Source organism: Streptomyces sp. NPDC046805, assembly GCF_040645355.1.
GTDB lineage: Bacteria > Actinomycetota > Actinomycetes > Streptomycetales > Streptomycetaceae > Streptomyces.
On the sequence record NZ_JBEYYC010000007.1, the window covers coordinates 1 to 57671 of the forward strand.

A 57671-nucleotide genomic window follows, 5' to 3' on the forward strand; every position below is an offset into this window, starting at 1 on the left:
GCCGCCGAAGGAGCCGCCCATCACGCCGACCCGGTCCGCGTCCAGGTCCGGTGCCTCCAACGCCTTGTCCAGCAGGGCCAGTAGATCGGGGGCGGTCTTGCGTGCCAGGTCGTCGGCGATGTATCGGGCATGGTCGTGGCCGTAGCCGGAGGTGCCGCGCGGGTTGCCGAGCACCACGGCGTAGCCGGCGCTCGCGTACACCTGCGCCTCGTCGAAAGCGGCGGGTCCGTTGAGGGTGTAGCCCCACTGGGTGTGCGGGCCGCCCTTGATCTGCAGCAGCACCGGGTGCGGACCCTCGCCCCGCGGGCGGATGACCCAGCCCTGCACCTCGTGGCCGTCCGGTGCGGTGGCGGTGAACTCCTCCACCGGCAACAGGTCGGTCTGCTCGACGAGTTCACGCCCGAAGCCGGTCAGTACGTGCTCTTCGCCGGCGCGCAGACTGACCAGGTCGCCGGCGCTGGTGGCGCTGGCGATGACGGCCGCCACGGTCAGTCCGTCCGGACCGTCCACGGCCGTGTACCAGTTGACCTGACGGGTGCCGGTGATCAGGGGCCTGGGCGCACCGCCGTCGTAGGGCACCAGGAGCAGATGGACCTCGCCGCGGTGGTCGGCGGCGAACAGCACACCGTCGGCGACCGGCAGGATCGTCTGGCTGGCGAAACTGAGGTGGTAGTCCTGGTGGGTGAGGCGGCGGGCCGGCGCCGAGCCGTCGACCGGCGCGGACCACAGGCCGTAACTCATCGACGTATAGGGGTTGCCGTTCTCGTCGAGGGGCTCGGCGGCGAAGCACATCGTGGCGCCGTTCGGGGAGAAGCGGGGGCAGCCGAGGAGCAGGCCGCCTGCGGTGAGGGCACGCAGGCCGCTCCCGTCGGGGGCACACACCCACAGGTCGTTGCGGAGGTCGTCGCCGGCCTCGGCGTGGCGGGCCGCGGTGAAGGCAAGGAGCCGTCCGTCGGGGCTCCAGGAGACGTCCGCGTGGTCGAAGTCGCCGTCGGTGACCTGGACGGTGGCGGCCTTGGCGTCCTCGGCGAACGGGTCGGTGACGAAGATGTGCCGCGGCCGGTCGAAGGTGAATCCGAACCCGTCGGCGCAATAACGGAGTTTGGTGATACGGCGCGGTGCCTCGCTCTGCGGTGAACCCGTGTAGCGGCCCGGCTCGGGCACGCGCGCCGTGTAGGCGATGCGCGTGGAATCCGGGCTCCACACGGGCTGTCCGGCACCGATCGGATGCCCCGTGATCACACGGGCGTCGCCGCCGTCCATCGGCAGCAGATGCAGCTGCCCAGGGCCGCCCGGAACAGGGCGGAGAAACGCCAGATAGCGGCCGTCGGGGGAGAACGCCGGAGCGGCGTCATGCGGGCCCCGCGTCAGCAGCCGGGCCGGCCGGCTTCCGTCCGTCTCGGCCAGCCACAGCTCGGACACGTACCCGTCGGTGGCCAGATCGGGACGCGTCACCGCGACGGCCGCGAACCGGCCGTCACCCGACAGCGTCGGCTTTCCCAGAACGGGAAGGAGGTCAATGTCTGTGAGCTTCATAATGCGAATCTATTTCTCCGCGGTATTGACGGTCAACGCCTCTCAAATTGAACGGAATTGAAGAAAAATGACGCCAGGAAAACTCCTGGCGTCATTTCCGGGGTCCTTTCTCAGGAGATGGTCGCGAGTCGCCACTCGACCGATTCGGCCTCCCCCGGACGGCACTGGTCCCGGTACAGGTCGACCGCCCGCGCCCACGCGTCGTGGGCCTCGGCCAGGCGCCCGGTGGCCGCGTAGCTGTCGCCGAGCCGGTCCAGGGTTCCCGCTTCCTGATACGTGTTGCCGAGGGCTCGGCACAGTTCGAGCGCGGCCCGGGAGGCGGCCACGGCCTCGTCGTGCCGGCCGGTCTGCTGCGCGAGCAGGCCCAGGCTGTCGAGCGCGGCCGCCTCACCGCCGCGGTAGTGGTGCTGACGGGAGATCTCCAGGGCGCGGGCGCAGTACCGCTCCGCCTGGGCCAGGTCACCGAGCCGGGTGTGGTACCAGCCCGCCGCGTTGAGCGCGTCGGCCTCGGCTCCCCTCTGCTGGGCGCGCCGGAACAGCCCCGCCGCGCACACCGCGTGCCGGAGCGCCGCCTCGTCCCGCCCGGCCATCTCCTCGACCCAGGCGAAGATGTAGTACGCCCAGGCCTGCGGGCCCGGTTCGCCATGCCGCTCGGCGATCCGCACCGCCCGCTCCAGTTGGGCGACGGCCTCGGTGTGCCGGCCGGCGCGGCTCGCTGCCTGTCCCGCGTAGCGGTGGGCGGTGATCTGGGCCTCGGGGTCGCCGAGGGCGTGGGCGGCGCGCAGTGCGTCCGCCCATTGCTCCAGCTGCGGCGCGGTGTGGCCGCGCCGTACGTAGTGGCCGTTGAGGCAGTTGGCGAGCTGGAACACCGCGAGGCGGTGGCCGGTGTCCCGGGCCAGCTCGCGGACGGCGACCAGGGGGGCGTGTTCCTCGTCCAGCCACGTCAGTGCCGCGTCCCGGGAGGCCGGTTCCTCGGGCACACAGCCCTGCCCCACCGGATCGAGGGGCAGCTCGGGGTGGTGCGGGGCGATGATCCGGTCCGCCCGGTAGGCGCTGTGCAGATAGTGGTCGATCAGCCGGCGCCGTGCCGCCGTGTCGCCGGGGCGGCCGGCGGCCCGTCCCGGTGCTGTCGGCAGGGGCCGGTAGCGGCCGGGTGCGGTCCGTTCGCACAGCCCGTCGGCCACGAGCCGGTCCAGGAGGGCCGCCGCGCGGTCCGCGTCGACGGCCAGCAGCGAGGCGGCCGCCGGCACGGCGATGTCCGGGCCGGGGACGAGGTGCAGCAGGTGGCGGGCGTGCTGGTGGGCATGGCCGCCCGGCTCGTGTCCGGGCCGGGCGGGCGACCTCCCGTCGCCGGTGGGTGCGTCGACCTGGACGGCTGGTTGCCGCGCGGGGGCGGTCGGGTGGGCATGGGCCATGGTCTGCCTCCTCGTCGGCCGTCGGCGGCCGTGTCGGTCACAGCAGCGTGAACCGGGCCTCGGGCTGGATGAACATGGGGTCGGTCTCGGTGACGTCGAACGCCCGGTAGAAGGCCGGGACATGGCCGAGGACTCCGTTGCAGCGGAACTGCGGCGGCGCGTGCCGGTCGTTGGCGAGCCGCTCGCGCATCCGCCCCGGCGTGCGTTTGACGCGCCACATCGTGGCCCACAGGGCGAAGAACCGCCGGGTCCTGGCGGCCCGTTCGGCGTCGGACAGCCCGGATGCGGCCAGGTGGGCGGCGAACGCGGTGTGTGCGACGGTGAGTCCGGTGATGTCGGCGATGTTCTCGCCGACCGTCCGGGCGCCGCTGACGTGCTGTCCGTCCAGTCCCGCGGGGACGTAGCGGTCGTACTGCTCGACGAGCAGCGCGGTGCGCCGCGTGTACTCGGCGCGGTCCTCCTCGCTCCACCACTCGCGCAGCCGGCCCTCGCCGTCGTAGCGGGACCCTCGGCTGTCGAAGGCGTGGGACATCTCGTGGCAGACGATCGAGCCGAGCAGGGCGAAGTTGCGCGTCATGTCGCCGCCCGCGTCGAACAGGGGCGGTTGCAGCAGCGCGGCGGGGACGACCACCTGGTTGAGCCCGTGCCGGTAGTAGGCGGTGACCGCCTGCGGCGGGACCTTCCACTCGGCGCGGTCGACGGGGCCGCCGAGCCTGCGCAGCTGGCGGACGAAGTTCCGGGTCCGGCCGCGGCGCACATTGCCCAGCAGATCGGCGGGGTCGGTGTGCAGTGCGTCGAGTTCGGCGGTGTCGCGTGGGTGGCCGAGTTCGAAGTGCATGGCGTCGAGCTTGGCGATCGCCGCGTGACGGGTGCTGTCGGCCATCCAGCCGGCCTGCTCCAGGCAGCCCCGGTAGGCCTGGACGAGCGTGTCCACCAGGTCCTCGGCGGCCTTGCGGGTACCGGGCGCGAGGTGCTCCTGGAGATAGCGCTCGCCCACCTCGTCGCCGAGGACGGTCTGCACGAAGGAGGTCGCCCGCATCCAGCGGGGCCGGGACCGGCGGGATCCGGTCAGCACCTGCCCGTAGAAGCGGAAGTTCTCGGCGAACACCGCGGCCGGCCCGAACGGGGCCGCTTCGTGCACCCGCAACCAGAGCAGCCAGAGCTTCAGGTCCGCGAGGTCCGCCGCACTCCACCACGCGTCCAGCGCGGTGCGGTACGGCCCCGGCCGCATCTGGACACGGGCGTCGGGCGGGATGTCGCCGAGCCCCTCCAGGAAGGCCCCCCAGGGGAAGGCGCCGGTGTCGGCGGCGAGTTCGGCCGCGGTGGTCACCTGGGCCTGGGCCCTGATGCGGCCGGAGGCGTCCGGCCGGGTGTGGGCGGTGGCGAGCGCGCTCTCCACGCGCAGGGCGGCGTCGGCCGCGTCGTGCGGATCGGGCTGTCCGGCCAGTTCCAGCACGGCGCGCAGATGCCCGGCGTACTGCTCGCGCAGCGGCGCGTGGCCGGGGTCCAGATAGGCGGCCGGGCCGCCGGCCAGCGCCAGGCCGGACTGGGTGAGGGTGAGCAGGTAGCCGCGGGTGCCCGTGGTGTCCGTGTCGACGGTCGCCTCGACGGGGCCGCCGACTCCCTCGCGTTGCAGCCGGCCCAGAAGCCGCGCCAGCTCCGCGCGGTCGGTGACCGCACGGACGGTGTCGAGCAGGGCGGCGAGATCGGCCGGGCCGCGCTCGGCTATGCCGGCCTCGTCCATGAAGCTCGCGTAGAGATCGGCGATCTGCCGGCCAGGGTCGCCCGGTGCGGCGGAGTGCAGGCCGCTGTCGCGGATCACGGCGACGACGTCGTCCTGCACCTTCTCGGCGAGCAGGGACAGCAGGGTGGCCTCGGCCCGGTGCTCGGGCAGGACGAAGGCGTCCAGCCAGCGGCCGTTGACATGGGTGTAGAAGTCGTCCTGCGGCCTGGTCGCCGGGTCCGTGTCGACGTCGTACGCCGTGATCGCGCTCATCGTGATGCGGCCTTGTCCGGTACGGCCTGGGTGCCCGCGGCCGGCTCCGCGACGGTGTTCGCGGTGGTTTCCGTGACGGTGTCCGCGGCTTCGGGCTCCGCGGTCCGCAGCAGGGCCCGGTGGAAGATCAGCACGGCGAGCAGGGAGCAGGTGCCCGCCACGAGGAAGGCGTAGCGCGGCTGCATGAAGCCGAGGATCACACCGCCCAGCAGATAGCCCACGGCGGGACCCGTGTTGGAGACGGCGCCCAGCGCGGCGAACGCCCTGCCGCGGTGGCTGTCGGGGGTTCGGAGGTTGATGACGATGTGGGTGACGGTCGCCTGCGCGCCGTTGCCGAAGCCGCCGATCACATAGCAGGGCACGATCCACCAGGCTCCCGGGGCGAGCCCTGCGCCGAGGATGCCCACCGAGATGCAGACGAACGACCCGATGAGGATCGCCTCGTGGTTGAGCCCCTTGATCCGGCGCACCAGCAGCGCACCGGGGACCAGGCCGGCCATCCAGGAGGACATGATCAGCCCGTACGTCTCCTCGGATCCGCCGAAGGTGTCGCGTACGTAGAAGACGATGAGGACGTTGATGATGCTCGCCGCCGCCATCACCACGCCGCTGACCGCGAGCATGGAACGCAGGAAGCGGTCGGTCGACACCCGGTAGGCGGGCTTGTCGTCCTTCTTGCCGCCGCCGCCGTTGCCGCCCGCCGTCGCGGCGGTGTTGTGGTGCAGCCGGGTACGGATGACCAGGGCGCCGAGCACGACGATCGCGAACGACGCCGCGTCGAGCAGCAGCGAGATCCTGACCCCGAAGTGGGCGGTGAGGAAACCGGCGACGCCCGGGGCGACGACCATGCCCGCCATCGCGGTGGTCTGGGAGATCGAGGAGGCCCTCGGGACGTTCTCCTTGCCGACCATCGCGGCGGGCAGCCCGGCGAAGACCGGATGGGTGAAGGCGATGCCCGTGGAGAGCAGCACGGCCAGGACGATCAGCAGGGCCGGTGTGGTCGTCTGCGTCATCGCCAGGCACGCCAGGATCTGCAGCGAGGCGACCACGACGATGAGCCGGCGGCTGTCGAACCGGTCGGCGAACCTGCCCGTGACGGGGGCGAGCAGGGCGGGCGGCACGGCGGCCGCGAGCAGCAGGGCCATGACCGCGTACGATCCGGCGCCGTTCGCCTGGAGCAGCAGGGTCAGGGCGGTGGCGGCCGCGATGTCGCCGGCGAAGGACAGCCCCCGCATACCGGCGAGGACGTAGACATCCCGCCAGGCGGGCGCGGCCCCCGCGGCACTCGTGGGCGCCTGGGCCCGTTGGGTGGTGTCTGTCATGGTGAGGTTTCAGCTCCTTGTGCGGTCGGCGGTTTCCAGCACCCCGAGACGGGTCAGCCCCTGGGCTACGTGCACGGACCGGGCTTCGGGCACGCCCGGGAAGAAGTGGGCCGCCGGGACCGCGCCGCCGCTCTCCAGCTCGCGCAGCGCATCGGCGACGGCGTCCGGCACGGCGAGCCGATGGCCGTTGACGAGGAGTCCGCTCTTCGCGCCGTCGCTCGGTCCGATCTCCAGGGGTACGGCGCTGCGGCGCAGCCGCGTGCCGGGGGCGAGCACGTCCGCGGACGCGAGCCGTTCGAACTCGCGGGGCCGGCCGGCGCCGGCGCGCTGTCGGCCGGCCGCGAGCAGCCGGTCGACCTCGGCCGCCGGGTCGGCCTCGGCCAGCCGGCCGGCGAGCCGGCTCAGCAGGGCGCCGAGGGCGGCGGCGCCGTCGGGTGCCGTGGCCCCGGCCAGGTGCGGGAAGCCGTCGAACTCCGGGTCCTGGAGCAGCTGTTGCACCGTTTCGCCCACCAGGTCGCGCCAGCGGCGCGGCTCCACGGTGACCGACAGATGCAGGGAGACCTCGGCTTTTGCGGCCGCTGCGTGCGGGGTTCCGTAGGGCAGGTACAGGACGTCACCCGCACGCAGCGTCGTCTCGATGGCGGGCGGCCCGAGGTCCTCGGGCCGGTGGGAGGCCTTGTCGGCGCGGCGGTCCGCGGGCGGCTCCCAGATCCGCCAGTCCTTGGTGCCCTCGATCTGGATGACATAGACGTCGACCGGATCGTGGTGCGGGGCGTAGCCGTCCTTGCCGGCCGGGGTCAGGAAGGCGACCACCTCACTGGGGCAGGCGAAGGTCCGGGCGAAGACGTCCACCAGGTGCCGGGCGGACGGCAGGAAGTGGTTGAGCGCGTTCCAGGTGATGGTGCCGCCGGACCGGAACAGTTCGTAGACCTGCTCCGGCACGACCGCCTCGGTGAGCGCGGCGCCGCGGTCGGCGACGGTGCGGGTGTACGCCTTGCCGGGTACCCCGCGGCCGTCCTTGGCCACCCGCAGATACGCGGGTGACACGGCTTCCATGGCGACGATGTCGTCGAGTTGCCGCACCGACACGAGGCTCCGGGTCCTGCCTTCGAGCGCACCCCTGCGCAGCAGCGGCTTCTTGTTGAAGTACTCCGAGAAGAAGACCTGGGGGTCTCCGACGAGGTCCTCGAAGCCCTGGGTGGTCGTGGATGTGTCCACGCTCTTCGCCTCCAGCAGACGGGATGGTGCCGATTCGTGCTCTCGTGTCGGTGCGGCGCGGGCGGGGCGCCGTCAGCGGGCGCCGACCACCTCCAGGACGCCGAGGCGGGTCAGCCCCTGGGCGGCCTTCGTCGCACGGTCCGCGGAAACGCCGGGGAAGACCTCGCCCGCAGCCACCTCGGCGTCCCCGAGGCTCGCGAGCGTCTCGGCGACCGGGGCCGGGACGGCGATCTTGTGACCGTTGACGGTCATCTGGGTACGGCCGCCCTCGTTGGCGCCGAACTCGACGGCGGCCGTCGTACGGCGCAGCAGCACCTCCGGGGTGAACCGGTCCGTCTCGGCGATCGTCTGGAACGTGGTGCCGTGCGAGCTGCCCGACATGGTGCGGCCCAGTTCGGCCAGCCGGTCCAGCTCGGCGCCGGCGTCCAGGGACTCCATACGGGCGGCCAGCGAGGCGACCTTCTGCCGGAACAGCGACTCCGCGCCGGAGTCCCGCAGGGCGCCGATGTGCGGATACTCGTTGAACTCCGGGTCGGAGGCGACCTGTTCGAAGGTCTCCCGCAGCAGGTCCTTCCACATACGGGGCCGCATCATGATCGACAGGTGCAGGGACACCTGGTCCTCGGCGGCGGCCGCGTGCGGGGTGTTGTACGGCAGGTAGAGGACATCGCCCGGCTCCAGCAGGACCTCGATGACCGGCTCGCCGAGCTCTTCGTCGGTGTACGAGGCGTTGTCGCCGTGGCGCTCGGCCGGCAGGTCCCACAGCTTCCAGCGCTTGGTGCCCTCGAGCTGGACGATGAAGAGGTCGACCGGGTCGTGGTGCGGCAGGTAGCCGCGCTTCTTGGTGGGCGTCATGAAACCGACGACGTCGGTCCGGACGGCCATCTTGTCGCTGATGACCCGGGTGAAGTCGCGCAGTTCCGGGACGATCTGGTTGAGCGAGCACCAGGTGACGGTGGCCCCGGCCCGGAAGAGCTCGTAGATCTTCTCCGGCACGACCGTGTCGGTGATGTTGACGCCCTGGACGACGACGCTGCGCGTGTAGCCCTTCTCGGGTACACCGGAGCCGTTGTGGTTCACCTTGATGTAGGGCGGCCGGATCGATTCCAGGTGCAGCAGTTCGTCGAGCTTGCGGATGGAGAGGATGTCACGCACATCCCCCGGCATGGCACCCTTGCGCAGCAGGGGCTTCTTGTCGAAGTACTCGGCAAAGAAGACCTTTTCGTCCCCCACCAGATCTTCGAATGTGAAGTCGTACATTGCATTCCTTTCGATGCCCGATGGCGTGGAACGAAGTTTGTCGCGGCGGAGGGGCGGCAAGCGTTTCGGGCCGCCCCTCCAGCCGCAGCGGAATTACTGGATGTTGACGTAGTACGACGTCGCCAGCAGCTCGGCGGAGGTCTCGATGAACTCGATGTCGTCGAACGCCACGGTGCTCTCCATGTTGCTCACTCCTTTTTGTTCGCTGGTCACCGCCGCTGTGTTCCGGCGGTGACGAAATATTCACCGCACGCAGCCTTGTGCGTCAACGACGGAAAACCTGAACACTGGTCGAGCGGAATTCAGAAAAACGGACACATCGAATGGAAAAGCGCGTCCAACCGCGGATGTACGCAGTTGGACGCGCGGACCGGACCGGCGCTCGGGCGTCACACCGGATGGGGTGCGACCGCGGGACGTACCTCCTTCTCGGGTACGGCCGGTGCGTCCATCCGCCGCCAGACGGGGAAGACCAGCGGGCAGAGGGTGACCAGCAGATACAGCCCGCCCACCAGCCAGAACGCGCCGGTCAGCCCGGTCGCCTGGGCCAGCAGGCCCGATCCCAGCGTGCCGAGGGGGATGGCCGCCAACGCGCCGGCGGTGGAGACGCCCTGGACCCGGCTGCGCAGTTCCTCGGGGACGAGCTCGAAGACGAGCGGCCCCATCAGCGGGTTCAGGACGCCGGCGGCGAGGCCGGAGAAGAGCATGAGGACGGCGAGGGGCACCGGGTCGTGCCACACGGCGGCCAGCACGAACCGCGGGGCGCCGGCGACGAGGAAGGCTGTCGCATAGACCGTCCGGCGGCGGAACCGGCCGAACACGGTGCCGTACAGCAGGGCGCCGCAGATCGCGCCGACGCTGGCGACGCCGGTGATGAGGCCGAGGCTGACGGAGCCGCCCAGGTTGTCCGTGGCGTGCGCCGGGAGCAGCACCGCGCTCCAGCCCTGGTTCAGCGCGTTGGTCACCATCACCATGAGCGTGATGGCGAGCAGCAGCCGGGTACGGCGCAGGAAGGCGAAGCCGGCCCGCAACTCCTCGCGGTAGGTGCGCAGATCGACCCGCGGTGCGTCGGCGACCGGGGCGGCGGCGGGCAGCCCCCGCAGGCCGCCGAGGACCAGGACGGCCGACGCCAGGAAGCTCACCGCGTCCACGAAGAGCACCGCGGACGGGCTGAACACGGCGATGAGCACACCGGCCAGCGGGCCGCCGAGCAGCCGGGCCAGCTGGCGGGCGGTCTCGAAGTGACTGGCCGCCTTGGCCACGGTGGTGCCCGCCCGCTCCGCGAGATGCGGCAGCAGCACGCCGCGGGCCGACTCCCCGGGGGAGCGGCACAGGCCCGTGACGGTGACCAGCGCGCACAGCATCCAGAAATGGAGCAGCCCGCCCTGGTGCAGCAGCGGGATCGCCGCGACAGCCACGGCCGAGACGAGGTCCGTGCCGACGCTGACCCGGCGGCGGCCGACCCGGTCGATGAGCGGGCCGCCGAGCACGGCGCTCAGCACCATCGGCAGGCCTTGCCAGAACGCGACGACACCGGTTCTGGCGACGCTGCCGGTCGTGGCGTACACGAACACGGGAATGGCGATGAGGCTGAGCCAATTGCCGGTGACGGATATGACGTTGGCGGTGAGCACGGCGAGCAGCGGTCGCCGGTCCCTGGTCTGAGCGGCCCTTGCGGGCATGGCTGTACTCCCTGTGGGCGTCGGTGGGTTTCATGAGCCCCTGGGCCGGTGCGGCCCGGGGCCCGCGCGGGTGACCGGCGTCGTCACGCGCCGAGGGACGACGGCCGTGCCATCTCCGTGTCCGACAGCTCCGCGTGCCGCAGCTCCTCGGCCAGCAGCTGCCAGATCTCGGCGTATCCGTCGGCGAGTTGGGACAGCGGCCGGCGGCAGTGCGCCGGGACGGTGTCGAGGATGCGCTGCCGGTCCCGGACGACCGAGGAACACGCGTCCAGCATCCGCAGGACGTTGCGGCCCGCGTCGTTCAGGCGCAGCGACGGGTCCCGGCGCAACGAGTCGAAGATCGTCAGCAGTTCGACGGGGCTCCTGGAGCCCCTCGGCCGGGGCCGGAGGATCTGCCGGCCCGGCTGCGCGCGCATCAGCGACGTCACCCCGGCCGGTGGTTCGGCATGCGCGGCGGCGGGTGGCTCGGCGACGCGCACCACGGCCACGCCGTCCGAACCGACCGCGCACTGGTCCGTCCGGGACTCCGCCGCCCGCTGCCTCGGCGGCAGCGGATCCTCGCCTCTGAGCATCCGATCGCGTACATCGGCGACCGTCGCCGGTGAGATGCCCACCCGCCGCGCGATCTGGCGCAGCGAGGCGCCCGGGTTCTGCCGGATCAGCCGGCTCGCCAGCTCCCGGCCCTGCGCCGAACTCACCGGTCTGGCCCGGCCGTCGCGCCCCACCCGGTGCCCCACGTCCGGCGTGTCCGCCCCGCACGTGCGCCGGACCTGAGCCACCTTCTTCGCGGACAGGCCCGCCACCGCGGCGACGGCCCGGTCGGACCAGTCGGGGCGGGCCAGGAAGATCCGCTCCGCCGCGGCCACCCGGTCGGCCACCGACAGGGCCCGCCCGTGCGTCACGTTGACCGCGACCGCCAGCAGGGCGGCGTCCTGCACATCGCCGTCGAAGAACCGGACGGCGATCCGCTCCTCACCTCGCAGTTGCGCCGCCCGCATTCGGTGGATCCCGTCCACCACCGTCATCGTCGGCCGGTGCACCACGATCGCCGGCCACGGTGTCACGGACTCCGCGAGCTGTCGTACGAACTCCTCGTCCTCACCGTCGCTGCGTGGCGTGTAGGCCACCAACAGGGTGTTCGTCGGGACGGACTCGACCGGTGCGTCCCGCAGCGCCCCGTCCCGCAGGGCTATCAGATAGTCCGAGCCCTCCGCGCGCGTACTCACGTCGACTCCCCCGCCCCGCCGCCTCAGGAACCGATCCCCTGCCAGCCCGAGTCGCCCATCGGGATGAGACCGACACCGTCGGAGGCGGCGGAAGCAGCCACCACCGTCGTCGACGAGGAGGCGTCGGCCGCCGCGGCCGTACCCGCCGCGAGGCCCATCCCCGTCACCACGAGCACACCAGCGGCGACCACATGCAGAATCGTCTTACGGACCGTCATCCCGGTTTCCCCTCTCGCTGTGTTCCGACGTGAACGATGCTGCCGTGCCGTCGGGGCCCACAGAAGAGAGTTTCCGCTGGTCAAACCGGCCTTGGCCTACTTGGGCCAGCAGGCCGCCGACCGGCGGGGGCGCCGTGTGCCGCTCAGATGCCGTCGATCATCCGGCTGCGCCCGGTGAGGTTGACCAGGACGGTCTCGTCCGGGCGGATCCGCCCGGCCCGTGCCTCGTCGCGTACGGCCGCGATGGCCGCGGCGGAGGCGTGGCACACGTCGATACCCTCAAGGGCGTGCAGCAGGTGCCGGGCCACGACGAGGTCCTCTCGCGCGGTGGAGACGATCGAGCCGCCGGTGGCGGCGGCGATCGTGTGCAGGTAGGGGTAGTAGGGCGAGCTGTCACCGAGGAGGATGGCGGTGGCCAGGCCCCGGGGGTCCTCGATCCGGTCCGTGGCGCCGAGTTCGGCGCGGCCCTCCTGCCATGCCCTGGCCGCCGGGGCGCAGGACTCCTCCTGGGCCATCAGGAACCGGGGCATACGGTCGAGTCGGCCCAGGCCCAGGTACTCGCGCATGCCCTTGTGGGCGGCGAGCATGCCCATGCCGCTGCTGACCGCCTGCACCACGACGTCCGGAGTGCGGTCCATCGCGTCGAGCGCCTCCAGATAGGCCAGCTTGAGGCCCTCCCGCCGCGCCCAGTTGAAGAAGCCGGCGTCGAAGTGGAGTCCCCGTTCCGCCGCGAACCGGCGGGCCTCGGCGGAAGCGGCCACATAGCTTCCCGGTACGGCCGTGACAGCGGTGCGGGGGTCGGCGGGGATGTCGTGATTGGCGACGAATTTCTCACCGCAGAAGAAGTGTGCCCGCATCGAGGGATCCATCCGCACGGCCCGGGCCAGCGCGGTCGAGCTGTTTCCCGTGCTGGAGCCGACGAATTCCTTCACGCCGAACTGGCGCAGTACGGCGGTGACCACGGACGCCAGTCGGTCCTTCGTGGTGTGGGTCGGCTGCAAGGACTCGTCCTTGATCCACAGCCCGGGGACCCCGATGGCGATTCCGAGACGAGGGGCGGGACGGCACGGCGTCCGCACGGTGACACCGGGGTCGAGGAATTCCCGGGAGGTCAGCGGGAGCAGATCGAAATAGACCTGCTCGGGATCGGGATGACGGTAGAAGTCCACGCTCCCCAGCTCGTACCGGGGTTCGAGGGCGCCGCTGCATCCGGGGCATCGGTACATCGCGTCGGGTGCGAACTCGGCGCCGCACAGGACGCAGGCCAATGCGAACTTCGTGCGCGTGCTGCGCTCGCTCGGGGCAACCCTCTCGGCAATCGTCGTCACTGCGGATTCCCTTCACAACGTCTCGGATCGACAATGAAAGAGCCGGAAAAGAAAGCCTCACCGGCCATCGACCGGGCCGCGACGTTAGCAGGTACCCGTCCGTTATTTCCTGGACGACCGAGATTTCCGAAGGTGCGTAAAACAATCGCGTTCAACTGCGGACATACCCAGTTGAACGCGCTTCCTTATCCGCCCCATGGTTGCGCAGGAGCGTTCAACACACAATCGCGACCGTCTGGTTGGCAGAGGCTCACCGCCCCGGGGCTGATGCGTTCTCAGCCATGGAAAGCCGAGCGGGGACTGACGGACGTTCGAGGAATGGTGGTGGGCAGCCGGGGTATGCGGGTGCTTGTCGGATGACAGGCCGGCGCATACGAGGTGGATCGACTGGGAGGGACGCATGATGCCGACGACGACCGTGCAGACTGCCGAGCAGGCGGTGGACGTTCCGGAGATCGCGGACCCGTCCAAGGTCGCGCCGAAGGACGCGCGGGAGTTGTCGAAGCTGTTCTTCGGCCAGTTGGCGGTGCTGGAGGAGGGTACGCCCGCATACCAGTACGCGCGAAACACGCTGATCGAGATGAACATGTCCCTCGTCCGCTACGCCGCCGGCCGGTTCCGCAGCCGGGGGCCGGAGGAGATGGAGGACATCGTCCAGGTCGGCATGATCGGACTGATCAAGGCCATCGACCGGTTCGAGTTGTCCCGCGAGGTCGAGTTCACCTCCTTCGCCGTCCCCTACATCGTCGGCGAGATCAAGCGGTTCTTCCGTGACACCTCCTGGGCCGTGCACGTCCCGCGCCGCCTCCAGGAAGCCCGCGTCCAACTCGCTCGCGCCAACGAGGAACTGCGCGGCCGACTGGGCCGGGCAGCGACGACCAAGGAGCTCTCCGAACTGATGAGTCTTGCGGAGGACGAGGTCGTCGAGGCGCAACTGGCCTCCAACGGCTACACGTCGGCCTCCCTGGACGCGGCGATCAACGGCAGCGAGGACGGCGAGGGGGCGCTGGCGGACTTCATCGGCGACGAGGACGCCGCCCTCGGCCTGGTCGAGGACCTCCATGCCCTCGCCCCGCTGATCGCCGAACTCGCCGAACGTGACCGCCAGATCATCCACTGGCGCTTCGTCGAGGAACTCACCCAGGCCCAGATCGGCGAACGTCTCGGCGTCTCCCAGATGCACATCTCCCGACTGATCTCCCGTCTCCTGACCCGCCTGCGCGAGGGCATGCTCAGCACCGCCTGACGGCCGGAAACCCGGCAGTCGGGCGCGGTGGAAGCAAAGGAGCCGCGCGGCCGACTGTTGCCGATTGACAACTATGGTCGTGAGGCAACAAAGCGGCGGAGTCGCACTGTACGGGGAAGGATCTGCAATGTTCCGGTGGGCGGAGGCGGCGCCGTGCGCCGGCCGTCCAAGCCTCGCAGTCGGGGCGATCGATGGCCCGGTCCTGTGTTCAGGCCGTCCGGTCCCCTGTGTGCGCAGCGGTGTCGTGTATCTGCAACGCCGCCGTGTCGCAGAACGCCTCCAGCCCCTCGAGAAGCGCGGTCCGCTTGGCGGCGGGCATCAACTCCAGCACCGCCTGCAACTCCCGCTCCCGGCGTGCGCGCAGATCGTCGAGGAAGGCGCGGCCGCGGGTGCTGATATGCAGACGTACCTCGCGCCGGTCGGCGGGGCTGACCACGCGCTCGACGAAGCCGGCGGCCACCAGTCGGTCGCAGAGTCGGCTGGTGGACGGAGGTGTGGAGGCGAGGGAGTCGGCGAGGGTGCGCAGATTGATGCCGTCCTGGTGCTCGAGCATCAGGAGCACACGCATCTGGGACGGAGAGGCCGGCGCGGTCGAGGCCCGGCCCCACAGGACTTCCAGCAACTCCACGGCCGTCAAGGTCGTGCGTGCGACCTCGATGGGCTCGGGGCGGGGGCGGAAGGCAGTCACCGTCTCACTCTCACAGGCACCTGGGACGCCCGCCAGCGTACTAGGTGCCGATAGTGGCAAGAAATGGTTCGGACGGCCCGGCGCGACTCGACGCGGGCGGCTTCGTCGCCCGGGCGAGGCTCGTGTGTGTCCGTCGAAGGATGGGTGTTTTTACGATCGTGAACAGATTTGTGACCGCTGAGCGTGCTCTGCGCACGGCGGCCCCACACGAGTTGCTCGATGCTGTGCGCCGTGTGCTCGCAGAGGAGTACGCGGCCCGGTCCGTCGAGTTGTTCATGGCCGACTACGGCCTCACCGTCCTGCAGCCGGTGTCGGTGCTGCCCCACACCGCGGAGCCGGTGTCGGTGCACAACAGCCCTGCCGGCCGTGCTTTCGGTGCCCAGGAGCCGTTCATGGAGGGCGTTCGCGGGGGGTCTGTGCGCGTACATCTGCCGGTCACTGTGCGCGGAGACCGGCTGGGCGTGCTGTCGGTCACCCTGCCCGACGCAGAAGGTGTGCGCGGCCTTCTGGGAGAACTTGCTGACATCGCCGAGGTGCTCGGACACGAGGTGGTCGTGGCCGAACGCGACACGGACGTCTACCTGCAGGCGAGGCGCAAGGACCGGCTGACCCTGGCCGCCGAGATGCAGTGGCAGCTCTTGCCCGGCCGCTCCTGCTCCGGGCCGGAGTACGAACTCGGCGCGCAGCTCGAACCGGCTTACGCGATCTTCGGTGACAACTTCGACTGGTCCGGCACGGCGGACCACCTCATGCTCTACGTCACCAACGGCATGGGGGAGGGCATAGAAGCCTCCCTGCTGACGAACCTCGCCATCAACGCTCTGCGAAACGCCCGGCGCGCCGGGATCGCCATCGACGACCAGGCTGCCTTGGCCGACCAAGCGGTGTACGCCCACTATCAGGGGCGTTGCTATCTCTCGGTGCTGATGTTCGACTTCGAACTCGCCACGGGCCGGGTGAAGGTGGTGGACGCCGGCTCCCCGCAGCTGCTGCGGCTGCGGGACGGGGTGGTCGAGCGCGTCGACTTCGACGCGCAGCTCCCGCTGGGGATGTTCGAGGAGACCGACTACGTGGCTCAGGACTTCCTCGTCGAGCCGGGCGATCGGCTCGTCTTCGTCAGCGACGGGGTGTACGCGGTCGCCTCGCCGAAGGGTGAGGCGTACGGGGATGCCGCCCTGGCTCGGGCGATCATGTCCACTCGTCTCCTGCCCGCCGCCGAGGTGCCGCGTGCCATTCTGCGTGAGCTGACCGGTCATCGCGGCCGATCCGCCCCGAGGGATGACGCCCTGGTGGTCTGTCTGGACTGGCATGGACGCTGAGCCGCTGGCAGCGAGCCTCGGATGTGCCGATGCTGTGTCGTTTCCAGGGCGCCTGCAGTATCGATGCTTGTCATGTGGCAATAATTGGCGGAGCTGCGCCGGTCGTGGCGCAGCGGCCTGTTCTTGAGGGAGACGATGCAGGTGCCGGAGCAGGCAGCGGCCGAGTCGGCGGCGCGGGAGCTGGGGGCTTTCCTGGAGCGCCGTCGCGAACAGATCGCCCAGCGATGGGCGGACGCCCCTCTTTTCAGAACGGTCTTCACCGTCTCACGGGACGAAGCCATGGAGGCGTGCAGGACCGTTGTGGACGCCCTGTCCGAGGCGGCGTCGAGCGGCCGGCTGGAAAGCATCGCGGCCCCCGGCTTCGGCTCGGTGCGCGAGCAGTTGGGTCGCATGGCCGCTTCCCGTGCCCGCAGGGGATTCACCCCCGCCCAGATAGCGGACGAGGCCGCCGGCCTACGGGTGGAGGCCGCCGACTTGCTGCGCGGCGAGGTCCAGGGCCTGCCCGATCAGGAGGCGCGGGAGGTTCTGCTGGCTCTGACCGTCCTGATGGGAACGCTGCGCCTGGTGATCATGGAGACGACGGTCAACGCCGGCGAGGAGCTGATCGCACGGCAGCAGCAGCAACTGCTCGAAGTGGCCACTCCCGTGATCAACCTGTGGGAAGGGATCATCGCGGTACCCCTGATCGGCACGCTGGACAGTGCCCGCAGCCAGGTGGTCATGGAGTCGCTGCTCCAGGCCATCGTGGAGCAGCGGGCCCGCTACGCGATCCTCGACATCACAGGTGTCCCCACGGTCGACTCGCTCGTCGCGCAGCACCTGATGAAGACGGTCGCCGCGGCCCGGCTGATGGGCGCCGAGTGCATCGTCTCCGGAATCCGCCCGGCCATCGCGCAGACCATCGTGCACCTCGGCATCGACCTGAGTTCCGTACTCACTCGCAGCTCGCTGGCCGACGCCCTGGCCTACGCGCTCACCCAGCAGGGCATCGAGGTCTCCCGGAGTGCGGCCGGTGTGAGCCCGCGATGACCATGCCCCTTCCGGGTGACTCGGCGGCGGTGCCGGTCCTGGCGCTGGGGAACATCCTGCTGGTCTCCCTCCAAGGGGAGTTGCACGACAGCATGGCCGAGCAGCTTCAGCAGGACATCACCCACCGCATCGCCCACAGCGAGGCGAGTGGCGTGGTCATCGATGTCTCGGGCGTCGAGATCGTCGACTCGTTCCTGGGTCGGGTCATCGCAGAGATCGCCGCCAGCGCCCGGTTGTTGGCCGCCCGCACCGTTCTGTGCGGGATGCGGCCCGCCGTGGCGATCACTCTGGTCGAGCTGGGCCTCACCCTGCCCGGCCTGGAGACCGCGCTCGACGCCGAACGAGCTCTCGAACTGCTCGAGCAGGATCCCTCCGTGGCCTCCTTGGGCATACGTGAGGGGTGCACGTGACTCCGGCCTCCGGCCCTGCCGTCGCGACGAGCCTGCCGATCGGCTCGGACGCGGACCTCGCGTGGGTCCGTCACCAGGTGCGCCAGTTCGCGGCCGAACTCGGATTCGGGCTCGTACAGCAGACGAAACTTGTCACCGCGGCCAGCGAGTTGGCCCGGAACACCCTCGTCCACGGCGGTGGAGGACACGCGCAGATCACCCCACTGCACAACGGCCTGAAGCGTGGGCTCCAGCTGGCGTTCATCGACACCGGCCCCGGCATTCGCGACATCGAGCTGGCCATGACCGACGGCTACACCACCAGGGGCGGTCTCGGGCTGGGCCTCGGCGGAGCCAAGCGGCTGGTGGACGAGTTCGCCCTCGACACCGAGCCCGGTCAGGGCACTGCCGTCACCGTCGTCGCCTGGGTCACCGGCGCGCCCGCCACTCGTCCGGGGCTCGGATGACGCGCGTCTGGGACATCCCGGTGCACGACTCCACCCGAGTGCGGGACGCCCGGGTGGCGACCGAGGCGGCCAGCGCCCATGCCCGCCTCGACGCCCACCGCACCGCGGTCGCCGCCCTGGTGGCCACCGAGCTGGCGACCAATCTGCTCAGGCACGCCGAGGGGGGCCGCCTGGTGATCCACCTCGTCGATCATCCGGAACCGGGCACCCCTGGTCCCGCGGTGCAGCTCGTCGCCCTCGACCACGGCCCCGGCATCCACGATGTCACCGAGGCCCTGCGTGACGGCTACACCACCAGCGACGCGTCACTCGGCGCCGGTCTGGGCACCTGCCTGCGCATATCCAGCGCGTTCGACCTGTACAGCAGCCATCGGGGCACCGTCTCGGTGGCCCGCATCGACCAGGGCGTCGGCCAGGCGAAGGCCCTGCCGGCCTGCCGAGCCGGAGGGATCAACGTCCCGCTCGCCCGGGCCGAGCACTCCGGAGACGCCTGGAGCTGCGTTCGCTCAGGCTCCCGGCTGACCCTGTTGCTCGCCGACGGCCTCGGTCACGGGCCCAAGGCCGCTCAGGCGTCCAGTGCCGCGGTCGACGAGCTGCACCGCGTCGGGCACCTGCCACCCGCGGAGATCCTGCGTCACATGCACCCGGCACTACGACCCACCCGCGGGGCGGCGGCGGCCGTGGCCCAGCTGGACACCGACAGCGGGGAACTCGCGTTCGCCGGGGTCGGCAACATAGGCGCCCGCCTGCATGTCACCGGGTCTTGGGAACACCTCGTCTCCCACCCCGGCATCGTCGGCGCCCAGTTCCCGTCGAGCGTACCCGTGTGCCGCCGGCCCTGGGGAGCGGGCAGCCTGCTCGTCCTGCACAGCGACGGATTGCCCAGCCGGTGGGTGCCGCCCGCTGATCCCGACCTCCTCACCCACGACCCGGCCGTGGTCGCGGCGACCATCCTCCGGGATGCCAGCAGCGCCGCCAGCCCCGTACGCGATGACACCTGTGTGGCCGTCCTGGCCTCCGACCACCCGGTCGGGCGCCCGTGATCCCGCCGGACGTCCGGAACGTCACCTCGGTCGCCGAGGCCGTCCGCGCCCGGACCTTCGCCGCGCGCCTCACGACGGGCTTGGGCGTATGCGAGGTCGAACGGGCTCGTTTCCTCACGGCGCTCACGGCACGGCTGCGCGAGTGTCTCGGCCAGGGCGGTGCGGAACTCACCCTCACCGTCCGGCCGTCCGGATCCGACGGGACCGTGTTCGTGCGGGCTGTCGGCGAGCCCATCCATCCCGAGCCGGACCGAACGCCGCCCTGGCGGCTTGCTCTCACCTGTCCGGGCCCTCCGGCACACGAACTGCCCCGGTCGGCGAGCCCGGACGACACCACCCACGCAGAAGCAGTCCTGGCCGCGGACGAGGAGACCGCTGCGGTCCTGCGCCGACTGGACGAGACGGAGCGGCAACTCCGTCTTCACGGCGAGGAGTTGCACCAGACCAACCAGGGCGTGCTGGCCCTGCATGCCGAACTGGACGCCGCCGCGCGGACCCAGCGCGACCTGCTCGACGCCGAACGAGCCGCACGAGGAGAGGCGGAGATGGCGCGGCGCCTGCTGACCTTTCTCGCCGACGCCAGCGCCGCCGTGACCGCGTCTCTCGACCAGGAGGACATCCTTCGGCGCCTTCCCGGGCTTCTCGTCCCCGAGTACGCGAGCGACGTCGACGTCTGGCTCTTCGACGAACCGGCAGAGCCGAACAGCGCCCACTCCGCCGCCGCGGTCGCGGCCGCCCGCCTCGACCGTCCGCAGCACGCCGGACCGCACCCCGGCGCCCTCCCGGGCATCGACGACCTCCCCCCTTCCGCGCTGTCCCCGAACCGGCCGCTGCTGTGCATCCCCCTCACCGTGCGCCACACCTCGGGCGTGCTGACACTGACCGCGCCCGGCGACCGCTTCGACGAGGACACGAGCGTGATGCTGGTCGAACTGGCCCGCCGTACCGCCATCGCCCTGGACAACGCCCGCCAATACGAACAGCACCGGGACACCGCCGAAGCCCTGCAACGTGCCCAGCTCACCGACCTGCCCCCCACCGAGGGCCTGCGTCTGGCAGCCCGCTATCTGCCCGCCACCCGAGGACTCAACATCGGCGGCGACTGGTACGACGCCTTCCCCCAACCCGACGGCAGCCTGCTGACCGTCATAGGAGACGTCACCGGACACGGGCTGCGCGCCGCTGTCATCATGGGCCAACTGCGCACCGCCCTGCGGGCCTACGCGGTCGAGGACGACAGCCCCGCCCGGATCCTCACCCGCCTGCACCGCATGCTGCGCCATCAGCAGCCGGACCTGTACGTGACCGCGGTGATCGCCCGTTTCCGGCCCGGCGACCCCCACGTCGTATGGGCCGCCGCCGGACACCCTCCTGCTGTGGTCCGCGCGCCCGGCGGAACCGTGCGCGTCCTGGACGCCAGGCCCGGCGTCATGCTGGGAGTGCCCCTTCCCTTCGAGTACGAGGACCACACAGCCGAACTGCCGCCCGGCTCGACGCTCGTCATGTACACCGACGGCCTCGTGGAGCGTCGAGCTCATGGCATCGACCCGGGTATCGAGGTGCTCGGCAGGACCCTGGCCGCACTGGGCGAATCCGAGCTGGAGGACCTGGACGGGTGCGCCGAGTCGCTGCTCGAGCCCCTGGTGCACAACTCCGAACGAGAGGACGACGTCTGTCTCCTCCTGTGCCACATCCCTCTGCCCGAAGGCCGGCGCGCCCTGGGCGGCGCAGGCCACTCCGGAAACTAGGAGGGTCTACTCTCCGACGCCGCCATCGTCTGCCTCGACCGGACAGCGGGACAGGGTGTGATGCCGGAGCGACGCGACAGGCGCCGCCGAACCGCTGACTCTACGGCGCTTTCGGTGGCCGGGAGGACGCTGCGGCCTGTGCGGGGAAGAAGGCTTTCATGCCACGGATGAGCGCCGATCGATCTGCGGGTTCCATGGCCGCCAGTGCCCCAGCCAGGGCCTGGGTCCGTCGATGGGCCACGTCGTCCAGAACACGGCGCCCGTGACCGGTGAGCCTCAGTTGCACCTCGCGACGCTTGCGCGGGTGCAGTGCGCGCTCCAGCATCCCCGCCGCCTCCAGCCGGTCACAGAGACGGCTGGCGGTGGGAAGCCCTATGTCCAGTCGTTCCGCCAAGCCCGTGAGGTTCATCTCCGGCGCCGTCTCCAGGGCCCGAAGCGCCCCCAGTTGGTGGAGCGACAACCGCACGGCCGCCTCCTGAGCAGTCATGGACCACAGGCTCACAAGACGCTCCACGGCATCGGCGATCTCGTGCGCGCCCGCGCTCGGATCGTCGCCCGAGCCCTCAGCGCGGCCGTCGGCGCCGTCGGGAGGTGTCACGGACACATCACTTTCAGTAAGGTCGGCTGCTGCGGGGACAACCCGTATCCAATCGCTGTACCCGGGGAGTCGGAGGGCAAGCGGCGTTCGTGCCGTCCTGCGTGAAATCGCCGGACGTTACGGCCGGTCCGCCGCTAGCACTGGACGATTGACCTTTTCCCCTTGAGCGGACTTCGCCAGCTCCGCGTTGAACTGAGCGCCGGTCAAAAGGGCCAGGTTGGACAGCCACAGCCAGATCAGGAAGACGACGACGCCTGCCAATGAACCGTACAGGCGGTGATAGGTGCTGACATGGGAGGTGTAGAAGGCGAATCCGAGTGAGACGGCCAGCACGAGAGCCACCGCCAATGTGCCGCCGGGCGCCATCTTCCGAACAGGGCGGGAAGGCGCGGGGCCCGAGCGATACAGGACGAGCACCAGGGCGACCGCGACCGCGGCCACGACCGGCCAACGCAGTGTGTCCCAGGCCGCTTGCGGTCCGGTACCAAGATCCAGCGCCCGGCCCAGACGTCGGGCCAGGTTGCCGGTGAGGGACAACGCGAGGGTGGACGTGAGAAGCAGGGCGACCAGGACGAGGGCCGTGGCGATGATGCGTGGAGCGGTGCGCCAGACCGGCCGGTGCGCACTGATCCGATACATGGCGTGCAACGCTCGGCGGAAGACGCTCAGATAGCTGGACCCCGACCACAGAGCTGCCGCCCCTCCGAGGAAGATCAGCGTCCATGCCTCTGACGACTGTCCGGCCATCTGCCGCAGGGTTCTGCGCAGCAGAGCGTGGGACGCGACCGGGGCGGCCTGCGACAGGCGGTCGATGACTTCCGGCTTGACCGTGGGCATGGTCAGACCCAGGATCGAGAGGATGACCAGCAGTACGGGGAACAGGGCCAGGACCGCGTAATAGGTCAGCGCGGCAGCCCAGTCCGTGACGTCGTCGTTCCAGATGGCCGCCGGCGTCCGGCGCAGCGCTGCGCACCACCGAGCCGTGCGACTTTCTGCAGCGTCCATGAGGCGGATGCTCTCACCTCCGATGCCCGGGCCGCCTGCTGAGCTCGGACATCTGATGCCCGCTGAGGTCCACGGCATGTGCAGACATCACGGGCCGGCCGAGAGCGCGTGGAGGAGCATGCTGTCGGCGAAGTCGACCTGGGCGAGATCCGCCACCGTCGTGGCAAGGCTCGCGAGCTCGGTGGCCTCCCTTGCGGCTTCGACGTCCCCGGTGACGTACTCGGTTGGAGCTGAGTACGTGCGCTCTGGTCGGGGATGCAGCGCGGGGAAACGCTGGGGTCATGCGTCGAAGACTGCTGAAGACCGTTCCCCAGCTCGTGTCGGGCCTTGTGCCGGCCGGGGTGGCGTTGGCGATGTGGGCTGCGTGGCTGGGGTGGGACCAGCAGCGTGATGTGCATCCTGATGGCACGACGACCGGGCCGTACGAGGCGTGGCAGGTGATCGGGCTGGTGCTGACTCTGCTGGTGCCGGTGTACTGGGCGGCGTCCCGGCGCCACGTCGCGGGCGCTGTGTTCGGCACCACGGCCGGCCTCACCGTTGCCGCCTTTGTCGACTGGTCGGACGACACCAGCGGCCTCTTCGTGATCGGCGTGGGGATGGTCGCGATCGGAAGCCTCGTCGCGACCACCTTCGTTTCCTGGGTGATCGCCTCCGTCAGTAACGGTCGCGGACCAGCTGGGTCTTGAGGATGCCGCCGTGGTACAGCCGGCCGTGTCCGTCGGCGACGGAGATGGCGTCGGTAGTTGACGGCCTCATCCTCCGCAGCTCCTAGGCATCCCGCCAGACCGTCATGTCGGCCATCACGAAGGCGGCCCCGTCCTGTGGTCGGATGGTCGACTTCACCTGGATCACGATGAGTGCGATGTCGCCGGAGGAGTGCTTGACGCATATCTCGCTGCCGGCCGCGACGGCGGCCAGGGGGAGGTGGTGGCTTTTGCCGTCCCTGAGGATGCGACTGCACTCGTCGTAAGAGGCCCTTGGCTCGCCGAACAGCGGGGTCATCACGCTGGTCCTGCTCTCCAGCGCGCATTCGATCGCGCCGCAGACGAGGCGGATGTCCCCCTTGCGGTCCCTGTGATCGACGGGCTCCTCGATGCTCACTGAGTTCTTCTCGTTCAGATACTCGACGGGGTACGCAACCGCTTCCGGCGTTGTGGGTCCTGCAAAGGATGGGGAGGGGCCCGACACCCCCGGTGCCTGGACGTCAGTCCCTTCCCCTGAGGACGGCGCGGAGGTCGATGACGACGCCGAAGACTGTGCGGTTGGCGCCGGACCGGACGTCGAGGAAGCGGTCGTATGCCGGTGACGGAGCCCGTCCGCCGCGTCGATGAGGATCCAGGTCGAGCCCAGCAGCAGCGCGACCGCCGCCGTCACGACGCCGGCAGTGATCCACGCGGCACGTCGCCTGCGGGCCCGCCGCTCGTCCGGCCCTGCCGACGCCGACCCCACCGACCCCGTCGGCCATGCCGGTTGCTGCCACCCCGGTTGCGGCTGCGTGACCAACGGCAGCGTGTGCACCTGGGCGAGGGCCGGGACCGGAGGGTCCGGGACCGGCGGGGGGACCGTCACCTCCTGTCCCGCCAACTCCCGCCACACGGTCGGACCCGCGCCTTCTTCGGCGTCAGGGCCCAGCCGTTCACGGCACCACTCGACGACCTCCGCGGGGGTGGCCCGTTCCGCCGGGTCGGCGGCCAGGCACCGGGCGATCAACGGACAGAGCTCCGCGGGGAGTCGGGACAGGTCGGGTTCGGAGTGCACGATCCGGTAAAGCACGTTGACCGCGGGGCCGTCGCCGTACAGCGGCTCGCCGAGCGCCGCGAACGCCGCCGTCTGGCCGAGCGCGAAGATGTCGGTGGCGGCCGTGACCTCCCCCGCGGATGCCTGTTCGGGAGCCATGAACGCGGGTGTGCCGATGGCGCCGCCCGTGGCCGTGTGCGAGGTGGCGTCGGAGGCCAGCGAGATCCCGAAGTCGATCACGCGCGGGCCGTCGGCGGCCAGCAGCACGTTCGACGGCTTCAGGTCCCGGTGCACGATGCCCACGCCGTGGATGGCCTGCAGCGCCTCGGCCACCCCCGCCATCAGCCACAGCACCGCCGGCACCGGCAGCGGTCCACGCCGGGCCACGGCCTCCGTCAGGGAGGGACCCGGTACGTACAGCGTGGCCAGCCAGGGCGGCACTCCGTCCGCGTCGGCGTCGATCAACTCGGCGGTGTACGCGCCCCGGACCCGCCGCGCCGCCGCTATCTCCCGGCGGAACCGCCGCCGGAAGTCCGGGTCGTCGGCCAGTTCGGGCCGTACGACCTTGATCGCCACGGGGCGGCCGCCCTGCGTGTGCGACAGGTAGACCCGGCCCATGCCACCCGCGCCGAGCCGCGCCGCGAGACGGTAACCGGCAACCAGGGCCGGGTCGTCCGCCTGCAGTGGCTGAAACACCTCAGCCGCGTCGTTCATCTGCCCTCGTCCCCCTGATCCCCTGATCCCGCGAAGCCGCGGAACCCGCGAAGCCGCGCTCCCCTGATCCCTCGCTCAACAGACAAGTTGATCAGGGGGAGCAGCCTAAGCGGGAGGGCGTCGGCGTCGATCACCGGAGGGGCGTTCCCGGAGCTGAAGGGCCTCACCAACTCGTCAACAGCAGGTGGTTGAGAAGCAGCGCGAGGACGGCCTGGGCGGCCAGCCAGGCGCGGGGGCGTGGCAGAAACGCGCAGGACGCGAGCAGCCACACCGCGAACGGAAGCCAGATGCGTTCCGTCTCCGCCTTGCTCATCCCGGACAGGTCGGCCGCCAGGAGGGCCAGCAGGGCGGCGGACACGAGGAGGGCGAGGCGGGACTCGGCGACAGTCGAGCGGGTGATGGGCGAGGGGGTGGCGGTCGAGTGGGGGGTGGCTGCCCGTGGGCGCAGCCTCAGCAGTACGGCACCGGTGCGCCGTAGGCCTGCCGCCGTCGCCAGGCCCGTGATGAGCACCGTGCAGGCGAGGTTGGCCCACACCCAGTAGCCGTAGGGGCGGACGCCGCCCGCGCCCTGGTAGTAGCGCGTGACCAGTTGGCGGTACGCCTCCCACCAGTCGAACCCGGCGAGCGTGAACGCCGTCGGTACGACGGCCAGCCCGACGAGCAGCAGTACGAGCAGCAGGGCGAACAGCGGTACGGGGCGCTGCCGGAGGCGGCCTCGGCCCAGGAGCAGCACCGCGACCGCGATCAGCGCGAAGAGCGTGAGGCCGTACGAGAGGTAGCAGGCCAGGCCGAACAGGAGCCCGGAGGGGGCCGCGTAGAAAACGGACCGAACCGATCCACCGGTGACCGCGAGTGCCAGCAGCGCCACGGCCCACGCCGCGACCGCCGCGAAGTACGCGTCGGCCGATGTGCCCATCCACACCGCGGCCGGAGCCAGCACCAGAAAGGGCGCCGCCTGCCGGGCCAGTGTCTCGTCGGCCAGGGCCCGCACCGCGACCAGCACGGCCACGCACGCCGTCGCGCCGGCCGTGATGCACCAGGCCCCGGCCCAGCCCCCGCCCCGCAGGCCGATCCGGTCGAGCAGGACGAAGGTGAGCGTCGCCGCGGGTGGGTGCCCGGCGATGTGGGTGGGCCAGGGGGCGGGGGAGCCGAGCACGATGTGGTGGGTGAAGTCCCGCAGGGTCGCCGGGATGTCGTGGAAGCGGTCGATGCCTCGGAGGTACTCGTAGCGGGTGGTGAGGCGGCCTGCGATGCCCCGACCCCAGCCGTCGATCAGGGCCAGGGTCCAGATCCAGGTCATGGCCGCGGCCCAGGACGCTGCGAGCAGGGGCCGCCAGGGCAGACGGGCCGCGACGGCGGGGCCGTACGCCACGACGGCCGCCGCGACGAGGACGGCGACCGGTGTGCCCGGCCCGACGTGGGGTTCCCAGGTGGCCAGGAGCGGTGGCCAGTGGACGACCAGCGTGTGGTGGGTGTACTGGATGTGGCGGCCGATCAGGATGGCCGCCGTCACCAGCAGGGCGGCGGCCACGGCGGCGTACACGTCGCGGCGGAGCGCCACGCGGCAGGGGGTGGCGGGCAGGTCGCGGCGGAGGAGGGCGGTCACACGGCTCACATCGGAACGCTAGGCCGCATGGTCGGCCAGGGACCGCCCGACGAGCCGGACGTCAGCGTTTCGTCATGGGTCGCGCACCCTTTCCAGGGGTGCGCCCGGCCTACGGTCGGACCATGCGCGACCCACAGCCATCCCCTCGGCGCGGCCCACAGCCCTCCTCTGGGCGCGACCCGCGGAGTTCCCGTCCGCACGACCCGCGGCGCTCTCCTCTGCACGATCCGCGGCTTCCCACGTCGCCCGGCTTCTGGCGCAGCCCCCTGCGCGGCCCCTGGTTCACGTCGGTGCTCGGCCTCGTCCTGCTCGTCGGCATCACCGTGCTGTTCGTGACGGGGCTGGTCTCCTACGCCGCCTACAACCCGGACCTCGCCCCGGTGAACGACAAGACCCCGGACAAGGGCATCCTCGGCTTCTACCTCTTCGCGTGGCCGACCGACCCGCACTGGCTGTACCGGCTGACGCAGGGCGTCCATGTCACGCTCGGGATCACCCTCATCCCCGTACTCCTGGCGAAGCTGTGGTCGGTGGTGCCGAGGCTGTTCACGCTGCCGCCGGCCCGCTCGCTCGCCCACGCGCTGGAGCGGATCTCGCTGCTTCTGCTGGTCGGTGGCGCGCTGTTCGAGTTCGTCACCGGTGTGCTCAACATCCAGCTGGACTACATCTTTCCCGGCTCCTTCTACACGCTGCACTTCTACGGCGCCTGGGTGTTCTTCTCCGCGTTCGTCGTGCATGCCGTGCTGAAGGTGCCGACCGCCGTGCGCACCGTACGAGGGGCGCGCGAGGAGGGGGACCTGACCGCCGCACGGCCCGCTCCGCCCACCGTCTCGCGGCGCGGCGCGCTGTGGACGGTCGGCGGTGGCTCGCTGCTGCTGTTCGTCACCAGCGTCGGCCGCAGCTTCGACCAACCGCTGCGCACGACCGCCCTGCTCGCGCCGCACGGCGGAGCTGACCCGGGCAGCGGACCGAGCGGCTTCCAGATCAACAAGACGGCCGCGTACGCCGGGATCAGCGCGGCCGAGACCGGCGACGAGGCATGGCGGCTCGTGGTCACCGGGCGCACCGGCACCGTCCGGCTCAGCCGCAGTCAGCTTCTCCGACTTCCCCTGCACAGTTCGGCGTTGCCCATCGCCTGCGTCGAGGGCTGGTCCACGTCGGACCAGTGGTGGCGCGGGGTGCGGCTGCGTGACCTCGCGGCGCTCGTCGGATACGCGGGCGCGCCGCCGGACGTGTTCGTCGAGTCCCTGCAGCGGCACGGCGGCTTCCGCCGCGCCGCCCTGCGTGCCAACCAGGTCGCGGACCCCCGCTCCCTGCTCGCCCTGTACGTCAACGGCGAGGAACTGTCCCTCGACCACGGCCACCCCGCGCGGGTCATCGTGCCCGCGGCGCCCGGTGTGCTGAACACCAAGTGGGTGGCCCGGATGACGTTCGGAGAGCTGTGATGAGTCCGCGCATCCCGGGCACTCCGGGCACTCCGAGTACTCCGAGCGCGCGGATCCCTCGCGGTGCGATTCCGCGGATTCCGCTCGGCAGTACCCTCCAACTGCTCTTGCTCGCCTGCTCGTTCGCGCTCGCCGGATACGCGGGCGTACGGCTGCTCTCCTACGACTGGCCGGCCGTGGTGCTGTGGTTCGTCGGGGCAGCCGTACTGCACGACCTGGTGCTGGTGCCGCTGTACGCCTCGGTCGACCGGGCGGTCACCGGAGGGCTCGACGCGGCCGGTCACCGTGAGCGGATGCTGTACGTGCGCGTGCCGGCCGCGTTCTCCGCGCTGCTCCTGCTCGTGTGGTTCCCGTTGATCAGCGGTCGGGTGGAGCAGAGTTACCGGTTGGGCGCCGGGCTGTCGACGGCACCCTTCCTCACCCACTGGCTGCTGATCACCGCCGTGCTCTTCGGCGGCTCGGCGCTGCTGCTGGTGTGGCGGGTGCGCAGGGCGACGAAGCGGCGGCCGCCGGCCGACCACTGAGCGACGGCCCGCCATTCGGCCTTCCGCGCGTGCCGGAGCAGCGCCGGTGTGCCGAGCCGGGCCCACGGGAACGGGCGGCCGGCCCCGTGGATGTCGGTGTGGGTGACGTCGACGACTTGCACCTGGGCGCGTTCGTCGACGTCCGCCCAAGCGGTCTCGGCGATGAGCAGGCCTCCGGGGGCAAGGAGCGTGGCCACCCGGTGCAGCAGCGCGCGGGGGTCGCCGCCGATGCCGACGTTGCCGTCCATGAGGAGGACCGTGCCCCAGCGCCCCTCGTCGGGCAGCGGCTCGAAGACGGAGCGTCGCAGCGCCGGCCCCTCCCCGGATCTCCGGCCGCGCCGAACGGGCCGACGGGGGCGAACGGAGGGCGCGTCCGATCGCCGTACCGTCTGGGCGACGGCGGCCTCACTCACGTCGATCCCGAGGACCGTGCGGCCGCGCGCGGCGAGCTCCGCCACCAGGCGCCCGGGCCCGCACCCGACGTCGAGCACGGCGCCCTCGCAGCGGTCCAGCACCTCCCGGTCGACCTGGTCGGCCCGGGCGCACCAGCGTTCCACGTCCAGCGGCAGCAGCCAGCCGTCGGTGCGGCGCAGGAACAGCGGGCCGCGCCCGGCGTGCAGGGCGGCGGCGTACGGGTCGGAGCGGGACCAGCCGGGCACGGCACGTGCGGCGGGTATGGCAGACGTGGCCGGCGCTTCGGCCGGTGCGGTGCGGCCCGTCAGGCCGGGGCCGCCGCTCATCGGCCCCTCCCCGTGGTCTCGGTGCACCGGGCCAGCCGTGCGGCGAACCGGCCGTGCGGGGCCAGTGCGGCCACGGCCCGCGCGTCGGCGGCCGTGTCGACGTCGCGCAGCCGTGGCAGGTCGCGCACCCGCAGCCCGGCCGCGACGAGCCGCTCCCGCTGCACGGCACCCGTGACCGGCGTCGACATGGGCACGCCCCGCAGCAGACCGGGGTCGGGCCGGGCCATGCCCACCGCCCAGAACCCGCCGTCCTCCGCCGGGCCGAAGTACGCGTCGCAGTCGGCGAAGTCCACGGTGAGCAGCTCCGATGTCACCTGAGGCGTGTCCATGCCGATCAGCAGGGCCGGGCCCGCGCACCCGGCGAAGGCGTCCGCCAGCCGCTCGTCCAGCCCGCCCGCACACTGCGGTACGACGTCGAAACCGGGCGGCAGCCACGGCCCCGGACAGCCGTCGAGGACGAGGACGCGCCGGGCGGCCGGGGTGCGCGCCACGGTGTGCAGCGTGTCGGCGAGGGACGCCTCGGCGAGGGCCGCCGCCTCGGCCGGCGTGAACGGTGGCGTGAGCCGGGTCTTCACCCGGCCCGGACGCGGCTCCTTGGCGATGACGAGAAGGGTGGTCACCGGTGGGCTCCTTGCCGTACTGGTGCCTCGGCCAGGACGCGGCTCATGTCCCGCACCGCCTGCCAGGTGCCGCGCCAGGTGCCGGTCACCTTGGAGGCGCCGGTGCGCGGCAGGTAGGGGACGTCGTGCTCGGTGACGTGCCACCCGGCGTCGGCCGCGCGCACGACCATCTGGAGCGGATAGCCGCTGCGCCGGTCGGTGAGGCCGAGGGTGAGCAGCGGCTCGCGGCGGGCGGCGCGCAGCGGGCCGAGGTCGTGCAGACGCAGGCCGGTGCGGCGGCGCAGCATCCGGGCGAGCGCGAGGTTGCCGGCCCGGGCGTGCGCGGGCCACGCGCCCAGGCTCCGCGGCCGCCGTCGGCCGAGCACCAGGTCCGCCGTACCGTCGCGCACCTCCCGCACGAAGGGCACGAGCAGGGCCGGGTCGAGGGAGGCGTCGCAGTCGCAGAAGCAGACGATGTCGGCGGTCGCGGCGGTCAGCCCGGCGTGGCAGGCGGCGCCGAACCCGCGGCGCGGCTCGTCCACGACGGTCGCGCCGAGCGCGCGGGCGACGTCCGCCGAGCCGTCGGTCGAGCCGTTGTCGACGACGAGAGCGCGCCAGCCGTCCGGGACGCGGGCCAGGACCCAGGGAAGGGCCTCGGCCTCGTTCAGACAGGGCAGCACGACATCGACATCGGCCTCGACGTCCTGCGGTCGCGGTGGGGGCGAGGTGGTCACGGCTGAAACCCTACGGACGCGAAGCGGGCATTTCGGTCTCTCGCTCCTTACGAAACGCGGACGTCGGAGGCCCGGGCGATCCGCGCGGGCGCCTCCGACACCGGCGCGGTGCGAGGCTGGAGGCATGCAGCAGCAGCCGTACGAGCGCATGAGTCAGCGCATGGGGCAGCCCGAGGGGGACCGGTCCGCGCGGGTTTTGGTCGTCGACGACGATCCGACGGTCGCCGAGGTCGTGGCCGGATACCTGGACCGGGCCGGTTACCTCGTGGACCGTGCCGACGACGGTCCGGCCGCGCTCGCCCGCGCCGCCGCGCACTGGCCGGATCTGGTGGTGCTGGACCTGATGCTGCCGGGCATGGACGGGCTGGAGGTGTGCCGGCGGATGCGCAAGCGCGGGCCCGTGCCGGTCGTCATGCTCACCGCCCGCGGCGACGAGGACGACCGCATCCTCGGCCTGGAGGTCGGCGCCGACGACTATGTCACCAAGCCGTTCAGCCCACGGGAGCTCGTGCTGCGGGTGGAGTCGGTCCTGCGCCGCACCCGGCCCGCCGCCGTGGCGGCGCACCCGCTGAGCGCGGCGGGCCTCACCCTCGACCCCGCCGCCCGCCGGGCCGCCAAGAACGGCACCGAACTCGGCCTCACCCTGCGCGAGTTCGACCTCCTCGCCTTCTTCCTGCGAAACCCGGCACGCGCGTACAGCCGCGAGGACCTGATGCGCGAGGTGTGGGGCTGGGACTTCGGCGACCTGTCGACCGTCACGGTCCATGTGCGGCGGCTGCGCGGCAAGGTCGAGGACGATCCGGCCCGGCCCCGGCTGATCCGGACCGTGTGGGGCGTCGGCTACCGCTTCGACCCGAACGGCACCGGTCTCACCGCCGAAGGAGAGGCGGGCTGACCGTGCGCGACACCCTGCTCATCGCCCTCTACGCCTTCCTCGGCGCCGCCGTGACGGGGCTGGCCGGAGTGGGCGTGCTGCGGCTGATCCGGCGCCGCTCGCTCACCGCCTCGCTCACCGTGGTGGCGTCCGTGGGAGTGTTCGCGATGCTCGCGGGCACGCTCGCCGTCGCCTGGGCGATGTTCCTGTCGCCGCACGACCTGACCGTCGTCACGACCGTCGTCGCGATGGCCGCCGCCGTCTCCCTGGCGACCGCGCTGCTGCTGGGCCGCTGGGTCGTCGCCCGCAGCCGCGAACTCACCGACGCCGCACGCTCGTTCGGCGACGGCGGCGCCTTCGCCGCGCCCGCCGGCCCGGCGACCGCCGAACTGGACGCGCTCAGCCGCGAGTTGGCGGCGACCAGCGCCCGGCTCGCCGAATCCCGGGAGCGCGAACGCGCGTTGGAGACCTCCCGGCGCGAGCTCGTCGCATGGATCTCGCACGACCTGCGTACGCCGCTCGCCGGTCTGCGCGCGATGTCGGAGGCGCTGGAGGACGGTGTCGCCGCCGACCCCGACCGGTATCTGAAGCAGATCCGCACCGAGGTCGAGCGCCTCAACGACATGGTCGGCGACCTCTTCGAACTCTCCCGCATCCATGCCGGCACGCTTCCCCTCTCCCCGTCCCGGATGTCGCTGTACGACCTGGTCGGCGACGCCCTGGCGGGAGCGGACGCCCTCGCCCGCGCGCACGGCGTGCGGCTGGTCGGCGACCACGTGGCGCCGGTGCCGGTGGAGGTCGACGGCAAGGAGATGAGCCGGGTCCTGGGCAACCTGCTGGTGAACGCGATCCGCCGGACCCCCGCCGACGGAACGGTCGCCGTCGCCGCCGAACGCTCGCCCGACGGCGTGGTGTTGTCGGTGTCGGACGGCTGCGGCGGCATCCCCGAGGAGGACCTGCCGCGCGTCTTCGACACCGGCTGGCGCGGCACCCACGCCCGTACCCCGCCGGGGGGCGCGGGCCTGGGCCTCGCCATCGTCCGGGGCATCGTGGAGGCCCACCAGGGGCACGCCACCGTACGCAACGTCCCCGGCGGCTGCCGCTTCGAGGTGACGCTGCCCGCGGCGGAGGCGTAGGCCCTTTGAGCAGCCCGGGCTCACTCCGCCCGCAGGCCCGGGCTCACTCCCCGCGCAGCCCGGCCGACGCGAACTCGCGCACGCCCTCCGCGAAGCCGACCTCCGGTTTCCAGCCCAGCTCGGTGCGCAGCCGGGACGAGTCCGCCGTGATGTGCCGTACGTCCCCCAGCCGGTACTCGCCGGTGACGACCGGCTCCGGGCCGCCGTACGCGGCGGCCAGCGCGCGGGCCAGCTCCCCGACGGTGTGCGGCTCACCGCTGCCCGTGTTGTACGGCGTCAGCACCCCCTCGGCCGCCCGCGCCTCCAGCGCGGTCACGTCGGCGGCCGCCACGTCCCGCACGTGCACGAAGTCCCGCCGCTGCCGCCCGTCCTCGAAGACGCGCGGGGCCTCGCCCCGCGCCAGCGCCGAGCGGAAGAAGGAGGCGACCCCGGCGTAGGGGGTGTCGCGGGGCATCCCGGGGCCGTACACGTTGTGGTAGCGCAGCGACACCGCGGAGCCGCCCGTCGACCGGGCCCAGGCAGCGGCCAGGTGCTCCTGGGCGAGCTTGGTCGTGGCGTACACGTTCCGGGGATCGGCCACGGCGTCCTCGCCGACCAGCCCAGGGGACAGCTCCGCGCCGCACACCGGGCACAGCGGCTCGAACCGGCCCGCGTCCAGGTCGGCGACGGCCCGCGGCCCCGGCCGCACCACACCGTGCCGCGGGCAGGTGTAGCGCCCCTCGCCGTACACGACCATCGAACCGGCCAGCACGAGGTGCCGTACGCCCGCGTCCGCCATGGCGGTGAGGAGGACGGCGGTGCCCAGGTCGTTGTGCGCGACGTACTCCGCCGCGTCGGCGACCCCGTTGCCGAGCCCGACCAGCGCCGCCTGGTGGCACACCGCGTCGACACCGGCCAGCGCGCGGGCGACGGCGTCGGGATCGCGCACGTCGGCGCGCGGATCGTCCCGCACGTCGAACACGACCGGCTCGTGCCCGCGCGCCCGCAGCGCCTCGACCACATGGGACCCGATGAACCCGGCACCGCCGGTGACCAGCACACGCATACGGCCACGCTAAGCGCGCGGCGGCGCGGCGGCGCGTCCGCCGCCCCGCACGTCACCGCTCCGTAAGACCCGAACGACCTGGTGGTGAGGCCATCGGTCAGCCGCCGAACGCCCCCAGAATCCGCTCCGCGGCCAGCGTCGCCGTCAACGAGCCGTCCCGGACCTGCTGTTCCAGCGCGGGGGCCGCCGCCCGGACGGCCGGGTCGGCGTGCAGGCGGCCGAGGATCTCGTCGCGGACCATGGACCAGGTCCACTCGACCTGCTGGTCGCGCCGTTTCGCGGTGAGGCGCCCGGTCGAGTCCAGCAGCGTACGGTGCTGCTCCAGCCGCTCCCAGACGACGTCCAGGCCCGTCGACTCACGGGCACTGCAGCTCAGCACCGGCGGCGTCCAGAAGGCGTCCTTGCCGTGCATCAGCCGCAGCGCGCCCGCCAGTTCGCGGGCGGCGCCCTTCGCGTCCCGCTCGTGGGGGCCGTCCGCCTTGTTCACGGCGATCACGTCCGCCAGCTCCAGGACACCCTTCTTGATGCCCTGGAGCTGATCTCCCGTGCGGGCCAGCGTCAGCAGCAGGAAGCTGTCGACCATCCCGGCGACCGCGGTCTCCGACTGGCCGACACCGACGGTCTCCACCAGGATCACGTCGTAGCCGGCCGCCTCCATCACGACCATGGACTCGCGGGTCGCCTTCGCCACTCCGCCCAGCGTGCCCGCGCTGGGGGAGGGGCGCACGAAGGCGGCCGGGTCCACCGCCAGCCGCTCCATCCTGGTCTTGTCGCCCAGGATCGAGCCGCCGGTGCGCGTCGAGGACGGGTCGACGGCCAGCACCGCCACCCGGTGGCCCAGCGACGTCAGCAGCGTGCCGAACGCGTCGATGAACGTCGACTTGCCGACCCCCGGCACCCCGCTGATGCCGATCCGCCGCGCCCGGCCGCTGTGCGGGAGCAACTCGGTGAGCAACTCCTGTGCCAGCGCCCGGTGCTGCGGGCGGGTGGACTCGACGAGGGTGATGGCGCGGGCCACCAGGGCCCGCTTCCCGTCGAGCACACCCTTCACATAGGTGTCGAGATCGATCGGTGCCATCGCGCGCTCACAGCTCGTGGCCGAGGTCGGCCGACAGCCGCTTCACCAGGTCGTACGCCGCGTCCGGGATCACCGTCCCGGGCGGGAACACGGCCGTGGCGCCCATCTCCAGCAGGGTCGGCACGTCCTGCGGCGGGATCACCCCGCCGACCACGATCATGATGTCCTCCCGGCCCTCCTCGGCGAGCTGCTCGCGCAGCGCCGGTACGAGGGTGAGGTGACCGGCGGCCAGCGAGGACACGCCGACCACGTGGACGTCCGCCTCGACCGCCTGGCGGGCCACCTCTTCCGGGGTCTGGAACAGCGGGCCCACGTCGACGTCGAAGCCGAGGTCGGCGAAGGCGGTGGCGATCACCTTCTGGCCGCGGTCGTGGCCGTCCTGGCCCATCTTGGCGACCAGGATGCGCGGTCGGCGCCCCTCGGCCTCCTCGAAGGCGTCCACCAGGGCACGGGTGCGGTCCACGCTCGGCGACTCACCTGCTTCGTTGCGGTACACGCCGGAGATCGTACGGATCTGGCTCGCGTGCCGGCCGTACACCTTCTCCAGGGCGTCGGAGATCTCGCCGACGGTGGCCTTGGCGCGGGCCGCGTGCACGGCCAGCTCCAGCAGGTTGCCGTCGCCGTCGGCCGCCCGCGTCAGCGCGTCCAGCGCCGAACGGCACGCGGCCTCGTCCCGCTCCTCCCGCAGCCGCCGCAGCTTCTCGATCTGCTGGGCGCGTACGGAGGAGTTGTCGACCTTGAGGACCTCGATCGCCTCGTCGCTGTCGACCCGGTACTTGTTCACGCCGATCACCGGCTGACGGCCGGAGTCGATGCGGGCCTGCGTGCGGGCCGCGGCCTCCTCCACGCGGAGCTTGGGAATGCCCGCGTCGATGGCCTGCGCCATGCCGCCCGCCTGCTCGACCTCCTGGATGTGCGCCCAGGCCTTGCGGGCGAGGTCGTACGTCAGCTTCTCGACGTACGCGCTGCCGCCCCACGGGTCGATGGTCCGGGTCGTGCCGGACTCCTGCTGGATGAGCAGCTGCGTGTTGCGGGCGATGCGCGCCGAGAAGTCGGTGGGCAACGCCAGTGCCTCGTCGAGGGCGTTGGTGTGCAGCGACTGGGTGTGGCCCTGGGTCGCCGCCATCGCCTCCACGCACGTCCGCGTGACGTTGTTGAACACGTCCTGCGCGGTCAGCGACCAGCCCGAGGTCTGCGAATGCGTGCGCAGGGACAGCGACTTGGCGTTCTTCGGCTCGAACTGGCCGACCAGCTTGGCCCACAGCAGCCGCGCCGCCCGCAGCTTCGCGATCTCCATGAAGAAGTTCATGCCGATCGCCCAGAAGAAGGAGAGGCGCGGCGCGAAGGCGTCGACGTCCAGGCCCGCCTCCCGGCCCGCCCGCAGGTACTCCACGCCGTCCGCGAGCGTGTACGCCAGCTCCAAGTCGGCCGTCGCGCCCGCCTCTTGGATGTGGTAGCCCGAGATGGAGATGGAGTTGTAGCGGGGCATCCGCTGCGAGGTGTACGCGAAGATGTCGGAGATGATCCGCATCGACGGCTTCGGCGGATAGATGTAGGTGTTGCGGACCATGAACTCCTTGAGGATGTCGTTCTGGATGGTCCCGGCCAACTTCTCGGGCGCTACGCCCTGTTCCTCCGCCGCCACGATGTACAGCGCCAGCACCGGCAGCACGGCGCCGTTCATCGTCATCGACACCGACATCTTGTCCAGCGGGATGCCGTCGAACAGCTGCCGCATGTCGTAGATCGAGTCGATGGCGACACCCGCCATGCCGACGTCGCCCGTCACGCGCGGGTGGTCGCTGTCGTAACCCCGGTGCGTGGGCAGGTCGAAGGCGACCGACAGGCCCTTCTGGCCGGCGGCCAGGTTGCGCCGGTAGAACGCGTTGGACTCCTCGGCGGTGGAGAAGCCCGCGTACTGCCGGATGGTCCAGGGCTGGTTGACGTACATCGTCGGGTACGGGCCGCGCAGATACGGCGCGATGCCGGGGTATGTGCCCAGGAAGTCCAGGCCTTCCAAGTCACCTGCGGTGTACATGGACTTGACGTCGATGCCCTCCGGGGTCTCCCACAGCGGCTCTTCGCTCCCGGTCGCCTGCTTGACGGCCGTACGCCATTCCTCGGCCGTGCCGCCGGAGACGGGGGTCCCCAGCTCGATGCCGGAGAAGTCGGGGATTCCCATCAGGACACTCCCATGCGGTCGAGGGTCGCGGACAGCACGGCCACGGCGTCGCAGCCCGCGAAGACGTACGAGTCGATGCCGGAGTAGTCCCCCCGGCCCGCGAGGAACACGTGCCGGGCGCCGGAGGCCTTCAGTGACTCGGCCATCTGCGCGGCCTGTTCCTCGTACAGCGCGTCACTGGAGCACAGCACGGCCTCGGTGGCGCCGCTGTCCTCGAAGCCGCCCTCGGTCACCGGCTCGATGCCGCCCGCCTGGAAGAGGTTGGCGGCGAAGGTCGCGCGCGCGGTGTACGCGGCGGCCGAGCCGATCATGGCGAGGAAGATCCGCGGGCGGGCGCCGGTCGCGGCCAGATGGGCGTCGGAGCGGGCGCGCAGCTCCTCGTACGCCTCGTCGCGGCGCACGCGCGGCAGTCCGCCGGACAGCTGCTCGGGCGCGGGCGTGCGCTCCACGGGCTTCTCGGCGAGCAGCGGGAACTCGCTGACGCCGGTGATGGGTTCGCGCCGCTTGGCGAGCCTCTTGGAGCGATCCGCCCAGGTCGTCGCCAGGTCGGTGCGCAGGCGGCCGGAACGCAGCACCGCCGCCTGGCCGCCGTCGCGCTCGATGGTCCGGAAGAACTCCCAGCCGGCCCCGGCGAGTTCGTCGGTCAGTCGCTCGACGTACCAGGAGCCGCCCGCCGGGTCGGTCACCCGGGCCAGGTGCGACTCCTCGACCAGGATCGTCGAGGTGTTGCGGGCGATACGGCGCGCGAACGCGTCCGGCAGGCCCAGCGCGTGGTCGAACGGGAGGACGGTCACGGAGTCGGCGCCGCCGACCCCCGCGGCCAGTGTGGCCACCGTCGCGCGCAGCATGTTCACCCACGGGTCGCGGCGGGTCGTCATCACCGGCGAGGTGACGGCGTGCTGCACCTGAGCGCCCGCGCCGGGCGCCCCGCACACCTCGGCGACCCGCGCCCACAGGCGCCGGGCGGCCCGCAGCTTGGCGATGGTCAGGAACTGGTCGGCGGTGGCCGCGTAGCGGAACTCCAGCTGCGCACAGGCCTGTTCGATGTCCAGTCCGGCCTCGGTCAGCTCGCGCAGGTAGGCGACACCGGTGGCGAGGGAGGCGCCGAGCTCCTGCGCGGCCGAGCCGCCGGCCTCGTGGTACGGCAGGGCGTCCACGGTCAGCGCGCGCAGCCCCGGGTACGCCTCGGCGCAGCGCGCGGCGAGGGCGGCGGCCGGGGCGACGTCCTGCGGGTGGCCGGTGCGGGCCTCGTGGCCCAGCGGGTCCGCGCCGAGGTTGCCGCGCACCGCCTTCGCGTCGACACCGCGCTCCTCGTACAGCCGCAGCAGCTCGGCCGCGGCGGCCTCGAACTCACCGCCCGCGTCCAGGACGACCGGCGCCAGGTCGAGGTAGACGCCGTCGAGCGCCCGGCCCAGCCCGGAGACCGGGATGCCGCCCTCGCCCAGCACCAGCCACAGCGAGGAGACGCCGTTCTCCAGGTCGGTCAGGATCGCGCCGTCGTCGAGCGCCGCGTGCCGCTGCCGTACGTCCCAGCCGCCCGCGGTGTTGCCCTCGGGGCGGCCGCCGCGCACGAACGGCGCGAAGCCCGGCAGCCCCGGGTCTGGCGCGCCGTCGCGCGCGGTGTACAGCGGCCGGGTGCGCAGCCCGTCCTCCAGCGTCGTGGACAGGGCGTCCTCAGCTGCCGCGCCCGAGACTTCCTTGCCCGACTTGCGCAGCACACCCTCCACCAGGCGTTGCCACTGCTCGTGTGTCGCGTCAGGGAACTCGGCGGCCAGTGAGAGCCCGTCGTCAGGCAGGACCGTCATGCTCGGATGCTAGGGCAGAGCGCTCAAACGGCAGCAGAGCCCAGGGCTGTGACGTTGCCCTCGTTGCGGCTGTGACCTGTGCCTCCTGTCGGAAGGAGCGCCCGCTTCGGCAGGAGGCGGAGGCCTTCTCTCGAAGCTCGAGGACCCCTCTTCCGGGGCCCTATTCCGTCCTCAGTCGCACGTCCTGGCTCGACAGCGTCTGCGGGGACGCCGTGAAGGCGCGCAGCCGGATGCGGACGCCGGACGCGGGGAGGTTGAACCTGCCGTCGGGCGGACGCAGTTCGAGCTGCGCCGTGCCGTGGGCGGGAATCGTGGCCGGGCCGCGCACGAGCGACCAGTACTTGTTCATCCCCTGGCCCGTGGTGAGTGTGAAGTGCGGGGTGAGCGCGTCGTCCGTCGCGTTGGTCACCTGCAGGGTCATGGCCGACACGGCCTTCGCGGTCGCCGCGGTCCGGCGCACCGACGTGACCCGCATCCGCAGCGGCGGCGAGCCGGTCACGGCGAGGGCGGCGCTCGTCAGCGCCGGCGCGAGCAGGAGCGCGATCGTGGCGACGAGGGCCGGACGGCGACGGTGCCCGGTCAGCGGCCGGGGCCGCGGCTGCCAGGCGCGCTGGAACTCCGACAGGGGCGCGGTGATCGCCGCCGCCAGCCACAGCGGCGTCATCATCAGGTAGTAGCCGTCCTGGGAACGGGTCGCCAGATAGAAGGCGCACCAGGGCAGCACGGTCGCCGCCGGGCCCAGCCGCCGTACGAACAGCACGAACAGGGCGAGCAGACCCGCCGCGAGCAGCATGCTCGCGCGTGCGTACCAGTCCAGCCGGTCGCTGCCGTCGGTGAAGTACAGCGAGACGCCCACCAGGCCCTGGCCGTGCAGCACCGCGCCCTGGGTCAGCGGCAGCGCGACCCCGTCCAGCCAGGGGCCCGGCTCCCGGACGATGAAGTACGCGCTGATCAGCAGCCACACGGCGGCGGCGATCCCGACGATCCGCAGCACGATCAGCCGGGCCGCCCGGCCGCCGAGCTCGGGGCGGCGCAGCGCGTAGGTACCGGCCAGCAGGAACGGCGCGACGAACCACGGCAGTTGCTGCGCCGCGCACGCGGCCCCGAGGCAGACGGCCCGCGCGATCCCCGCGGCGCCGAGCCGGCCGCCCTTTCCGATCCGCGGCCAGCGCACCACGACCGGCACCAGCAGGACCATGGCCAGGATCGCCGGGTAACCGAGCCGGGCGTACGTCGGCAGGAGGCCGAAGCCCAGGCAGACCATCGTCGCCGCCGACCGCCACGGCACGGGCAGCATCCGCCACAGCGCGACCGTGCCGACGAGCAGTGCGCCCGTGGTCATCGCCGTCGCGGGCGCGCCGTAGCGTCCCACCCACAGCAGCGGCGCGGTCAGCAGCGGGGTCAGCGGGGGGTAGCCGTACGTGAAGTCGTAACCGCCGCTCATCGTCGGAGTGAGGGCGACGCCGTGGCCGAAGAGCCAGGGCCAGGGGCGCCCGTAGACCGGGTGTCCGGCGGCGAGTTCCCTGGCGGCCTGGACGGTGAGGATCGCCTCGTCGCTGCCTCTGTGGCTCAGGAACCAGCCGCACAGGGTGAGCGTCACCGCCGTCACGAGGACCACCAGGTCCAGGCGGACCAGCGACCGCGTCCGGCGGACCGTCAGGGCCAGCACCCCGGTCACCAGCATCCCGGCGTAGCAGACGGAGATGACGCCCGCGAGGGCCATGCGGTGGGTGGCCGCCTGCGTCCACATCGGCCGGGTGCCGATGAACAGGCTCATGTCGGCGAGGAGGGTCAGGACGCGGTGCCACTGTGCCGGGACGCCGGAGGCACCGGGAGCGGCGAATCCCGCCGACCAGGTCCGTCGTACAGGCGTCACCTGCTGTGTTTCTGCCAAGCGCACGGCATCGGACGCTAATCGCCGACGGTGAACCGGGCTTCGTCCTGGATGAAGAGTCGGGTGTGAAGTCGGTAAGAAACGGGCTAATTGGCGCGTATGGGGTACGAGGCAGCAGCGGGGGACGCCGTCGGCCGGATCGCGCATCGTGTCGCTGTTGGGCTGAACAGGTGATTTGGCGTAAGAATTGGCCGGTGCAGGAAATGAGAGCGAGTCAGGTCGGGGGGAGCCGGTGAACCACTACGACGTCACCGATGAGCAGTGGGAGGGGCTCGCTCAGGTCGTGCCGTTGCGGGGCCGGGACGCATGGCCGTCCGCGGTCGGCCACCGCTCGCTCCCGGACGCGACGACCGAGGCCCGGCGCCGGTTCGTCGTCCTGCGGGTCAATGTCTTCGCCGACGCCCGCGAAGTCGCCGAGACGCTGATGGCCGGCGTCCCCGTCCTGCTCGACCTGTCCAGCGCGGAGACCGAGGTCGCCAAGCGCGTCCTCGACTTCAGTACCGGCGTCGTCTTCGGCCTGGGCAGCGGCATGCACCGGGTCGACCGGAACGTGTTCCTGCTCACGCCGCCCGGCACCCAGGTCAGCGGGCTCATGGAGGGGGCCGGGATGTCCGGCACATGAGGCCCGTCCCCCGATCGTAGGAAGGTGCCGGGGGCGGAACGATTCGGCGTCACCGTGGAGTCCTACCGTCCGCATATGGCCGTGCCTTCGGTGCCTCCGGCGCCTTTCGCATCCTCCGCGTCTTCCGCCTCCTCCGAGTCCTCTGAGTCCTCTGAATCCTCCGTGCCCGTCCCGCGCCGCGGGACCGGCGTGCCCGATCCCCGGGCTCCGTTCGCCCGTGCCGGCGAGCCGGAGCCGGAGCCGGAGCCGGAGCCGGGGCCGGGGCCCTGGGGCCCGTCCGCCGGTGCTGCCGAACCGGCGCCGTCGGGTCCGCTGCCCGATCCGGCCTCGTCCGCGCTGCCCACGCCGTCTGCCCCATCACTGTCCGCCGCGTTGTCCGAGCCCTCGGCTCGCTCGGTGCCGGCAGTGGGGCGTCCGTGTCTCACCGAGTTGCGGCTGTCCGCGTTCGCCGGGCACCGGCGCGCCCAGTTTCCGCTCGGACCGCTCACGCTCTTCGCCGGGCCGAGCGGCTGCGGGAAGTCGACCGCGCTGCGGGCGTACGAGGCGCTCGCCCGGCTCGGCGGCGGCGCCCCGCTCACGGAGGTGTTCCGGGACCCGGCCGCCTGCGTGCCCGAGCGCGCCCGGCCCGACGCCCAGCGCCGCCGCGGCTTTCGAATCGGCTGTACGACGGACGGCCCCGAGGGTCCCGTCCGGCTCGACGTCGCCGTGCAGGCCGAACCCGAACTGCGCATCGTGGGCGAGCGGTTGACGGCGGGCGGTCTCGTACTCCTGGAGACGGCCCTGCGCGACCCGAGCCGCCGCGCCGTGCAGGCCGCCTGGCACACCGCGGGAGCGTCCTCCGTGACGCGCGCCCCGCTCCCCGACGACCGGCTCGGTACCGCCCTGCTGCCGCTGCGCGTGGCCGGCGCGACGGACGGGCAGCGCCATGTGCTCGCCGCCGCCGAGCAGACGGTGGTCGCCCTGCGCTCCGTCTTCGCCTGCGACCCGCGGCCCGAGAGGATGCGCGACGCGACGCCCATGGGCTCGGGCCGGCTCCTGTCCGGCTGCGACAACCTCGCCGACGTCCTGTGGCGCACCCGCTCGGAGTGCGGCCGTCGGCACGCGCAGCTCGTCGCGACCCTGCGCGCGGGCTGCGCGGGACCCGTCGCCGACCTGCTCGCCGAGCCGCTGCGCGACGGCACCGTACGGGCGCTGCTGGACCGCGGCGACGGCATCCGCACCGAGCTCGGACTGCTGGGCGACGGGGAGTTGAGGTACCTCGCGCTGGCCCTGGTGCTCCTCACCGGACCCGGGGTGCTCGAAGTCGACGCGCCCCGCGAGGTGCCCGACGCGATGCGGGCGCTCACCGTCCTCGGCGACGGCCTCGACCGGGCCCTGGACGCCCGGCAGCGCACGGAACTGCTGCGACTCACGGCGCGGATGTGCGGGCAGGGTCACATCCGGTTCGTCGGGGCGGTGAGCGACGCGTCGTGGGCCGCGGGGGTGGACGGCGTCACGGTGGTACACCTGGACCTGTGACGGAACACCTGGACGTGGCGAAACTGCAGCGCCGGCTGGCCGAGTTCGCGGCCGCGCGGAACTGGCAGCCCTTCCACACCCCCAAGAACCTCGTGGCCGCCCTCAGCGTGGAGTCCTCCGAACTGGTCGAGATCTTCCAGTGGTTGACGCCCGAGGAGTCCGCCCACGTCATGGACGACCCCGGCACTGCGCACCGCGTCACGGACGAGGTGGCCGACGTGCTCGCCTATCTGCTCCAGTTGTGCGAGGTGCTCGGGATCGATCCGCTGGCCGCGTTGGACGCCAAGATCGACCGCAACGAGCGGCGGTTCCCGGCGCCCGGCGCGGACGACGCCTAGCCCGACGAGGGCCCCGACTCGCGGAGCGCCGCACTCCGTTATCACGCTCCGAAGTCAAAAAGTGCGCCGAATCCCAATTGTTGTCCACAGATTTCCGTCTTCCTCTGGCTTTTCGCCCCACGTGCCCTCACTCTGGGTAGTGAACAACGGAGTTCGGGTGGACGTGCGAGGAGTACGTCGGACAGACGGGGGCAGCGCATGGACGCGATGCGGCTCATCGTGACGAGCAGGCGTGCCCTGGCGCGAAGCGGCAGCGCGCCGGAGATCCTTGCGGAGGTGTGGCAGGCCCAGGCCCTGGCCCAGGCCATAGGCAGCCGCCTGGCGGTCTTAGGGCCCCCGGAGCTGCGGGGCGAGGCACTGGGTCTGACCGAACTGGCCGGCCGGGGCTGCGGTGTCCTCAGCGCGCCCGACCTCGACCCGGGCCGGCTGCGCGCCGCCCAGCTCACCGAACTGGACGACACCCGCCAGACCCTCCTCTGCCTCGGCGGCCTCCTCGGCGAGGTCGGCATCGCCCTGGTCGGCATGGCGAGCGCCGCCGACGACGAGGCGACGTACTGGCAGTGCATGGAGGCGATCGACGCCACCGACGAGTCCCGCGACCGGGTCCTGGAGATGCTGCGCAAACTCGCGGCCAGGGAGGAGGCGTTACCGGAGAGGGAGGCGGGCTAGCAGGTGGGGAGGGCGCACGGCAACGGCGACATCGGCCGAGGTTCACCCGACCGGGGACGGAGGTGACGGGCGGCGCCGATGAGGTTGACGAGGCTCTCACCATGCAGGATGGAGGTATGGACCTGCGAATCTTCACCGAGCCCCAGCAGGGGGCCACCTACGACACCTTGCTCACCGTGGCGAAGGCCACCGAAGACCTCGGCTTCGACGCGTTCTTCCGCTCGGACCACTACCTCAGCATGGGCAACGTGGACGGCCTGCCCGGCCCCACGGACGCCTGGATCACCCTCGCCGGTCTGGCCCGTGAGACCAAGCGCATCCGCCTCGGCACCCTCATGACCGCCGGAACCTTCCGCCTGCCCGGCGTGCTCGCCATCCAGGTCGCCCAGGTCGACCAGATGTCCGGCGGCCGTGTCGAACTGGGCCTGGGCGCGGGCTGGTTCGAGGAGGAGCACAAGGCGTACGGCATCCCCTTCCCCAAGGAGAAGTTCGGCCGCCTGGAGGAGCAGCTGGCCATCGTCACCGGCCTGTGGGAGACCAAGGTCGGCGACACCTTCGACTTCCACGGCACGTACTACGACCTCACCGACTCGCCCGCGCTGCCCAAGCCCGCCCAGGCGAAGATCCCGGTCCTGGTCGGCGGCCACGGCGCGACCCGCACGCCGAAGCTGGCGGCGCGGTTCGCCGATGAGTTCAACATTCCCTTCGCCTCCATCCATGACAGCGAGCGGCAGTTCGGCCGGGTGCGCGCCGCGGCCGATGCGATCGGCCGCCCGGCCGACGAGCTGACGTACTCCAACGCCCTGATCGTCTGCGTCGGCCGCGACGACCAGGAGGTGGCCCGCCGGGCCGCCGCGATCGGCCGTGACGTCGACGAGCTGAAGATCAACGGCCTGGCCGGCTCCCCGGCCGAGGTCGTCGACAAGATCGGCAAGTACGCCGAGATCGGCTCCGAGCGGATCTACCTCCAGATCCTCGACCTCGCCGACCTGGACCACCTGGAGCTGATCTCCTCCCAGGTCCAGTCCCAGCTGTCCTAGGACGTCCCCCGGTCCGTGCCCCGCCCCGGCGAAAACCACTGGAGTCGGAGCCGGTGGACCCGCGGCTTTGAGCCGGACAGCCGGACAGCCGGACGGGGGCGTTTTCGCTCGTGGCAGGAAGGACGGGGGGAAATCGAGGGCGCGTAAACGGGCGACCGGAGGGTGAACGCGGCCGTCGTTGGTCAGGATGGAGGCATGGGATTCCATGTCGACTCCGAGGCCGGGCGGCTGCGCCGCGTCATCCTGCACCGGCCGGATCTCGAGCTCAAAAGGCTCACCCCCAGCAACAAGAGTGCCCTTCTCTTCGACGACGTGCTGTGGGTGCGCCGGGCGCGTGCCGAGCACGACGGATTCGCCGACGTGCTGCGCGACCGCGGGGTCACCGTCCACCTCTTCGGTGACCTGCTCGCCGAGACCCTGGACGTCCCGGCCGCCCGGACGCTCGTACTGGACCGCGTCTTCGACGAGAAGGAGTACGGCCCTCTCGCCACCGACCACCTGCGGGCCTCCTTCGAGACCCTGCCCTCCCACGACCTGGCCGAGGTCCTGGTCGGCGGGATGACCAAGCGGGAGTTCCTGGACGCGCACGCGGAGCCGGCCTCCGTCCGCTTCCATGTCATGGACCTGGACGACTTCCTGCTCGGACCGCTGCCCAACCACCTCTTCACCCGGGACACCTCCGCCTGGATCTACGACGGCGTCTCGATCAACGCGATGCGCTGGCCGGCCCGGCAGCGCGAGACCGTCCACTTCGAGGCGATCTACCGGCACCACCCCCTCTTCCGCGACGACTACCGCGACGGGGCGTTCAGCGTCTGGTCGGAGGGTCAGGCCGACTACCCCTCCACCATCGAGGGCGGCGACGTCCTGGTGATCGGCAACGGCGCGGTCCTCATCGGCATGAGCGAGCGCACCACCCCGCAGGCCGTGGAGATGCTCGCGCACAAGCTGTTCGCGGCGGGCTCCGCGCGCACCATCGTGGCCCTCGACATGCCCAAGCGGCGCGCCCTCATGCACCTCGACACGGTGATGACGATGGTCGACGGCGACACCTTCACCCAGTACGCGGGGCTCGGCATGCTCCGCTCGTACACCATCGAACCGGGCGTCGGGGACAAGGAGCTCAAGGTCACCGACCACCCGCCGGAGCACATGCACCGCGCGATCGCCGCCGCCCTGGGCCTGAACGAGATCCGTGTCCTGACCGCCACCCAGGACGTGCACGCGGCGGAGCGCGAGCAGTGGGACGACGGCTGCAACGTCCTCGCCGTCGAGCCCGGTGTCGTCGTCGCCTACGAGCGGAACTCCACCACCAACACGCATCTGCGCAAGCAGGGCATCGAGGTGATCGAGATCCCGGGCAGCGAGCTGGGGCGTGGCAGGGGCGGGCCGCGGTGCATGAGCTGCCCGGTGGAGCGGGAAGCCGTTTAGACGAGACGTCGTATACGGGTGGGTATGAGACATCTCATAGATCAGCTCAGCGGCGTATATAAATGTAGAACCCCGTATACACTTCCAGGGTTAAGTGTTCTCGTACGTCTGGAGCGCCCATGGCGACAGTCCCGACCGCCCTCGCCGGCCGCCACTTCCTCAAGGAGCTGGACTTCACCGGCGAGGAGTTCCGCGGTCTCGTCGCGCTGGCCGCAGAGCTCAAGGCGGCCAAGAAGGCCGGGACCGAGACGCGCCACCTCATCGGCAAGAGCATCGCGCTCGTCTTCGAGAAGACCTCGACCCGTACGCGCTGCGCCTTCGAGGTCGCCGCCGCCGACCAGGGCGCGCACACGACGTACCTGGACCCGGCGGGCTCGCAGATCGGGCACAAGGAGTCCGTGAAGGACACCGCGCGGGTGCTCGGCCGGATGTACGACGCCATCGAGTATCGCGGACACGGACAGGGCGTCGTGGAGGAGCTGGCCGCCTACGCCGGGGTTCCCGTCTACAACGGGCTCACCGACGAGTGGCACCCCACGCAGATGCTCGCTGACGTGCTCACCATGACCGAGCACAGCGACAAGCCGCTGACCGAGATCGCCTACGCCTACCTCGGCGACGCCCGCTACAACATGGGCAACTCCTACCTCGTCACCGGCGCCCTGCTGGGGATGGACGTCCGGATCGTCGCGCCCCGGCTGCTGTGGCCGGACGACACGATCGTCGCCCTGGCCCGGCAGCTCGCCGGTGCGTCCGGCGCCCGCATCACGCTCACCGAGGACGTGAAGGAGGGCGTGCGCGGCGCCGACTTCGTCGCCACCGACGTCTGGGTGTCGATGGGCGAGCCCAAGGAGGTCTGGGACGAGCGGATCGCGCTGCTCGGACCGTACGCCGTCACCATGGACGTGCTGCGCGCGACCGGGAACGACGACGTGAAGTTCCTGCACTGCCTGCCGGCCTTCCACGACCTCGGCACGGACGTCGGCCGCGAGATCCACCAGCGGCACGGCCTGTCCGAACTGGAGGTCACCGACGAGGTCTTCGAGTCCGAGTACTCCGTCGTCTTCGACGAGGCGGAGAACCGGATGCACACGATCAAGGCGGTCCTCGTGGCCACACTCGGCTGAATCCCGTAGCCGCACGCGACCGATTCCCCTGGTCGCACTCGGCGGATCTGTGACCCACATCCTTGCGTGACCCGCCTCACCTGCACTTATCCTGACCGCGGCCCGGGGCCACCCCTCGCCCATGGCCGCTGCAGCGCCCCGACCCCACAGGCCGCGCCCGCACCACCAGAAACGAGCACGACCCGCAATGCCCGCTCCACGCATCAAGTCCCCCCACCTCCTGCTGGCCGAAGCCGGCGCCGACCGCGAGGGCCACGGCCTCAAGCGCACGATGGGCCTGTTCCAGCTCATCTGCTTCGGCGTCGGCGCGATCGTCGGCACCGGCATCTTCGTCGGCCTCTCCGACTCGGTCGCCCAGGCCGGCCCGGCGGTCGTCGTCTCGTTCGTCCTGGCCGCGATCACCTGCGTCTTCACGGCGTTCTCCTTCGCCGAGCTGGGCGGCGCGATCCCGGTCTCCGGATCGTCGTACTCCTTCGCCTACGCCGGCCTCGGCGAGTCCACCGCCTTCCTGGTGGGCTGGTGCCTGCTGCTCGAGTACGGCGTCTCGATCTCGGCCGTCGCCGTCGGCTGGAGCCAGTACGTCAACGAGCTGCTGCACAGCCTCATCGGCTGGCAGCTGCCCGCCGCGCTCTCGGCGGGACCGGGCGACGGCGGGGTCATCAACCTGCCCGCGGTGCTCGTCATCGCCATGGCCTCCGTGCTGCTGATGCGCGGCGTGCGCGAGAGTGCCCGGGCCACCGCCGCCATGGCCGTCGTCAAGCTCGCCATCCTGGCCGCGTTCTGCGCCATCGGCTTCAGCGCGTTCAAGGACGGCAACCTCACCCCGTTCTCCCCGGCCGGCCTCGGCGGCATCGGTGCGGGCACCACGGCCGCGTTCTTCTCGTACATCGGCTTCGACGCGATCACCACGGCCGGCGAGGAGGCGAAGAACCCGCGCCGTCACATCCCGGTCGCGATCCTGGTCTGCATGGGCATCGTCACGCTGCTGTACTGCGCGGTCGCCCTCGCCGCGATCGGCGCCATCGGCGGCAAGCAGGTCGGCGGCCGACCCGCCGCGCTGTCCTACGTCGTCAACGAGGTCACCGGCTCGACCATCGGCGGCGGAGTCATCGCCTTCGGCGCGGTCGTCGCCATCGCCTCGGTCGTGCTCGCCGTGATGTACGGCCAGACCCGCATCCTGATGTCGATGGCCCGCGACGGCCTCGTCCCGCGCGTCTTCGAGAAGGTCTCGCCCAAGACCTCCACGCCGGTCGCCGGCACCCTGATCGTCGGCATCGTCTTCGCGATCCCGGCCGCCTTCTCCTCGCTGGACGCGGTCGTGAACCTGAGCACCATCGGCACGCTCGCCATCATGGCCGTCGTCAACATCGTGGTGATCGCCCTGCGCCGCCGTGAGCCGGGCCTCGCCCGCAGCTTCCGGGTGCCGCTGTACCCCGTGCTCCCGCTGCTCGGCATCGTGTTCTGTCTGTACCTGATGTACGAGACGGGCTGGGAGGCCCTGATCCAGTTCGCGGTGTTCCTCGCGGTCGGAGCCCTGGTGTACGTCGCCTACGGGCGCCGGCACTCCACGCTCGCGAAGGCCTCCGGCACCGAGGACGCCGCCGACGCCGAGGTCACGCCCGACGCCGCTGAGCCGGTACGACAGGCAGTCTGAACCACACCGCCTTGCCCGCCTTCGTGGGCCGGTGGCCGCAGGAGGAGCTGAGGGCGCGGATCAGCAGCAGTCCGCGCCCGTGCTCCTGCCACGGGTCCGGCGCTTCCAAGGTGGGGCGGGTGAGGGGGGCGGGCGGCGCCGGGTCAGGGTCGTGCACCTCGACCTGGCAGCCGGTCGGCCGTACCTCCACCACCAGCTCGATGGGGCCCTCTCCAGCGGCCGTGTGCTCCACGGCGTTGGCGACCAGCTCCGCCGTGAGCAGCTCCGCGGTGTCGCTGTCGGCCGCGGTGTCCAGCTCGCCCAGGGCCGTACGGACCAGGGCGCGCGCCACCGGCACGGCCGCGGTGGTGTGCGGCAGTGCGATGCGCCAGGAGGCCGATGCGGCGGGTTCGTACAAGGCGGGTCCGTTTCATGGAGCAGGCGGTCCTGCTTTCAACCTCATGAATGGTACGGCGCCCGGTCAGCAATGGATTCGACGGGGACCGCACGTTTGTCGCATCGTGTTGCGCCATCGTGACGACAGTCACAAACAAGTGATAGCTTCGTGAGGGTAGAGGTACGTAGCGCTACGTGAGGCACCGCTCGCCCCCGAGGAGGCCGCACCTCATGAGTCCCTTCACCGGCTCCGCCGCCCGCACCTCCGACTGGGAGCACCTGCGGGTCAAGTTCTCCGAAGGCGTCGCCACCGTCACCCTCGCCCGCCCCGAGAAGCTCAACGCCCTCACCTTCGGCGCCTACGCCGACCTGCGCGATCTGCTCGCCGAGCTGTCCCGGGAGCGGTCCGTACGGGCCCTGGTGCTGGCCGGGGAGGGGCGCGGCTTCTGCTCCGGCGGCGACGTCGACGAGATCATCGGCGTGACCCTGTCCATGAACACCGCCGAGCTGCTCGACTTCAACCGGATGACCGGGCAGGTCGTGCGGGCCGTACGGGAGTGCCCGTTCCCGGTGATCGCGGCGCTGCACGGGGTGGCCGCGGGCGCGGGCGCCGTGCTGGCCCTCGCGGCGGACTTCCGGGTCGCGGACCCGACGGCCCGGTTCGCCTTCCTCTTCACCCGTGTCGGCCTGTCCGGCGGTGACATGGGGGCGGCCTATCTGCTGCCCAGGGTGGTCGGCCTCGGCCACGCCACCCGGCTGCTCATGCTGGGCGACCCGGTGCGGGCGCCGGAGGCCGAGCGGATCGGCCTGATCAGCCAGCTGACGGAGGAGGGCCTCGCGGACGAGGCCGCCCAGACCCTGGCCCGCCGCCTGGCCGACGGCCCGGCGCTGGCGTACGCCCAGACGAAGACCTTGCTCACGGCCGAGCTGGACATGCCGCTGGCGGCGGCCGTGGAGCTGGACGCCTCGACCCAGGCGCTGCTGATGAACGGCGAGGACTATGCAGAGTTCCACGCGGCGTTCACGGAAAAGCGGCCGCCGAAGTGGAGGGGGCGGTAACTTCATGCCGACCTCACGGGCGCGCGGAACTGCGCGACAAGCCACGACGCACCAGCAGCCGCGAGACGAAGTCAACCATCCCCTACGGGTGGCGATCATCGGCGGCGGTCCAGGGGGCCTGTACACAGCAGCTCTGCTGAAGCGGCTCAACCCGGACCGGGAGGTCACCGTCTGGGAGCGCAACGCCCCCGACGACACCTTCGGCTTCGGCGTGGTTCTCTCCGACGAGACACTCGGCGGCATCGAGCACGCCGACCCCGTGGTCTACGAAGCCCTCCAGAAGGATTTCGTGCGCTGGGACGACATCGACATCGTGCACCGGGGCGAACTGCACACCTCCGGCGGCCACGGCTTCGCCGCACTCGGCAGGAGACGGCTCCTGGAGATCCTGCACGAGCGCTGCCGCAGCCTCGGCGTGGAGCTGCGCTTCCGAGCCGAGGCGCCCGACCCCGCCCGGCTCTCCGAGGCGTACGACCTGGTTGTCGCCGCCGACGGTGTGCACAGCACCACCCGCGAGCGGTACAGCCATGTGTTCCGGCCCTATGTGGCCCAACACCACTGCCGCTACATCTGGCTCGCCGCCGACTTCGCCTTCGACGCCTTCCGCTTCGAGATCGCCGAGACCGAGCACGGCGTGATGCAGCTGCACGGGTATCCGTTCTCGGCCGACGCCTCGACCGTCATCATCGAGATGCGCGAGGAGGTGTGGCGGGCCGCCGGGTTCGAGGAACTCGGCGAGCAGGAGTCCATCGAGCGCTGCGCCAAGCTCTTCGCCGACGCGCTCGGCGGCCGCACGCTGCGCTCCAACAAGTCCGCCTGGACCACCTTCCGTACCGTGGTCAACGAGCGCTGGTCGCACGGCAACGTCGTCCTGCTCGGCGACGCCGCCCACACCGCCCACTTCTCCATCGGCTCCGGCACCAAGCTCGCCGTCGAGGACGCCCTCGCCCTGGCGGCCTGCCTGGAGGAACAGCCGTCCCTCCCCGAGGCGCTCGCCGCCTACGAGGAGGAGCGCAAACCCGTCGTCGCCTCCACCCAGCGCGCGGCCCGCGCCAGCCTGGAGTGGTTCGAGAACCTCGAACGCTATCTCGGCCAGCCGCCCCGCCAGTTCGCCTTCAACCTGCTCACCCGCAGCCGCCGAGTGACCCATGACAACCTCCGGCTGCGCGACGCCCACTTCACCGGGGCCGTGGAGCGCGAGTTCGGCTGCCCGGACGGCACGCCCCCGATGTTCACCCCGTTCCGGCTGCGCGGCCTCACCCTGCGCAACCGGGTCGTCGTCTCGCCGATGGACATGTACTCGGCGACCGACGGCGTCCCCGGCGACTTCCACCTCGTCCACCTCGGCGCCCGCGCGCTCGGCGGCGCCGGGCTCGTGATGACGGAGATGGTGTGCGTGAGCGAGGAGGGCCGCATCACGCCCGGCTGCACCGGCCTCTACACGGGCCGGCAGGCCGAGGCATGGAAGCGGATCACCGACTTCGCGCACACGCAGGCGCCGGGGACCGCGATCGGCGTGCAGCTCGGCCACAGCGGGCGCAAGGGCTCGACGAAGCTCATGTGGGAGGGCATCGACGAGCCGCTGCCCGACGGCAACTGGCCGCTGGTCGCGGCCTCCCCGCTGCCGTACAAGCCGGGCAGCCAGATCCCGCGCCAGCTGTCCCGCGCCCAACTCACCGACATCCGCGAGCAGTTCACGGCCGCAGCCTGGCGCGCCGCCCGCGCCGGCTTCGACCTGCTCGAACTCCACTGCGCCCATGGCTATCTGCTGTCCGGCTTCCTCTCCCCGCTGACCAACCGGCGCACCGACGCCTACGGCGGCTCGTTCGAGAAGCGGCTGCGCTTCCCGCTCGAAGTCTTCGACGCCGTACGGGCGATGTGGCCCGAGGAGCGGCCCATGACCGTGCGCATCTCGGCCACGGACTGGGCCGAGGGCGGCACCACCGCCGAGGAGGCAGTGGAGATCGCCCGCGCCTTCGCCGCGCACGGTGCCGACGCCATCGACGTCTCGACCGGGCAGGTCGTCGCCGACGAGCGGCCGGAGTACGGGCGGTCGTACCAGACGCCGTTCGCCGACCACATCCGGCACGCGACCGGCATCCCGGTGATCGCGGTCGGCGCAATCTCCTCCTGGGACGACGTCAACTCCCTGATCCTGGCCGGGCGTACTGACCTGTGCGCCCTGGCCCGCCCCCACCTCTACGACCCGAACTGGACGCTGCACGCCGCCGCCGAGCAGGGGTACGAGGGTCCGGGCATCGCCTGGCCCGCTCCCTACCGTGCGGGCAGCCGGCCCCCGCAGACCGGCCGCACGGACGCGCCCAAGCCGCGCTTGTCGCTGGACGCTTGAGGGACTTTCGGAGAGTTCGAGTGAGCTTGAGGGGACAGGGGGACGGTACGGGTCAGGCGCCGGCGTAGGTCGCGCCCGCGTCCCGCAGTCGCTCGTGCAGGCCCTGGAAGACGGCCGCGGAGCGAGCGCCCGGCCAGTCGGCGGGCAGCAGGGCCGCGGGCAGACCGGGGTCGGTGTAGGGGAGGTGGCGCCAGGAGTCGAGGGCGAGGAGGTAGTCGCGGTACGCCTCTTCGAGCGGGGTGTCCGTGCGCCGCTGCCAGGCCTCCAGCACGGGCGCCTGCACGTCGAGGAACGCCTCATGCTCTTTGGCGATCGCCGTCAGGTCCCACCAGCGGGCGACCGCCTCGACGGTGGGCGCGAACCCGAGGTGCTCGCCGCGGAAGAAGTCCACGTACGGGTCGAGCCCGAGCCGCTCCAGGGTGTGGCGCGTCTCCTCGTACAGCCGGGCGGGGGCGATCCACACGCCGGGGGTCGCGGTGCCGAAGCCCAGCCCCGCCAGCCGCGAACGCAGCACGTGCCGCTTCTGCCGCTCCGACTCGGGCACCGAGAACACGGCGAGCACCCACCCCTCGTCCTGAGGGGGTGCGCTCGCGTAGATGCGCCGGTCGCCGTCGTCGAGCAACTGCCGCGCCTCCGGGGACAGTCCGTACCCGGCCGCGCCATGCGCCGTACGGGCGGGGACCAGTAGTCCGCGCCGTTTCAGACGGGACACGGACGAGCGCACGGACGGCGCGTCCACGCCGACCGCGGCCAGAAGCCGGATCAACTCGGCGACGGGTACCGGACCGGGCATGAAGCGGCCGTACGCGCCGTAAAGCGTGACGATGAGGGAACGGGGGGCGTGCTGCTCGGACACGTTGATCATTTTAGGTCGTCGGCGTCCCTGCTGGTCACCATTACCGCTGGTCACCGTCGGTGCGCAGGCGAAATCGCTGGAGCTTGCCGGTCGCCGTGCGCGGCAGCGCGTCCAGGAAGACGATCTCGCGCGGGCACTTGTACGGCGCCAGTTCGGACATGACGAAGGTGCGCAGCGCCTCGGCGTCCCGCACCACACCCTCCTTCAGCACTATGTAGGCCACCACCACATGGCCGCGCGCCACATCAGGGCGCCCGACCACGGCTGCCTCGACCACATCCGGATGGCGCAGCAGCGCTTCCTCGATCTCCGGTCCTGCGATGTTGTACCCCGCCGAGATGATCATGTCGTCGGCGCGGGCCACATAGTGGAAGTAGCCATGGGTGTCGCGCACATAGGTGTCGCCGGTGACGTTCCAGCCGTCGCGCACGTACTCCCGCTGCCGCGGATCGCCGAGATAGCGGCAGCCGACCGGACCGCGCACGGCCAGCAGCCCCGGCTCCCCGTCGGGCACGGGCTTCCCGTTCGCGTCCTGCACGCGCGCGTGCCAGCCCGGGACGGGCACGCCCGTCGCCCCGGGCCTGATGTGCTCGTCGGCGGCGGAGATGAAGATGTGCAGCAGCTCCGTGGCGCCGATGCCGTCGATGATGCGCAGGCCGGTGCGCTCGTGCCAGGCCTGCCAGGTGGTGGCGGGCAGATTCTCGCCCGCGGACACGCAGCGCCGCAGCGAGGAGGCGTCGTGGCCGCCAGGACCGTCCAGTTCCTGGAGCATCGCGCGGTACGCCGTCGGCGCGGTGAACAGCACCGACACCCGGTGCTCGGCGATCGCGGGCAGCAACTGCCGGGGACCCGCCTGTTCGAGGAGCAGGGCGCTGGCGCCGACGCGCATCGGGAACACCACGAGCCCGCCGAGGCCGAACGTGAAGCCGAGCGGGGGACTGCCGGCGAACACATCGCCCCCATGTGGTCTGAGCACATGCTTCGAGAAGGTGTCCGCGACGGCGAGCACATCCCGGTGGAAGTGCATGCACCCCTTCGGCCGACCGGTGGTACCGGAGGTGAAGGCGATCAGCGCGACGTCGTCGGCCGCGGTGTCCACGGCGGTGTACGGCGTCTCGGGCGCCGGACGGTTCAGGAGGTCGTCGTCGGCGTCACCGCCGTACGTCGTGATGCGCAGCCCGGGGATCTCGGCCTTCACGAGGTCGTCGACGGCACGGACGTCGCACAGCGCGTACTCCACCCGGGCGATCTCGCCCACCGTGGCCAACTCGTGCGGGCGCTGCTGGGCCAGCACGGTGACCGCGACCGCGCCCGCCTTCAGCACCGCCAGCCAGCAGGCCGCGAGCCAGGGCGTGGTCGGCCCGCGCAGCAGGACGCGGTTGCCGGGCACCACACCGAGGTCGCCGGTGAGGACGTGCGCGATGCGGTCGACGCGGGCGCGCAGGTCGCCGTACGTCCACGACGGGCCGGTGGGCGTGTGGAACACCGGGCGGTCGGGGTCGGCGTGGTCCAGGAGTTCGGCGGCGCAGTTGAGCCGGTCGGGGTAGCTCAGCTCCGGCAGGTCGAAGCTGAGCTCGGGCCACTGTTCGGGCGGCGGCAGGTGGTCGCGCGCGAAGGTGTCGACGTGGGCCGAGACGTTCATGGCGGTTCGCCCCCTGCCTGATGGGCCGGTGCCTGGGCTGGTGCCCGACGGGCGCGTGATGGGCGCGTCAGCGGGCAGGCATCAGGAGCGTATCGTGTTGGTGACGACAGTCAACAGGGCGCGATATCGTCGCTGGGAACGTCGGGATCACCGAGCGGGATCGTCGAGCGCGCGCCTGACGACCCGCCGTGGAGGGAGGAACGGCCGTGCCCGCATTCTCACTCGAACCGGAGCAAACCGCCTGGTGCGCCGAGCTGCGCACCCTCGCCGCCGAACGGCTGCGCCCGCTGGCCGATAAGGGCGAGCCCGGCCGCGTCAACCGCCCCCTCGTCGCCGAACTCGGCCAACTCGGCCTTCTGTCCCGCCTGTTCACATCCGGCGCCCTCGACCTCTGCCTCATGCGCGAATCCCTGGCGTACGCCTGCACGGAGGCGGAAACCGCCCTCGCCCTGCAGGGCCTGGGCGCCCACCCGATCCATGCCCATGGCACACCCGCGCAACGCGCCCACTGGCTGCCCCGCGTGACCGAGGGCACGGCGGTGGCCGCGTTCGCGCTGAGCGAGCCGGGCGCCGGATCGGACGCGGCGGCGCTGGCACTGCGGGCGGTGCCGGACGGCGAGCCCGAAGGCCCCGACGGCCCTCGGCGCTGGCGGCTCACAGGCGAGAAGTGCTGGATCTCGAACGCCCCCGAAGCCGACGTCTACACCGTGTTCGCGCGCACCACACCCGGCGCCGGCGCCCGCGGTGTGACCGCCTTCCTCGTCCCCGCCGACCGCCCCGGCCTCACCGGCACCCCCCTTGAGATGCTCTCCCCGCACCCCATCGGCAGCCTGACCTTCGACGCCGTACCCGTCACCGAGGACGACGTACTCGGCGAGGTCGACCGGGGCTTCAGGGTCGCGATGGGCACCCTCAATCTCTTCCGGCCCAGTGTCGGCGCCTTCGCGGTCGGCATGGCACAGGCGGCACTCGACGCCACCCTCGCACACACGCGCCAACGGGACGCCTTCGGCGCCAAGTTGATGGATCTCCAGGCGATCGCCCACCAGATCGCCGAGATGGCCCTGCGCACGGACGCGGCCCGCCTGATGGTCTACGCGGCGGCGACGGCCCACGACTCGGCGGCCCCGGACGTCCCGAAACGCGCCGCGATGGCGAAGCTGCTCGCGACCGAGACCGCCCAGTACGTCGTCGACGCGGCCGTCCAACTGCACGGCGCCCGCGCCCTGCGCCGCGGCCACCTCCTCGAACACCTCTACCGCGAGGTGCGCGCCCCGCGTGTCTACGAGGGCGCCAGCGAGGTCCAACGCGGCATCATCGCCAAGCAGTTGTACGCGACGGCCCCGCATCCCGCCCCGCACTCCACCACGGAGGCCCCGTGACGACCGAGCGACTGAACCCGCCCGACCTCTCCCCACCCCTCGGCTTCTCCCACGCCGTGGTCGCCACCGGCACCCGCGTGGTCTTCCTGGCCGGCCAGACCGCCCTGGACACGGACGGCAAGATCCAAGGCGACACCCTCCCCGAGCAGTTCGAGAAGGCGCTCACCAACCTCCTCACCGCCCTGCACGCCTCCGGCGCCACCCCCGCCGACCTCGCCCGCGTCACCGTCTACGCCACGGACGTCGCCGACTACCGCACCCACGCCCGCGAACTGGGCCGTATCTGGCGGCGCTTGGCCGGCCGGGACTACCCGGCGATGGCGGTCGTGGAGGTCGTACGACTGTGGGACGAGCGGGCGTTGGTGGAGCTGGACGGGTTCGCGGTGCTGCCCTAGATCCCGAAGGGTGGGGGTCGGTTGGTCCGTTGCCCGGCGGCAGACCTGGAGGGCGGAAGTCGGCGCCGGTGGGCCCCCTGTTGTGTCGGTGGCAACCCGTAGGGTGCGCGCAACCTCTCGAAGGACGAGGCCGTGCGACGCAAGCGTGCGGAGCTCGATGGGGAAGTTCCCACAGACGCTGAAGAGGCCCTCGCTCGGGCCGCAGGGGCTGGCATCCCAGCCACGGCGCAGCAGCCCCGGATCGAGGAGTTGCTGCGCTCACGGGAGACCTTTGCCGAGGACCTCTTCATCGCACTGCTGGACGGATTGGGCTTTCCCAGTGCCAGGCGGCTCGGCTGCGGTGGCGGGGAGCCGGGCAAGGGATGAC

Annotated in this window: 49 protein-coding genes; 23 read left to right on the forward strand and 26 right to left on the reverse strand. The window is 71.7% G+C overall.

All coding sequences use genetic code 11. The features are described 5' to 3' along the window. From ABZ910_RS09850 to ABZ910_RS09895, 10 genes are all read right to left on the reverse strand, one after another. On the reverse strand, nt 1-1536 hold a 1536-nt coding region (locus tag ABZ910_RS09850; protein ID WP_361361445.1), incomplete at its 3' end, for a prolyl oligopeptidase family serine peptidase. A gap of 110 nt (nt 1537-1646) precedes the next feature. Then, complete coding sequence (locus tag ABZ910_RS09855; protein WP_361361447.1) at nt 1647-2951, reverse strand: tetratricopeptide repeat protein; 1305 nt, start codon at nt 2949-2951, stop codon at nt 1647-1649. A gap of 37 nt (nt 2952-2988) precedes the next feature. Then, nucleotides 2989-4947, reverse strand: a complete 1959-nt coding sequence (locus tag ABZ910_RS09860; RefSeq protein WP_361361449.1) for a M13 family metallopeptidase — start codon at nt 4945-4947, stop codon at nt 2989-2991. Next, entirely contained in the window at nt 4944-6269 is a 1326-nt protein-coding gene (locus ABZ910_RS09865) for an MFS transporter (protein WP_361361451.1), read from the reverse strand. The genes ABZ910_RS09860 and ABZ910_RS09865 overlap by 4 nt, the downstream gene beginning before the upstream one ends. 9 nt (nt 6270-6278) lie before the next feature. After that, on the reverse strand, nt 6279-7487 hold the full coding sequence (locus ABZ910_RS09870) for a cupin domain-containing protein (RefSeq protein WP_361361453.1): 1209 nt from the start codon (nt 7485-7487) through the stop codon (nt 6279-6281). A 72-nt stretch (nt 7488-7559) separates the two neighbouring features. Further along, a complete protein-coding gene (locus tag ABZ910_RS09875; protein WP_361361455.1) occupies nt 7560-8747 on the reverse strand; it encodes a cupin domain-containing protein in 1188 nt (395 codons plus the stop codon). A 389-nt stretch (nt 8748-9136) separates the two neighbouring features. Then, entirely contained in the window at nt 9137-10429 is a 1293-nt protein-coding gene (locus ABZ910_RS09880; RefSeq protein ID WP_361361457.1) for an MFS transporter, read from the reverse strand. Nucleotides 10430-10512: 83 nt separating this feature from the next. After that, nucleotides 10513-11655 (reverse strand): helix-turn-helix domain-containing protein, encoded by a 1143-nt coding sequence (locus tag ABZ910_RS09885; protein ID WP_361361459.1) that lies wholly within the window; start codon nt 11653-11655, stop codon nt 10513-10515. 23 nt (nt 11656-11678) lie between these two features. Further along, entirely contained in the window at nt 11679-11873 is a 195-nt protein-coding gene (locus ABZ910_RS09890; protein WP_361361461.1) for a hypothetical protein, read from the reverse strand. 143 nt (nt 11874-12016) lie between these two features. Further along, complete coding sequence (locus ABZ910_RS09895; RefSeq protein WP_361361463.1) at nt 12017-13201, reverse strand: pyridoxal-phosphate dependent enzyme; 1185 nt, start codon at nt 13199-13201, stop codon at nt 12017-12019. A gap of 400 nt (nt 13202-13601) precedes the next feature. Between ABZ910_RS09895 and ABZ910_RS09900 the strand changes: the two genes are divergently transcribed. After that, nucleotides 13602-14447 (forward strand): RNA polymerase sigma factor SigF, encoded by an 846-nt coding sequence (locus ABZ910_RS09900; RefSeq protein WP_361361465.1) that lies wholly within the window; start codon nt 13602-13604, stop codon nt 14445-14447. A gap of 208 nt (nt 14448-14655) precedes the next feature. On the opposite strand, the gene ABZ910_RS09905 is transcribed toward ABZ910_RS09900, so the two are convergent. Then, the gene (locus ABZ910_RS09905) at nt 14656-15135 is read right to left on the reverse strand and encodes a MarR family transcriptional regulator (protein ID WP_361361467.1); all 480 of its coding nucleotides are present in this window, start codon (nt 15133-15135) and stop codon (nt 14656-14658) included. Nucleotides 15136-15275: 140 nt separating this feature from the next. On the opposite strand from ABZ910_RS09905, the gene ABZ910_RS09910 reads away from it, so the two are divergent. The 6 genes from ABZ910_RS09910 to ABZ910_RS09935 all read left to right on the forward strand — a co-directional run bounded on the left by ABZ910_RS09910 (nt 15276) and on the right by ABZ910_RS09935 (nt 21130). Continuing rightward, nucleotides 15276-16454: a PP2C family protein-serine/threonine phosphatase gene (locus ABZ910_RS09910; RefSeq protein ID WP_361361468.1), complete on the forward strand. Its 1179-nt coding sequence runs from the start codon at nt 15276-15278 to the stop codon at nt 16452-16454. A gap of 135 nt (nt 16455-16589) precedes the next feature. Next, complete coding sequence (locus ABZ910_RS09915; RefSeq protein ID WP_361361470.1) at nt 16590-17483, forward strand: STAS domain-containing protein; 894 nt, start codon at nt 16590-16592, stop codon at nt 17481-17483. Continuing rightward, nucleotides 17480-17893, forward strand: coding sequence for an STAS domain-containing protein (locus tag ABZ910_RS09920; RefSeq protein ID WP_361361472.1), 414 nt, complete (start codon nt 17480-17482; stop codon nt 17891-17893). Before ABZ910_RS09915 ends, ABZ910_RS09920 begins: the two co-directional genes overlap by 4 nt. Beyond that, nucleotides 17890-18339, forward strand: a complete 450-nt coding sequence (locus ABZ910_RS09925; RefSeq protein ID WP_361361474.1) for an anti-sigma regulatory factor — start codon at nt 17890-17892, stop codon at nt 18337-18339. Before ABZ910_RS09920 ends, ABZ910_RS09925 begins: the two co-directional genes overlap by 4 nt. Beyond that, entirely contained in the window at nt 18336-19382 is a 1047-nt protein-coding gene (locus tag ABZ910_RS09930) for a SpoIIE family protein phosphatase (protein WP_361361476.1), read from the forward strand. The genes ABZ910_RS09925 and ABZ910_RS09930 overlap by 4 nt, the downstream gene beginning before the upstream one ends. After that, the gene (locus ABZ910_RS09935; RefSeq protein WP_361361478.1) at nt 19379-21130 is read left to right on the forward strand and encodes a GAF domain-containing SpoIIE family protein phosphatase; all 1752 of its coding nucleotides are present in this window, start codon (nt 19379-19381) and stop codon (nt 21128-21130) included. The genes ABZ910_RS09930 and ABZ910_RS09935 overlap by 4 nt, the downstream gene beginning before the upstream one ends. Nucleotides 21131-21230: 100 nt before the next feature. On the opposite strand, the gene ABZ910_RS09940 is transcribed toward ABZ910_RS09935, so the two are convergent. After that, on the reverse strand, nt 21231-21728 hold the full coding sequence (locus tag ABZ910_RS09940; RefSeq protein ID WP_361361480.1) for a MarR family transcriptional regulator: 498 nt from the start codon (nt 21726-21728) through the stop codon (nt 21231-21233). Nucleotides 21729-21845: 117 nt separating this feature from the next. Then, nucleotides 21846-22733, reverse strand: a complete 888-nt coding sequence (locus ABZ910_RS09945; protein WP_361361482.1) for a YihY/virulence factor BrkB family protein — start codon at nt 22731-22733, stop codon at nt 21846-21848. 281 nt (nt 22734-23014) lie between these two features. Here ABZ910_RS09945 and ABZ910_RS09950 point away from each other — a divergent pair, with 281 nt between their 5' ends. Continuing rightward, nucleotides 23015-23419, forward strand: a complete 405-nt coding sequence (locus tag ABZ910_RS09950) for a hypothetical protein (RefSeq protein ID WP_361361484.1) — start codon at nt 23015-23017, stop codon at nt 23417-23419. An 82-nt stretch (nt 23420-23501) separates the two neighbouring features. Here the strand turns inward: ABZ910_RS09950 and ABZ910_RS09955 are convergent, their stop codons facing one another. Beyond that, nucleotides 23502-25184 carry a serine/threonine-protein kinase gene (locus ABZ910_RS09955; protein ID WP_361361486.1) on the reverse strand — a complete coding sequence of 561 codons (1683 nt, stop codon included), beginning with the start codon at nt 25182-25184 and terminating at the stop codon, nt 23502-23504. 163 nt (nt 25185-25347) lie between these two features. Next, the gene (locus ABZ910_RS09960) at nt 25348-26790 is read right to left on the reverse strand and encodes a hypothetical protein (protein WP_361361805.1); all 1443 of its coding nucleotides are present in this window, start codon (nt 26788-26790) and stop codon (nt 25348-25350) included. Between the two features lie 74 nt (nt 26791-26864). Here ABZ910_RS09960 and ABZ910_RS09965 point away from each other — a divergent pair, with 74 nt between their 5' ends. Next, nucleotides 26865-28235 (forward strand): molybdopterin-dependent oxidoreductase, encoded by a 1371-nt coding sequence (locus ABZ910_RS09965; RefSeq protein WP_361361488.1) that lies wholly within the window; start codon nt 26865-26867, stop codon nt 28233-28235. Between the two features lie 379 nt (nt 28236-28614). Here ABZ910_RS09965 and ABZ910_RS09970 read toward each other — a convergent pair whose 3' ends face one another. The 3 genes from ABZ910_RS09970 to ABZ910_RS09980 are packed head-to-tail and all read right to left on the reverse strand — an operon-like array spanning nt 28615 to nt 30832. Then, a complete protein-coding gene (locus tag ABZ910_RS09970; protein WP_361361490.1) occupies nt 28615-29499 on the reverse strand; it encodes a class I SAM-dependent methyltransferase in 885 nt (294 codons plus the stop codon). Next, a complete protein-coding gene (locus tag ABZ910_RS09975; RefSeq protein ID WP_361361492.1) occupies nt 29496-30119 on the reverse strand; it encodes a DUF2064 domain-containing protein in 624 nt (207 codons plus the stop codon). The genes ABZ910_RS09970 and ABZ910_RS09975 overlap by 4 nt, the downstream gene beginning before the upstream one ends. Beyond that, entirely contained in the window at nt 30116-30832 is a 717-nt protein-coding gene (locus tag ABZ910_RS09980; RefSeq protein WP_361361494.1) for a glycosyltransferase family 2 protein, read from the reverse strand. Before ABZ910_RS09980 ends, ABZ910_RS09975 begins: the two co-directional genes overlap by 4 nt. 148 nt (nt 30833-30980) lie before the next feature. Here ABZ910_RS09980 and ABZ910_RS09985 point away from each other — a divergent pair, with 148 nt between their 5' ends. Beyond that, nucleotides 30981-31727 (forward strand): response regulator transcription factor, encoded by a 747-nt coding sequence (locus tag ABZ910_RS09985; RefSeq protein ID WP_361361806.1) that lies wholly within the window; start codon nt 30981-30983, stop codon nt 31725-31727. A 2-nt stretch (nt 31728-31729) separates the two neighbouring features. After that, nucleotides 31730-32842, forward strand: coding sequence for a HAMP domain-containing sensor histidine kinase (locus ABZ910_RS09990; protein WP_361361496.1), 1113 nt, complete (start codon nt 31730-31732; stop codon nt 32840-32842). A gap of 43 nt (nt 32843-32885) precedes the next feature. Here ABZ910_RS09990 and ABZ910_RS09995 read toward each other — a convergent pair whose 3' ends face one another. The 5 genes from ABZ910_RS09995 to ABZ910_RS10015 form a co-directional block, all read right to left on the reverse strand. Further along, nucleotides 32886-33887, reverse strand: a complete 1002-nt coding sequence (locus ABZ910_RS09995) for an NAD-dependent epimerase/dehydratase family protein (RefSeq protein ID WP_361361498.1) — start codon at nt 33885-33887, stop codon at nt 32886-32888. A gap of 97 nt (nt 33888-33984) precedes the next feature. Then, entirely contained in the window at nt 33985-34965 is a 981-nt protein-coding gene (gene meaB, locus ABZ910_RS10000) for a methylmalonyl Co-A mutase-associated GTPase MeaB (protein ID WP_361361500.1), read from the reverse strand. A 7-nt stretch (nt 34966-34972) separates the two neighbouring features. Continuing rightward, the gene (gene scpA, locus ABZ910_RS10005) at nt 34973-37147 is read right to left on the reverse strand and encodes a methylmalonyl-CoA mutase (protein WP_361361502.1); all 2175 of its coding nucleotides are present in this window, start codon (nt 37145-37147) and stop codon (nt 34973-34975) included. Next, nucleotides 37147-38952, reverse strand: a complete 1806-nt coding sequence (locus ABZ910_RS10010) for a methylmalonyl-CoA mutase subunit beta (RefSeq protein WP_361361503.1) — start codon at nt 38950-38952, stop codon at nt 37147-37149. Before ABZ910_RS10010 ends, scpA begins: the two co-directional genes overlap by 1 nt. Nucleotides 38953-39112: 160 nt before the next feature. Beyond that, the gene (locus ABZ910_RS10015) at nt 39113-40729 is read right to left on the reverse strand and encodes a hypothetical protein (protein ID WP_361361808.1); all 1617 of its coding nucleotides are present in this window, start codon (nt 40727-40729) and stop codon (nt 39113-39115) included. Between the two features lie 349 nt (nt 40730-41078). On the opposite strand from ABZ910_RS10015, the gene ABZ910_RS10020 reads away from it, so the two are divergent. The 8 genes from ABZ910_RS10020 (at nt 41079) to ABZ910_RS10055 (ending at nt 49245) form a co-directional block, all read left to right on the forward strand. After that, nucleotides 41079-41468 carry a cell division protein SepF gene (locus tag ABZ910_RS10020; protein ID WP_361361505.1) on the forward strand — a complete coding sequence of 130 codons (390 nt, stop codon included), beginning with the start codon at nt 41079-41081 and terminating at the stop codon, nt 41466-41468. A gap of 360 nt (nt 41469-41828) precedes the next feature. Further along, on the forward strand, nt 41829-42986 hold the full coding sequence (locus ABZ910_RS10025) for an ATP-binding protein (protein ID WP_361361810.1): 1158 nt from the start codon (nt 41829-41831) through the stop codon (nt 42984-42986). Continuing rightward, nucleotides 42983-43324: a nucleotide pyrophosphohydrolase gene (locus ABZ910_RS10030; RefSeq protein ID WP_361361507.1), complete on the forward strand. Its 342-nt coding sequence runs from the start codon at nt 42983-42985 to the stop codon at nt 43322-43324. The genes ABZ910_RS10025 and ABZ910_RS10030 overlap by 4 nt, the downstream gene beginning before the upstream one ends. A 198-nt stretch (nt 43325-43522) precedes the next feature. Next, a complete protein-coding gene (locus tag ABZ910_RS10035) occupies nt 43523-43993 on the forward strand; it encodes a DUF6099 family protein (protein WP_361361509.1) in 471 nt (156 codons plus the stop codon). A gap of 116 nt (nt 43994-44109) precedes the next feature. Next, a complete protein-coding gene (locus ABZ910_RS10040; RefSeq protein ID WP_361361511.1) occupies nt 44110-45033 on the forward strand; it encodes an LLM class F420-dependent oxidoreductase in 924 nt (307 codons plus the stop codon). Nucleotides 45034-45228: 195 nt separating this feature from the next. Then, nucleotides 45229-46464 (forward strand): arginine deiminase, encoded by a 1236-nt coding sequence (locus tag ABZ910_RS10045; protein ID WP_361361513.1) that lies wholly within the window; start codon nt 45229-45231, stop codon nt 46462-46464. Between the two features lie 119 nt (nt 46465-46583). Then, nucleotides 46584-47591, forward strand: coding sequence for an ornithine carbamoyltransferase (gene argF, locus ABZ910_RS10050; protein ID WP_361361515.1), 1008 nt, complete (start codon nt 46584-46586; stop codon nt 47589-47591). A 187-nt stretch (nt 47592-47778) separates the two neighbouring features. Then, nucleotides 47779-49245 carry an amino acid permease gene (locus ABZ910_RS10055; protein ID WP_361361517.1) on the forward strand — a complete coding sequence of 489 codons (1467 nt, stop codon included), beginning with the start codon at nt 47779-47781 and terminating at the stop codon, nt 49243-49245. Here the strand turns inward: ABZ910_RS10055 and ABZ910_RS10060 are convergent. After that, on the reverse strand, nt 49205-49642 hold the full coding sequence (locus ABZ910_RS10060) for an ATP-binding protein (protein WP_361361519.1): 438 nt from the start codon (nt 49640-49642) through the stop codon (nt 49205-49207). The genes ABZ910_RS10055 and ABZ910_RS10060 overlap by 41 nt on opposite strands. A gap of 209 nt (nt 49643-49851) precedes the next feature. Between ABZ910_RS10060 and ABZ910_RS10065 the strand changes: the two genes are divergently transcribed. Then, nucleotides 49852-50679: an enoyl-CoA hydratase family protein gene (locus ABZ910_RS10065; protein ID WP_361361521.1), complete on the forward strand. Its 828-nt coding sequence runs from the start codon at nt 49852-49854 to the stop codon at nt 50677-50679. 4 nt (nt 50680-50683) lie between these two features. Then, a complete protein-coding gene (locus ABZ910_RS10070) occupies nt 50684-53029 on the forward strand; it encodes a bifunctional salicylyl-CoA 5-hydroxylase/oxidoreductase (protein WP_361361523.1) in 2346 nt (781 codons plus the stop codon). A gap of 52 nt (nt 53030-53081) precedes the next feature. On the opposite strand, the gene ABZ910_RS10075 is transcribed toward ABZ910_RS10070, so the two are convergent. Then, nucleotides 53082-53894 carry a PaaX family transcriptional regulator C-terminal domain-containing protein gene (locus ABZ910_RS10075; RefSeq protein ID WP_361361524.1) on the reverse strand — a complete coding sequence of 271 codons (813 nt, stop codon included), beginning with the start codon at nt 53892-53894 and terminating at the stop codon, nt 53082-53084. A 31-nt stretch (nt 53895-53925) separates the two neighbouring features. Continuing rightward, nucleotides 53926-55527 carry an AMP-binding protein gene (locus ABZ910_RS10080; protein ID WP_361361526.1) on the reverse strand — a complete coding sequence of 534 codons (1602 nt, stop codon included), beginning with the start codon at nt 55525-55527 and terminating at the stop codon, nt 53926-53928. A 206-nt stretch (nt 55528-55733) separates the two neighbouring features. Between ABZ910_RS10080 and ABZ910_RS10085 the strand changes: the two genes are divergently transcribed. Together ABZ910_RS10085 and ABZ910_RS10090 are read left to right on the forward strand one after the other, a co-directional pair. Next, nucleotides 55734-56909, forward strand: a complete 1176-nt coding sequence (locus ABZ910_RS10085; protein ID WP_361361528.1) for an acyl-CoA dehydrogenase family protein — start codon at nt 55734-55736, stop codon at nt 56907-56909. Beyond that, complete coding sequence (locus ABZ910_RS10090) at nt 56906-57304, forward strand: RidA family protein (RefSeq protein ID WP_361361530.1); 399 nt, start codon at nt 56906-56908, stop codon at nt 57302-57304. Before ABZ910_RS10085 ends, ABZ910_RS10090 begins: the two co-directional genes overlap by 4 nt. The last annotated feature ends 367 nt before the right edge of the window (nt 57305-57671 follow it).

What these genes read in the sequence shown, in the direction of transcription:
- ABZ910_RS09855 (WP_361361447.1), bottom strand. Translation starts at nt 2,951, where the DNA reads ATGGCCCATGCCCACCCGACCGCCCCCGCGCGGCAACCAGCCGTCCAG.
- ABZ910_RS09860 (WP_361361449.1), bottom strand. Translation starts at nt 4,947, where the DNA reads ATGAGCGCGATCACGGCGTACGACGTCGACACGGACCCGGCGACCAGG.
- ABZ910_RS09865 (WP_361361451.1), bottom strand. Translation starts at nt 6,269, where the DNA reads ATGACAGACACCACCCAACGGGCCCAGGCGCCCACGAGTGCCGCGGGG.
- ABZ910_RS09875 (WP_361361455.1), bottom strand. Translation starts at nt 8,747, where the DNA reads ATGTACGACTTCACATTCGAAGATCTGGTGGGGGACGAAAAGGTCTTC.
- ABZ910_RS09880 (WP_361361457.1), bottom strand. Translation starts at nt 10,429, where the DNA reads ATGCCCGCAAGGGCCGCTCAGACCAGGGACCGGCGACCGCTGCTCGCC.
- ABZ910_RS09890 (WP_361361461.1), bottom strand. Translation starts at nt 11,873, where the DNA reads ATGACGGTCCGTAAGACGATTCTGCATGTGGTCGCCGCTGGTGTGCTC.
- ABZ910_RS09900 (WP_361361465.1), top strand. Translation starts at nt 13,602, where the DNA reads ATGATGCCGACGACGACCGTGCAGACTGCCGAGCAGGCGGTGGACGTT.
- ABZ910_RS09910 (WP_361361468.1), top strand. Translation starts at nt 15,276, where the DNA reads ATGGGTGTTTTTACGATCGTGAACAGATTTGTGACCGCTGAGCGTGCT.
- ABZ910_RS09915 (WP_361361470.1), top strand. Translation starts at nt 16,590, where the DNA reads ATGCAGGTGCCGGAGCAGGCAGCGGCCGAGTCGGCGGCGCGGGAGCTG.
- ABZ910_RS09920 (WP_361361472.1), top strand. Translation starts at nt 17,480, where the DNA reads ATGACCATGCCCCTTCCGGGTGACTCGGCGGCGGTGCCGGTCCTGGCG.
- ABZ910_RS09930 (WP_361361476.1), top strand. Translation starts at nt 18,336, where the DNA reads ATGACGCGCGTCTGGGACATCCCGGTGCACGACTCCACCCGAGTGCGG.
- ABZ910_RS09945 (WP_361361482.1), bottom strand. Translation starts at nt 22,733, where the DNA reads ATGGACGCTGCAGAAAGTCGCACGGCTCGGTGGTGCGCAGCGCTGCGC.
- ABZ910_RS09950 (WP_361361484.1), top strand. Translation starts at nt 23,015, where the DNA reads ATGCGTCGAAGACTGCTGAAGACCGTTCCCCAGCTCGTGTCGGGCCTT.
- ABZ910_RS09955 (WP_361361486.1), bottom strand. Translation starts at nt 25,184, where the DNA reads ATGAACGACGCGGCTGAGGTGTTTCAGCCACTGCAGGCGGACGACCCG.
- ABZ910_RS09965 (WP_361361488.1), top strand. Translation starts at nt 26,865, where the DNA reads ATGGGTCGCGCACCCTTTCCAGGGGTGCGCCCGGCCTACGGTCGGACC.
- ABZ910_RS09970 (WP_361361490.1), bottom strand. Translation starts at nt 29,499, where the DNA reads ATGAGCGGCGGCCCCGGCCTGACGGGCCGCACCGCACCGGCCGAAGCG.
- ABZ910_RS09985 (WP_361361806.1), top strand. Translation starts at nt 30,981, where the DNA reads ATGAGTCAGCGCATGGGGCAGCCCGAGGGGGACCGGTCCGCGCGGGTT.
- ABZ910_RS09995 (WP_361361498.1), bottom strand. Translation starts at nt 33,887, where the DNA reads ATGCGTGTGCTGGTCACCGGCGGTGCCGGGTTCATCGGGTCCCATGTG.
- meaB (WP_361361500.1), bottom strand. Translation starts at nt 34,965, where the DNA reads ATGGCACCGATCGATCTCGACACCTATGTGAAGGGTGTGCTCGACGGG.
- scpA (WP_361361502.1), bottom strand. Translation starts at nt 37,147, where the DNA reads ATGGGAATCCCCGACTTCTCCGGCATCGAGCTGGGGACCCCCGTCTCC.
- ABZ910_RS10010 (WP_361361503.1), bottom strand. Translation starts at nt 38,952, where the DNA reads ATGACGGTCCTGCCTGACGACGGGCTCTCACTGGCCGCCGAGTTCCCT.
- ABZ910_RS10015 (WP_361361808.1), bottom strand. Translation starts at nt 40,729, where the DNA reads ATGAGCCTGTTCATCGGCACCCGGCCGATGTGGACGCAGGCGGCCACC.
- ABZ910_RS10035 (WP_361361509.1), top strand. Translation starts at nt 43,523, where the DNA reads ATGGACGCGATGCGGCTCATCGTGACGAGCAGGCGTGCCCTGGCGCGA.
- ABZ910_RS10040 (WP_361361511.1), top strand. Translation starts at nt 44,110, where the DNA reads ATGGACCTGCGAATCTTCACCGAGCCCCAGCAGGGGGCCACCTACGAC.
- ABZ910_RS10045 (WP_361361513.1), top strand. Translation starts at nt 45,229, where the DNA reads ATGGGATTCCATGTCGACTCCGAGGCCGGGCGGCTGCGCCGCGTCATC.
- argF (WP_361361515.1), top strand. Translation starts at nt 46,584, where the DNA reads ATGGCGACAGTCCCGACCGCCCTCGCCGGCCGCCACTTCCTCAAGGAG.
- ABZ910_RS10055 (WP_361361517.1), top strand. Translation starts at nt 47,779, where the DNA reads ATGCCCGCTCCACGCATCAAGTCCCCCCACCTCCTGCTGGCCGAAGCC.
- ABZ910_RS10065 (WP_361361521.1), top strand. Translation starts at nt 49,852, where the DNA reads ATGAGTCCCTTCACCGGCTCCGCCGCCCGCACCTCCGACTGGGAGCAC.
- ABZ910_RS10070 (WP_361361523.1), top strand. Translation starts at nt 50,684, where the DNA reads ATGCCGACCTCACGGGCGCGCGGAACTGCGCGACAAGCCACGACGCAC.
- ABZ910_RS10075 (WP_361361524.1), bottom strand. Translation starts at nt 53,894, where the DNA reads ATGATCAACGTGTCCGAGCAGCACGCCCCCCGTTCCCTCATCGTCACG.
- ABZ910_RS10080 (WP_361361526.1), bottom strand. Translation starts at nt 55,527, where the DNA reads ATGAACGTCTCGGCCCACGTCGACACCTTCGCGCGCGACCACCTGCCG.